Annotated in this window: 54 protein-coding genes, 1 tRNA gene and 1 pseudogene (1 of these 56 only partly in view); 26 read left to right on the forward strand and 30 right to left on the reverse strand. The window is 66.6% G+C overall.

Features of this window, described 5'->3' with window-relative positions:
• Positions 1 to 230 precede the first annotated feature (230 nt).
• A pseudogene (locus tag A5650_RS00525) lies at positions 231 to 1,750 on the forward strand (HNH endonuclease signature motif containing protein).
• A gap of 378 nt (positions 1,751 to 2,128) precedes the next feature.
• On the opposite strand, the gene A5650_RS00530 reads toward A5650_RS00525, so the two are convergent.
• On the reverse strand, positions 2,129 to 2,710 hold the full coding sequence (locus A5650_RS00530) for a TetR/AcrR family transcriptional regulator (RefSeq protein ID WP_067285231.1): 582 nt from the start codon (positions 2,708 to 2,710) through the stop codon (positions 2,129 to 2,131).
• A gap of 64 nt (positions 2,711 to 2,774) precedes the next feature.
• Between A5650_RS00530 and A5650_RS00535 the strand changes: the two genes are divergently transcribed.
• Complete coding sequence (locus A5650_RS00535; protein ID WP_067285233.1) at positions 2,775 to 3,968, forward strand: cytochrome P450; 1,194 nt, start codon at positions 2,775 to 2,777, stop codon at positions 3,966 to 3,968.
• A 1-nt stretch (position 3,969) separates the two neighbouring features.
• On the opposite strand, the gene A5650_RS00540 is transcribed toward A5650_RS00535, so the two are convergent.
• Positions 3,970 to 4,677, reverse strand: coding sequence for a TetR/AcrR family transcriptional regulator (locus A5650_RS00540; protein WP_067285235.1), 708 nt, complete (start codon positions 4,675 to 4,677; stop codon positions 3,970 to 3,972).
• A gap of 158 nt (positions 4,678 to 4,835) precedes the next feature.
• Between A5650_RS00540 and A5650_RS00545 the strand changes: the two genes are divergently transcribed.
• From A5650_RS00545 to A5650_RS00560, 4 genes are all read left to right on the forward strand, one after another.
• A complete protein-coding gene (locus A5650_RS00545) occupies positions 4,836 to 5,306 on the forward strand; it encodes a PaaI family thioesterase (protein WP_197501758.1) in 471 nt (156 codons plus the stop codon).
• Complete coding sequence (locus A5650_RS00550; protein ID WP_502687016.1) at positions 5,303 to 5,959, forward strand: TetR family transcriptional regulator; 657 nt, start codon at positions 5,303 to 5,305, stop codon at positions 5,957 to 5,959. Before A5650_RS00545 ends, A5650_RS00550 begins: the two co-directional genes overlap by 4 nt.
• 80 nt (positions 5,960 to 6,039) lie before the next feature.
• Positions 6,040 to 6,474 carry a DUF6188 family protein gene (locus A5650_RS00555; RefSeq protein ID WP_067285242.1) on the forward strand — a complete coding sequence of 145 codons (435 nt, stop codon included), beginning with the start codon at positions 6,040 to 6,042 and terminating at the stop codon, positions 6,472 to 6,474.
• Positions 6,471 to 9,536 (forward strand): MMPL/RND family transporter, encoded by a 3,066-nt coding sequence (locus tag A5650_RS00560; RefSeq protein ID WP_067285244.1) that lies wholly within the window; start codon positions 6,471 to 6,473, stop codon positions 9,534 to 9,536. The genes A5650_RS00555 and A5650_RS00560 overlap by 4 nt, the downstream gene beginning before the upstream one ends.
• A gap of 153 nt (positions 9,537 to 9,689) precedes the next feature.
• On the opposite strand, the gene A5650_RS00565 is transcribed toward A5650_RS00560, so the two are convergent.
• The 4 genes from A5650_RS00565 to A5650_RS27240 form a co-directional block, all read right to left on the reverse strand.
• Positions 9,690 to 10,193 (reverse strand): hypothetical protein, encoded by a 504-nt coding sequence (locus A5650_RS00565; protein ID WP_156743958.1) that lies wholly within the window; start codon positions 10,191 to 10,193, stop codon positions 9,690 to 9,692.
• Between the two features lie 67 nt (positions 10,194 to 10,260).
• The gene (locus tag A5650_RS00570) at positions 10,261 to 10,545 is read right to left on the reverse strand and encodes a hypothetical protein (RefSeq protein ID WP_067285248.1); all 285 of its coding nucleotides are present in this window, start codon (positions 10,543 to 10,545) and stop codon (positions 10,261 to 10,263) included.
• A 161-nt stretch (positions 10,546 to 10,706) separates the two neighbouring features.
• Positions 10,707 to 13,310: a DNA primase family protein gene (locus A5650_RS00575; RefSeq protein ID WP_067285250.1), complete on the reverse strand. Its 2,604-nt coding sequence runs from the start codon at positions 13,308 to 13,310 to the stop codon at positions 10,707 to 10,709.
• 139 nt (positions 13,311 to 13,449) lie between these two features.
• The gene (locus A5650_RS27240; protein ID WP_082950536.1) at positions 13,450 to 13,674 is read right to left on the reverse strand and encodes an excisionase family DNA-binding protein; all 225 of its coding nucleotides are present in this window, start codon (positions 13,672 to 13,674) and stop codon (positions 13,450 to 13,452) included.
• A 57-nt stretch (positions 13,675 to 13,731) separates the two neighbouring features.
• On the opposite strand from A5650_RS27240, the gene A5650_RS26650 reads away from it, so the two are divergent.
• Together A5650_RS26650 and A5650_RS00585 are read left to right on the forward strand one after the other, a co-directional pair.
• The gene (locus A5650_RS26650; RefSeq protein WP_156670799.1) at positions 13,732 to 14,349 is read left to right on the forward strand and encodes a hypothetical protein; all 618 of its coding nucleotides are present in this window, start codon (positions 13,732 to 13,734) and stop codon (positions 14,347 to 14,349) included.
• Positions 14,346 to 15,518 carry a tyrosine-type recombinase/integrase gene (locus tag A5650_RS00585; protein ID WP_067285253.1) on the forward strand — a complete coding sequence of 391 codons (1,173 nt, stop codon included), beginning with the start codon at positions 14,346 to 14,348 and terminating at the stop codon, positions 15,516 to 15,518. The genes A5650_RS26650 and A5650_RS00585 overlap by 4 nt, the downstream gene beginning before the upstream one ends.
• A gap of 79 nt (positions 15,519 to 15,597) precedes the next feature.
• On the opposite strand, the gene A5650_RS00590 is transcribed toward A5650_RS00585, so the two are convergent.
• The 3 genes from A5650_RS00590 to pgm form a co-directional block, all read right to left on the reverse strand.
• Positions 15,598 to 15,670: transfer RNA gene (locus tag A5650_RS00590), tRNA-Ala, on the reverse strand.
• Between the two features lie 55 nt (positions 15,671 to 15,725).
• Positions 15,726 to 17,003, reverse strand: a complete 1,278-nt coding sequence (locus A5650_RS00595) for an MFS transporter (protein ID WP_067285255.1) — start codon at positions 17,001 to 17,003, stop codon at positions 15,726 to 15,728.
• Complete coding sequence (gene pgm, locus A5650_RS00600; RefSeq protein WP_067285257.1) at positions 17,000 to 18,646, reverse strand: phosphoglucomutase (alpha-D-glucose-1,6-bisphosphate-dependent); 1,647 nt, start codon at positions 18,644 to 18,646, stop codon at positions 17,000 to 17,002. Before pgm ends, A5650_RS00595 begins: the two co-directional genes overlap by 4 nt.
• Before the next feature lie 59 nt (positions 18,647 to 18,705).
• Between pgm and crcB (A5650_RS00605) the strand changes: the two genes are divergently transcribed.
• Genes crcB (A5650_RS00605) through mbtN form a run of 6 tightly spaced genes read left to right on the forward strand, consistent with a single transcriptional unit; the run spans position 18,706 to position 23,598 of the window.
• Entirely contained in the window at positions 18,706 to 19,104 is a 399-nt protein-coding gene (gene crcB, locus A5650_RS00605; RefSeq protein ID WP_156743959.1) for a fluoride efflux transporter CrcB, read from the forward strand.
• Positions 19,101 to 19,466 (forward strand): fluoride efflux transporter CrcB, encoded by a 366-nt coding sequence (crcB, locus tag A5650_RS00610; protein WP_067285259.1) that lies wholly within the window; start codon positions 19,101 to 19,103, stop codon positions 19,464 to 19,466. The genes crcB (A5650_RS00605) and crcB (A5650_RS00610) overlap by 4 nt, the downstream gene beginning before the upstream one ends.
• A complete protein-coding gene (locus tag A5650_RS00615; RefSeq protein WP_067285261.1) occupies positions 19,463 to 20,524 on the forward strand; it encodes a DUF190 domain-containing protein in 1,062 nt (353 codons plus the stop codon). The genes crcB (A5650_RS00610) and A5650_RS00615 overlap by 4 nt, the downstream gene beginning before the upstream one ends.
• A 55-nt stretch (positions 20,525 to 20,579) precedes the next feature.
• Positions 20,580 to 20,849: a mycobactin biosynthesis acyl carrier protein MbtL gene (mbtL, locus tag A5650_RS00620; RefSeq protein WP_082950537.1), complete on the forward strand. Its 270-nt coding sequence runs from the start codon at positions 20,580 to 20,582 to the stop codon at positions 20,847 to 20,849.
• 5 nt (positions 20,850 to 20,854) lie between these two features.
• Entirely contained in the window at positions 20,855 to 22,426 is a 1,572-nt protein-coding gene (gene mbtM / locus A5650_RS00625; RefSeq protein WP_082950540.1) for a long-chain-fatty acid--ACP ligase MbtM, read from the forward strand.
• Positions 22,423 to 23,598: a mycobactin biosynthesis acyl-ACP dehydrogenase MbtN gene (mbtN, locus tag A5650_RS00630; RefSeq protein ID WP_067285263.1), complete on the forward strand. Its 1,176-nt coding sequence runs from the start codon at positions 22,423 to 22,425 to the stop codon at positions 23,596 to 23,598. The genes mbtM and mbtN overlap by 4 nt, the downstream gene beginning before the upstream one ends.
• 3 nt (positions 23,599 to 23,601) lie before the next feature.
• On the opposite strand, the gene A5650_RS00635 is transcribed toward mbtN, so the two are convergent.
• From A5650_RS00635 to A5650_RS00645, 3 genes are all read right to left on the reverse strand, one after another.
• Positions 23,602 to 24,228 carry a GNAT family N-acetyltransferase gene (locus A5650_RS00635; protein ID WP_067285265.1) on the reverse strand — a complete coding sequence of 209 codons (627 nt, stop codon included), beginning with the start codon at positions 24,226 to 24,228 and terminating at the stop codon, positions 23,602 to 23,604.
• Between the two features lie 65 nt (positions 24,229 to 24,293).
• The gene (locus A5650_RS00640; protein WP_067285266.1) at positions 24,294 to 24,989 is read right to left on the reverse strand and encodes a proteasome protein; all 696 of its coding nucleotides are present in this window, start codon (positions 24,987 to 24,989) and stop codon (positions 24,294 to 24,296) included.
• A 32-nt stretch (positions 24,990 to 25,021) separates the two neighbouring features.
• Positions 25,022 to 25,390 carry a DUF488 domain-containing protein gene (locus A5650_RS00645; RefSeq protein WP_067285267.1) on the reverse strand — a complete coding sequence of 123 codons (369 nt, stop codon included), beginning with the start codon at positions 25,388 to 25,390 and terminating at the stop codon, positions 25,022 to 25,024.
• Between the two features lie 19 nt (positions 25,391 to 25,409).
• On the opposite strand from A5650_RS00645, the gene A5650_RS00650 reads away from it, so the two are divergent.
• Positions 25,410 to 25,604 carry a hypothetical protein gene (locus A5650_RS00650; protein ID WP_067285269.1) on the forward strand — a complete coding sequence of 65 codons (195 nt, stop codon included), beginning with the start codon at positions 25,410 to 25,412 and terminating at the stop codon, positions 25,602 to 25,604.
• 3 nt (positions 25,605 to 25,607) lie between these two features.
• Here the strand turns inward: A5650_RS00650 and A5650_RS00655 are convergent, their stop codons facing one another.
• Both A5650_RS00655 and A5650_RS00660 read right to left on the reverse strand, forming a co-directional pair.
• Entirely contained in the window at positions 25,608 to 26,144 is a 537-nt protein-coding gene (locus A5650_RS00655) for a TetR/AcrR family transcriptional regulator (protein ID WP_067285271.1), read from the reverse strand.
• Complete coding sequence (locus tag A5650_RS00660) at positions 26,128 to 26,574, reverse strand: SRPBCC family protein (protein ID WP_067285273.1); 447 nt, start codon at positions 26,572 to 26,574, stop codon at positions 26,128 to 26,130. Before A5650_RS00660 ends, A5650_RS00655 begins: the two co-directional genes overlap by 17 nt.
• A 71-nt stretch (positions 26,575 to 26,645) precedes the next feature.
• On the opposite strand from A5650_RS00660, the gene A5650_RS00665 reads away from it, so the two are divergent.
• Positions 26,646 to 27,365 (forward strand): TVP38/TMEM64 family protein, encoded by a 720-nt coding sequence (locus tag A5650_RS00665; RefSeq protein ID WP_067285275.1) that lies wholly within the window; start codon positions 26,646 to 26,648, stop codon positions 27,363 to 27,365.
• On the opposite strand, the gene A5650_RS00670 is transcribed toward A5650_RS00665, so the two are convergent.
• From A5650_RS00670 to A5650_RS00690, 5 genes are read right to left on the reverse strand one after another with little or no spacing between them, the layout of a single operon-like run.
• On the reverse strand, positions 27,362 to 27,958 hold the full coding sequence (locus A5650_RS00670; RefSeq protein WP_067285277.1) for a carboxymuconolactone decarboxylase family protein: 597 nt from the start codon (positions 27,956 to 27,958) through the stop codon (positions 27,362 to 27,364). The two genes, A5650_RS00665 and A5650_RS00670, sit on opposite strands and share 4 nt — an antisense overlap.
• A 2-nt stretch (positions 27,959 to 27,960) precedes the next feature.
• A complete protein-coding gene (locus A5650_RS00675) occupies positions 27,961 to 28,740 on the reverse strand; it encodes an LLM class flavin-dependent oxidoreductase (RefSeq protein WP_067285279.1) in 780 nt (259 codons plus the stop codon).
• On the reverse strand, positions 28,737 to 29,567 hold the full coding sequence (locus A5650_RS00680) for a TauD/TfdA dioxygenase family protein (protein WP_067285281.1): 831 nt from the start codon (positions 29,565 to 29,567) through the stop codon (positions 28,737 to 28,739). The genes A5650_RS00675 and A5650_RS00680 overlap by 4 nt, the downstream gene beginning before the upstream one ends.
• Before the next feature lie 5 nt (positions 29,568 to 29,572).
• Positions 29,573 to 29,896 carry a hypothetical protein gene (locus A5650_RS00685; RefSeq protein WP_067285283.1) on the reverse strand — a complete coding sequence of 108 codons (324 nt, stop codon included), beginning with the start codon at positions 29,894 to 29,896 and terminating at the stop codon, positions 29,573 to 29,575.
• Positions 29,893 to 31,188, reverse strand: a complete 1,296-nt coding sequence (locus A5650_RS00690) for an aromatic ring-hydroxylating oxygenase subunit alpha (RefSeq protein WP_067285285.1) — start codon at positions 31,186 to 31,188, stop codon at positions 29,893 to 29,895. The genes A5650_RS00685 and A5650_RS00690 overlap by 4 nt, the downstream gene beginning before the upstream one ends.
• A gap of 195 nt (positions 31,189 to 31,383) precedes the next feature.
• Here A5650_RS00690 and A5650_RS00695 point away from each other — a divergent pair, with 195 nt between their 5' ends.
• From A5650_RS00695 to A5650_RS00710, 4 genes are all read left to right on the forward strand, one after another.
• Positions 31,384 to 32,301, forward strand: a complete 918-nt coding sequence (locus tag A5650_RS00695; protein WP_067285287.1) for a LysR family transcriptional regulator — start codon at positions 31,384 to 31,386, stop codon at positions 32,299 to 32,301.
• A gap of 374 nt (positions 32,302 to 32,675) precedes the next feature.
• Positions 32,676 to 33,392: a Crp/Fnr family transcriptional regulator gene (locus A5650_RS00700; RefSeq protein ID WP_067285349.1), complete on the forward strand. Its 717-nt coding sequence runs from the start codon at positions 32,676 to 32,678 to the stop codon at positions 33,390 to 33,392.
• A 64-nt stretch (positions 33,393 to 33,456) separates the two neighbouring features.
• On the forward strand, positions 33,457 to 33,639 hold the full coding sequence (locus A5650_RS00705) for a hypothetical protein (RefSeq protein WP_067285289.1): 183 nt from the start codon (positions 33,457 to 33,459) through the stop codon (positions 33,637 to 33,639).
• Between the two features lie 153 nt (positions 33,640 to 33,792).
• Complete coding sequence (locus A5650_RS00710; protein WP_082950541.1) at positions 33,793 to 34,656, forward strand: SigB/SigF/SigG family RNA polymerase sigma factor; 864 nt, start codon at positions 33,793 to 33,795, stop codon at positions 34,654 to 34,656.
• A 3-nt stretch (positions 34,657 to 34,659) separates the two neighbouring features.
• Here the strand turns inward: A5650_RS00710 and A5650_RS00715 are convergent, their stop codons facing one another.
• A complete protein-coding gene (locus A5650_RS00715) occupies positions 34,660 to 35,088 on the reverse strand; it encodes a Zn-ribbon domain-containing OB-fold protein (RefSeq protein ID WP_067285291.1) in 429 nt (142 codons plus the stop codon).
• A 92-nt stretch (positions 35,089 to 35,180) separates the two neighbouring features.
• Here A5650_RS00715 and A5650_RS00720 point away from each other — a divergent pair, with 92 nt between their 5' ends.
• Positions 35,181 to 36,374: a thiolase family protein gene (locus A5650_RS00720; RefSeq protein ID WP_156743961.1), complete on the forward strand. Its 1,194-nt coding sequence runs from the start codon at positions 35,181 to 35,183 to the stop codon at positions 36,372 to 36,374.
• 2 nt (positions 36,375 to 36,376) lie between these two features.
• Here the strand turns inward: A5650_RS00720 and A5650_RS00725 are convergent, their stop codons facing one another.
• Positions 36,377 to 36,760, reverse strand: a complete 384-nt coding sequence (locus A5650_RS00725; RefSeq protein ID WP_067285295.1) for a DUF4267 domain-containing protein — start codon at positions 36,758 to 36,760, stop codon at positions 36,377 to 36,379.
• A 48-nt stretch (positions 36,761 to 36,808) separates the two neighbouring features.
• Between A5650_RS00725 and A5650_RS00730 the strand changes: the two genes are divergently transcribed.
• Positions 36,809 to 37,009 carry a hypothetical protein gene (locus A5650_RS00730; protein ID WP_067285298.1) on the forward strand — a complete coding sequence of 67 codons (201 nt, stop codon included), beginning with the start codon at positions 36,809 to 36,811 and terminating at the stop codon, positions 37,007 to 37,009.
• 3 nt (positions 37,010 to 37,012) lie between these two features.
• Here A5650_RS00730 and A5650_RS00735 read toward each other — a convergent pair whose 3' ends face one another.
• From A5650_RS00735 to A5650_RS00745, 3 genes are all read right to left on the reverse strand, one after another.
• Complete coding sequence (locus tag A5650_RS00735; protein WP_067285300.1) at positions 37,013 to 37,441, reverse strand: VOC family protein; 429 nt, start codon at positions 37,439 to 37,441, stop codon at positions 37,013 to 37,015.
• A gap of 27 nt (positions 37,442 to 37,468) precedes the next feature.
• Positions 37,469 to 38,326: an extracellular catalytic domain type 1 short-chain-length polyhydroxyalkanoate depolymerase gene (locus A5650_RS00740; protein WP_082950542.1), complete on the reverse strand. Its 858-nt coding sequence runs from the start codon at positions 38,324 to 38,326 to the stop codon at positions 37,469 to 37,471.
• Between the two features lie 733 nt (positions 38,327 to 39,059).
• Entirely contained in the window at positions 39,060 to 40,400 is a 1,341-nt protein-coding gene (locus tag A5650_RS00745; protein ID WP_067285302.1) for an APC family permease, read from the reverse strand.
• Positions 40,401 to 40,627: 227 nt separating this feature from the next.
• Here A5650_RS00745 and A5650_RS00750 point away from each other — a divergent pair, with 227 nt between their 5' ends.
• Positions 40,628 to 42,064 carry a glycoside hydrolase family 183 protein gene (locus A5650_RS00750; RefSeq protein ID WP_067285305.1) on the forward strand — a complete coding sequence of 479 codons (1,437 nt, stop codon included), beginning with the start codon at positions 40,628 to 40,630 and terminating at the stop codon, positions 42,062 to 42,064.
• Positions 42,065 to 42,070: 6 nt separating this feature from the next.
• Here the strand turns inward: A5650_RS00750 and A5650_RS00755 are convergent, their stop codons facing one another.
• The 5 genes from A5650_RS00755 to A5650_RS00775 all read right to left on the reverse strand — a co-directional run bounded on the left by A5650_RS00755 (position 42,071) and on the right by A5650_RS00775 (position 50,653).
• A complete protein-coding gene (locus tag A5650_RS00755) occupies positions 42,071 to 42,391 on the reverse strand; it encodes an STAS domain-containing protein (protein WP_067285307.1) in 321 nt (106 codons plus the stop codon).
• Positions 42,391 to 46,554: a SpoIIE family protein phosphatase gene (locus A5650_RS00760; RefSeq protein WP_067285309.1), complete on the reverse strand. Its 4,164-nt coding sequence runs from the start codon at positions 46,552 to 46,554 to the stop codon at positions 42,391 to 42,393. The genes A5650_RS00755 and A5650_RS00760 overlap by 1 nt, the downstream gene beginning before the upstream one ends.
• Positions 46,551 to 46,901 (reverse strand): STAS domain-containing protein, encoded by a 351-nt coding sequence (locus A5650_RS00765; RefSeq protein WP_067285354.1) that lies wholly within the window; start codon positions 46,899 to 46,901, stop codon positions 46,551 to 46,553. The genes A5650_RS00760 and A5650_RS00765 overlap by 4 nt, the downstream gene beginning before the upstream one ends.
• A 103-nt stretch (positions 46,902 to 47,004) precedes the next feature.
• On the reverse strand, positions 47,005 to 47,688 hold the full coding sequence (locus A5650_RS00770; RefSeq protein WP_082950538.1) for a PAS and ANTAR domain-containing protein: 684 nt from the start codon (positions 47,686 to 47,688) through the stop codon (positions 47,005 to 47,007).
• Between the two features lie 70 nt (positions 47,689 to 47,758).
• A complete protein-coding gene (locus A5650_RS00775; RefSeq protein ID WP_067285311.1) occupies positions 47,759 to 50,653 on the reverse strand; it encodes an MMPL/RND family transporter in 2,895 nt (964 codons plus the stop codon).
• Between the two features lie 722 nt (positions 50,654 to 51,375).
• On the opposite strand from A5650_RS00775, the gene A5650_RS26225 reads away from it, so the two are divergent.
• Positions 51,376 to 53,019, forward strand: coding sequence for a hypothetical protein (locus A5650_RS26225; RefSeq protein WP_082950539.1), 1,644 nt, complete (start codon positions 51,376 to 51,378; stop codon positions 53,017 to 53,019).
• Positions 53,020 to 53,086: 67 nt separating this feature from the next.
• Here the strand turns inward: A5650_RS26225 and A5650_RS00785 are convergent, their stop codons facing one another.
• Positions 53,087 to 54,847 carry an N-acyl-D-amino-acid deacylase family protein gene (locus A5650_RS00785; RefSeq protein WP_067285313.1) on the reverse strand — a complete coding sequence of 587 codons (1,761 nt, stop codon included), beginning with the start codon at positions 54,845 to 54,847 and terminating at the stop codon, positions 53,087 to 53,089.
• A 94-nt stretch (positions 54,848 to 54,941) separates the two neighbouring features.
• Here A5650_RS00785 and A5650_RS00790 point away from each other — a divergent pair, with 94 nt between their 5' ends.
• Together A5650_RS00790 and A5650_RS00795 are read left to right on the forward strand one after the other, a co-directional pair.
• Positions 54,942 to 56,288, forward strand: coding sequence for an aromatic ring-hydroxylating oxygenase subunit alpha (locus A5650_RS00790; protein ID WP_067285315.1), 1,347 nt, complete (start codon positions 54,942 to 54,944; stop codon positions 56,286 to 56,288).
• Positions 56,260 to 56,397: the beginning of a TetR/AcrR family transcriptional regulator gene (locus tag A5650_RS00795; RefSeq protein WP_067285360.1), read on the forward strand. It continues 498 nt past the right edge of the window; 138 of the gene's 636 nt are visible here — the first part of the coding sequence; the start codon lies at positions 56,260 to 56,262; the stop codon falls past the right edge of the window. Before A5650_RS00790 ends, A5650_RS00795 begins: the two co-directional genes overlap by 29 nt.

Below are 56,397 nucleotides of genomic sequence, written 5' to 3' on the forward strand. Positions count from 1 at the left end.
CGAGGCTTCCATCATGGTGTCCAACAACCGCAACGCACGCTGCCGAAACTCCGGCGAATACTGACGGGGCATAGCTTTCCAATCCTCCTATGAAGATCGGAACAAAACCTGGGGTAGTTCACGTTCGTCGCGATCTAGCCATACCGCACTTAACCTCCTCAACGTCGACCGCGCTGTGGACAACGCGACCCTGTCAGAAAGTTTGAGTCAGTGGACTTGTCAGACCTCGAATGTATGTTCGATATATGTCGGGGAGCCGGTTGCAGGAGGCGCTAGCCGGACTGAGCGCCGCTTATGAGGAGGTCGCCGCCTGCGATGTGGACCTGTTGACCCGACACGAGTTGGTGGCTGCTCTTGATGAGTGGGAGACGTTGTCGTGTCAGCTCCCGACGATGAATCACCGCTTGCTGGCTCGTCTGCAATGTGAGACGACGCCCAATGAGATGGGTGCCCACACCTGGAAAGAAGTGCTGCGGGTGCGCTACCGGATTTCTCCGCGGAGGCGCATCGGCGGTTGGCCGAGGCTGAGTTGTTGGCCCCGCGTCAGGCGGTGACCGGGCCGTCGCTGCCGCCGGCCCTGCCCGCCACCGCAGCTGCGCAGTCTTCGGGGTTGATCAACGCCGAACATGTCGAGGTCATCCGCAAATCGATCACCAAACTGCCCAGCTGGGTGGATGCGCCCACCCGCGAGCAGTTCGAGATCGACCTGGTCCGCACCGCGGTCAAAGTCGGGCCCAAAGAACTCACCGATACCGCCGACCTCACACTGTTTCTGCTCGACCAAGACGGACCCGAGCCCACCGACATCGACCGCGCCCGCAAACGCGGCCTCAGGAAGTCCAAACAAGGCCCCGACGGGATGGTGCAACTGCGCGCCACGCTCACCCCCGAAGCGTGGGCGGTGTGGGAAGCGATCTTGGCCAAATACGCCGCGCCGGGCATGTGCAACCCCGACGACCCCGAACCGTGCACCTCGGGCACCCCGACCCAGGCCCAAATCGACAACGACCACCGCAGCCTGGCCCAGCGCCAACACGACGCGCTGCTCGCCGTCGGGCGCATCGCATTGATGAGCGGTCAACTCGGCCGGCTCAACGGGCTACCGGTATCGATCATCATCCGCACCACCCTGCAAGACCTGGAATCACGCGCCGGAGTCGGCACCACCGGCGGCGGCACCATCATGCCGATCACCGAGGTCATCCGGATGGCCGGACACGCCAACCACTACCTGGCCGTGTTCGACAAAGCCACCGGATCGGCCCTGGATCTGTTCCGCACCAAGCGCATCGCCTCTGCCGCCCAACGGATCATGCTCATCGCCCGCGACGGCGGCTGCACCAAACCCTGCTGCACAATCGGCGCCTACGGCTCCCAGGTACACCACGTAGTGGCCGACTGGACCGACGGCGGCAACACCAACACCGACGAACTCGGCCTGGCCTGCGGACCCCACAACCGCAGCGTCAACACCGACCGCGGCTGGACCACCCGCATGAACGCCCGCGGCGAAGTCGAATGGCTCCCACCACCCGACCTCGACACCGGCCAAGCCCGAATCAACTACCACCACCGCCCCGAACGCCTCCTCCACCCCGACAACGAAGCCTTGGTTGAGGACGCGTCGAAGGACGCCTCGGTGTCGGCCGACGAAAACCCGGTCGCCGAAGCCGAACCGGGCGAAGCGCCATCACCCGGCGGAACAGCTGAGCCCGGCGGGCCGTCACCTCCAGGAGACCAGGCCGCCTGACCGCGCGACGAGATCGCAACACGCACGCGGATAGTTCGACGGCACCGGTATCGGCCTGCCCAGGGACGGCAGCCAAGAAACCAGAAACCCACCCCGACCGATGGTCGAAGCGGGTGTCCGAGGAGTGGAGCTAAGGGGACTCGAACCCCTGACCCCCACACTGCCAGTGTGAAACAGGGTGTGCTGAACCATATTCCGGCGTCTAGTACGTGTCGAATCGTCCACGTCAGTGGCGAGTTTCCGTGTTCATCTGTCTACTGCGTGTTCGCCAGTCATCGAGAGTCTTAGGACACCGTTAGGACATGGCGAACAATTGTTCGGGAACCGAGGCCCTCACTGCTCACCGTCCGACGGTCGGCGGTGGCAATGCGGTCGTGATTACCGCGGGCGCAGTCCGCTGAACAACACTTCGTGGATCGTGCGAGCCAGGAGATCCTCATCGAGTGGTTCGTCAGTGACGAGGAAGGTCAGTGCTGTGACGGTGGCGGCCCCGAAAAGTGCTGTGGCTGCGGCTCTGGCATCGGTCACGGCGGCCAACGAGCCGTCGGCGGCGCCGGCGTGCAGCAGCACTTCCACGGGTTGCAGGTATGCGGTGCCGATTTTGTCGGCGATGACTGGCATCCGCGCTGCCCGGCCGAGTTCGCCGATTAACGCGCGGCAGGAAGCGGGTCGCTGAGCCATCACCCGTAGTTGGGCCGCGATGACACGGCGCAGTCGGTCGGCGCCGCTCCCGCCGCTGTCTAGGACGATGCTGACCTCGCGTGCGATCTCGTGGAGAACATCTTCGAGCAGGAACGCCAGGATGTCTTCCTTGCCGGCGAAGTAGTAGTAAAGGGTGGCTTTTGGGACACCAGTAGCCGCGGCGACGTCTTCGATTTTGGTGTCGTTAAGTCCGCGCTCGGCGAACAGCGCCGCAGCCGCCGGCAGGCGGTCGGCGATTTGTGCCGGAACCTGACGCATTAACACTCCTGTCAATTAGACTGGCAGTCTAAACCATCGGTTTACACGGCGAGGGGAGCAGCAAATGACGACAGCCCAGCTTCACTACGACCCGTTCGATACCGCCATCCAAGACGACCCGTACCCGGTCTATCGGCAGTTGCGCGATGAAGCACCCCTGTTCCGGGCCGAAGCTGCCAACACTTGGGTGCTCAGCCGCCACGAGGATGTGGTCGCTGCCCTGCTCGATCACCAGACGTACTCTTCGGTCAATGGTGTGTTTCCGACGCCGCCGGACGCGCCGTTCCTGGAATCGTTCCTGCCGATGATGATCATGATGGATCCACCGCGACACGATCAGTTACGCGGTTTGGTCAGCAAGGCGTTCACCCCTCGACGGATAGCGGCCCTGGAGACAGCCATCGATGAGCTGGCGATGTCGTTGATCGAAGGGCTTACCAGCAACCAGGGCCGTGCGGATTTCGTTGCCGACTTCGCGGGCGGCCTTCCGGCCATGGTGATTGCCGACCTGTTAGGTGTGCCGCGGGAGGATCGTCAGCAGTTTCGGCAGTGGTCGAGCACGTTGATCCAGTCCAACCCCGCGCACGGTGAGGTCGCCGAAGGCTTAGCGGCCGCGGCTGCGGTATATGGGTATTTCGCTGATTTCCTGGCCGATAGGCGCCAGGCACCGCGCGATGACCTGATGTCGGCGCTAGTGACGGCCGAGGTCAACGGCCAGCACCTCAGCGACGACGAACTGCTCGGGTTCTGCTTACTGCTGCTGATCGCCGGCCACGAGACCACCACCAACCTGCTGGGCAACGCCGCGGTGGTGCTGGCCGAGCATCCTCAGAGCCGTCATCGGCTGGCGGCCGACCCGACACTGATCGGGCAGGCGGTCGAGGAGCTGCTGCGTTATGACTCACCGGTACAGGGACTTTCGCGGGTGCTGACCACCGATGTGACAGTCCACGGGACCACGATGCCCAGCGGTGACTCGGTGCTGTTGCTTTTCGGGTCGGCCAATCGCGACGAGCGGGTGTTTGCGGGCCCGGAGGTCTTCGACATCGACCGCAGGCCCGAACACCAGGTAGCCTTCGGTAGGGGTATCCACTTCTGTCTGGGAGCTGCGCTCGCGCGCATGGAGGCCCGAATTGCGTTACGCGCGTTGTTGTCACGGTTGCCGGACTGGGCGGTAGATAGAGATTCTGCGCTGCGCCTTCGGTCTGGGCCTATTCGCGGCTATCTGTCGCTGCCCATCAGCTGGCCGGCTAAATGAACTAGCTACCCTGCGGTGCGAGCGTCATCGTTGCTCGCGTAGCAGGCTTGGACTCGGTATGAGTGTCGATATCCGGGCGCCGGTGTGCGGTGAGGAAATCATCGACAATCTTTACGCAGTCGTCATGAGTCATGATGCGAAACCCGGTGATTCGGGTGAAGGCGAACGGCCCGATCAGCTGACACAGCGCCAGTTCGACGTCGAAGTCGTCGAGTTCGGCTCGCGCCTGCGCGCTGCGCAGCAGCGCGTCGAAGGGTTGTCGGTACTGGTCGATGACCCGGGCCCGCAGCGCCCCGGATGCGTCCCCGTCATCGGTGTCGCCTTTGGCGCCGGTGGGTCCCAGCGCGAGCCACGCCAGCGTGGTGACGTGCAGGGGTGCGTCGTCAAACAGCGCGGCTTGGCGGCTGAGCAATTCGATCAGCTGCTCGCGCAGGGTGCCGCTGGTCAGGGCCGGCGCAGTCACCTGGGGCAACAGACGCTCGAACGTGGCGGCCAGCAGATGTGAGGAACTCTTGAAATGGCGGTAGAGGGTGGTGCGGGCGACCTTGGAGGCCTTGGTGACCGCCTCGATGGTGACCGCCTCGACGCCTCCCGTGCTCAACAGGGTCGCGGCAGCATCGAGCAGCCGATTACGTGACCGAACTCGGCGGGGGTCGATGTCATCGACATCCTCGTCTGGAATCAGCTCTGGCTGGTTACTCTCACTCAAATTAATCACCTCGACCCAGTCGAACCTAGGCTATGTCGTCCCGCACTCCAGCCGTTGTGGTACTAACGGTAGCGTAGCGAAACTGATCGTACTGGGAGTGCACATTGCCCGACAGCGCGTCACCGCCGCAGCGGCTGCCTTCTCACACGCCGACGTGCATGGGGTGCGGCCCGCAGAACCCATACGGCCTTCAGCTGATGGTGTACCGCGACGGCGACCTGGTGTATGGCGATGTCACCTTCGATGAACGCCATATCGGCGCGCCGGGTTTGGCCCATGGCGGGGCGGTGGCAGCCGCCTGCGACGACCTGCTGGGTTTCACGCTCTGGATCGCCGGCACGCCCGCGGTTACGCGCAGCCTGACCGTCGAGTATCTGCTGCCGGTGCCTCTGCATCAGCCCCACCGCGTCGCCGCACACATCGCCTCACGCGACGGTCGCGCCCTGCATGTCATGGGCACAGGCACAGGCAGCGATGGCGTCACCCGCTTCACCGCCAGCGCCGTGTTCATCACCGTGTCCGCTGATCATTTCGCCGCCCACGGTGACGTGTCGGGATTCGGTGAACTGCTGGCACGGTTCGCCGCCACCGCCCAACCATCTCCCGACTCGCTCGGCGGGGCGCCGTGATGTCCACTGCGACGGAGGCCTACGTCACTTCGGCGCTAGCCGAGACGAAGTCGATTCGACCAGGCCCGGTGTCGTCCAACCGTTCTCGCGCGTCGGCGCGTCGGCGCGAGGCGATCCTGGATGCGACGTTGACCGCGGCCGCCGCCGGCGGCTACGAGGCAGTGCAGATGCGGGCGGTGGCCGAACGGGTAGGCATCGCGGTGGGCACGCTGTACCGGTATTTCCCGTCCAAAACTCACCTGCTGGTTTCAGCGCTGACCCGTGAATTCGAACGCCTCGACATCTCCTGCGATTGGTCGGCCGTAGCGACCACACCCCAGGAGCGGCTGGGATTGCTCACTGCGCGGCTGCATGACGACTGGCAGCGCGACCCGCAGCTGACCGCGGCGATGACGCGGGCGTTCGTGATTGCCGACACCTCCGCCGCCGGCGCGGTCAACCAGGCCGCCGGCGTGATCGAAGGACTCCTGGCCACAACCCTCGCCGGCGGCGAACCCACCGACCACCACCGCCAGATCGCCGGCCTGATCGCCGATGTCTGGCTGGCCAACCTCACCGCGTTCATCAGCAACCGTGCAACGGCCGCCCACGCCCGCGACCACATCGACCGTGCCGTGGGACTTCTGCTTATCGGCGAGGCCGCCGCGAATTGACGCGAACGCTACTACTAGTAGCGTAGCGATACCTGTAGTACCGTTGGGGTGACCCGATGATGTGTCAAAAGGAGCTCCCCATGCTCAACCAATGGATCGAATGCTGCATGGTCCAGCGCGTATCGCTGCAGGACGGACTTGTGTTGAATCTCGATGACTACAACGAGCTGGTCATCTCTGGGCGGCTGCGACTGACCCTGCCGCCGGTGGGCACCTACCCGACCGAGGACGTGCTGATCGACCCCACCAACGTCGCCCAGCACGAACGCCCACTACTCAACCTGGCCGGTTCGGTCTGCACCGAAGCCTGGTGCGCCGACAACGGCACACTGCACCTTCGGTTCTCGTGCGGGCACCGCATCGAGGTCGACGCCGACCCGCACGCCCCCACCTGGGAGCTCTACGGCAAACGCCACGGCTACATGGCCTGCTTGCCGGGCGGTCGGGTACGAACGGTGCGCCACGACGTTCCCGACGACAGCGCGGCCACCGAGATTGGCTCTGCCGCACCATGACCGACACCGATGCGACCGTCGCGGACACGGCCGCTTCCGTACACCGCAGACGCGACGGCCCGGCGGCATCGAGTGAGTACAGCCCACAGCTAGCGGGGCTGGGCACGTTCGTCGTCCGACACAAAGCCCTGGTATTCGGTGTGTGGATCGGCGCTGCCGTGGTGCTGGCACTGCTGTTCCCGCAGCTGGAGACCGTGGTCCGCCAACAGTCGGTGGACCTGGTGCCCCGCGACGCCCCGTCGCTGCAAACCGTCGACCGGATGAGCGCGGCGTTCAGCGAGCAGGGCTCCAAGACAATGCTGTTCGTCGCGATGGAAGACCCCGCCGGTCTGACCCTCACCGCACGCCAGCACTACGCGAACCTGGTGTCGCGGCTGCGTGCCGACACCACACACGTCCTACTGGTCCAGGACCTGCTCGCCGACCCGGTCACCGCGGCCCAGGCCGTCAGCCAGGACGGCAAAGCCTGGTATCTACCCGTCGGGGTTGCCGGCACCCTGGGTGATCCGGCCGCCGCCGAATCCGTGCGCGCCGTGCGAGACATCACCGCCAAAGAATTCGCCGGCACCCCTATCACCGCGCATGTGACGGGCCCCCCGGCGACGTTCAGCGACATGATCGCCTCCGCCGAGCACGACCTGTTGTTCATCTCGATCGCCACCGCAGGCATGATCGCCCTGATCCTGCTGATCGTCTACCGGTCGGTGTTCACCGCACTGTTGCCGCTGCTCGTCATCGGACTAAGCCTGGCTGTCGGGCGCGGAGTGCTGTCCGCGCTCGGCGAAGCCGGCATGCCGGTGTCCCAGTTCACCGTCGCGTTCATGACCGCGATCCTGCTCGGCGCAGGCACCGACTACACGGTCTTTCTCATCAGCCGCTACCACGAACAGCGCCGCGCCGGCGCACCCGCCGATCAAGCAGCCATCTACGCCACCGCCAGCATCGGCCGCGTCATCCTCGCCTCAGCGGCCACCGTCGCCTTCGCCTTCCTGGCCATGGTGTTCGCACGACTCAGCGTCTTCGCCGCCCTCGGCCCAGCTTGTGCCATCGCGGTGCTCTTCGGGTTCCTGGCCACCGTCACGCTGTTGCCTCCGGTGCTGGCGCTGGCCGCCCGGCGCGGCATCGGCGACCCCAAACCCGACCGCACCCGGCGCTACTGGAACAGCGTCGCCGTCGCCGTCGTGCGCCACCCGACACCGCTTCTCTTGCTCAGCCTGACCATCCTCATCGCCCTATCGGCGGTGGCCGCCACGATCCAGATCAGCTACGACGACCGCAAGGGCCAACCGGCGACGACCGCGAGCAACCAGGGCTACCAACTGCTCGACCGCCATTTCCGCAAAGACATCGCCATCGGCGAGTTCCTGGTGGTGGAAAACCCCACCGACATGCGTACCGGCAAGGGACTGGCCGACCTCGACGAGATGGCCTCGCGCATCGCCCAAATCCCGGGCGTCACCAAGGTTTCCGGAGTCACCCGACCCGCCGGCGCCCGACTCGACCAAGCCCAACTATCCTGGCAGAACGGCCAGATCGGCAACAAGATGGCCAGCGCCGCCGCCGACGGCAACGCCAGGAAAGACGACCTGGCCAAGCTCACCAGCGGCGCCGACCAGCTCGCCGCCGGGCTAGCGAAACTGGACACCACCCTGCGCAGTGCCCTGACCCCGCTCACCGGAATCTTGAACCAAGCGCAGTCCGCCGGCGCACGTATCGACCAGTTACGGCCTCTGCTGCAACAACTTTCGGCCACCGCACCCAACATCGACCAGGCCATCCAATCCGGGCCAGGAATACGGCCGCTGGCTGAACAAGCCCAAAACGCCATCGCCACAGTCGACTCACTCGTCGGAGCGCTCAACACGTCCCCGTGGTGTACCACCACCCCACAATGCGCCCAGATCCGCGACCAGGTACAAATCCTGGTCACTCTGCGCAACAACGGCTTCTTCAACCAGGTCGCCGACCTCGGCGACCGCTACAACCCGGCGGCCAACGCCACCGTCACCGGCACCCTCACCAACGTGCAGACAGCCGTCAGCTCAATGAACAAGGCGTTCGGCGCGCTGGGCAACCCCGCCGACATGGCCGCCAACATCGGCCGCCTCCAAGACGGCATCAGCCAACTCGCCTCCGGCGCACAAGCACTGGCCACCGGCGTGCACACCCTGGCCGACAGCAACATCCAAATGCTCTCCGGGATGAGCCAAATCGCCACCCAGCTGCAGAACTCCGCACGCGCCACCGCCGGCTCCGACTCTGCCAGCGGCTTCTACCTGCCCGCCAACGCCTTTGACAACCGCCAGTTCGCCGACGTCGCCAAGCTCTTTCTCTCACCCGACGGCAAGACCGCACGCTTTGCCATCGAATCGAGCTACGACCCCTACAGCGGCGAGGCCACCCACCTGGCCCAGCAGATGGTCGAGGTCGCCAACGCCGCCCGACCCAACACGTCGCTGGCCAACGCCACCGTCTCCGTCGCGGGCTTCCCCGCCGTGAACGCCGACATCCAGCGGCTCCTGTGGTCGGACTTCACGCTGCTGGCCGTCGCCACCCTGCTCGTCGTCGGACTGATCCTTTTCCTGCTCCTGCGCGCCGTCCTGGCACCCCTGTACCTGCTGGGCACCGTCGTGCTCAACTACCTCGCCTCGATGGGCATCGGCGTCCTGGTGTTCCAATGGGGCCTCGGCCACCAAATCGCCTGGCCCGTACCGCTCATCGCCCTCATCATCCTGGTCGCCGTCGGCGCCGACTACAACATGCTGCTCGTCTCCAGGCTCCGCGAAGAATCCGGCCGCAACATCCGCGTCGGCGTCCTACGCACCGTCGCCAGTACCGGCTCAGTCATCACCTCGGCCGGTCTCATCTTTGCCGCCAGCATGTTCGGACTGATGGTCGGCTCCATTGCCATCATGATCCAAATCGGCCTCATCGTCGGCTGCGGACTGTTGCTCGACACCTTCCTCGTCCGCACTCTCACCGTCCCCGCCATCGCCACACTTCTCCGCGAAGCAAGCTGGTGGCCCAGCACACCGCACCCCACCGCGCTCCGGGGCCGCTAGCCACTGCCCGCCCATTGAACGACCCATTCAAAATCACACTCCGCAACAGGCTCGGTGCCCGATGCTCAACGCCGTCCCCGCAAACCCGAAGGCACAGGCCTACTGATAACTCCGTTCTCCACGACCAACCGACGCTCAATCCCATCGTGGGATTTAGATGTTGGACCACGGCTCGAATTCGTCGTCTACGTGGACTCCGGGGCTGGTCTGCCCGCTGCCGCCAGCATCACGCGGGAACGACCGCAACAGGTCCTCAGCACCGCCAAGCGACACGATTGACTCAATCAAGCGAGCGGCCTCATTGGCGAACTCAACGTCACTGATGGTCGGGCCGACCGCGAAACGGGTCGGCGCGTCGAGACCGTAGAGCTTGGCGAGGCTATCGAGGGTGCGCAGCACAATCCTGGCGGCGTGGGCGTCGCCGGTCGTCGTAGCGGGCCAGAACGCCAGCAAGATCGCCTCAAGGCGCGCTGAGTGCACAGCCCGCAGCTCGTCAATCGACTCGGCTTCGCGGCGAGCAAGCAACCGCGACACCGCATGTCGAGCGCCGCTTTCGTCGCTGTAGTTGAGCTCGGCGGCGATCCGGGCGTAGGTGTGGCCCTGGACCCTCAGTTCTACCGCGTGCAGCGCGCGCTGACGCTCGTCGGGCTGGCGCACGGCGTTATTGGTCATCGGTGTTCTCCCCCTGAGGTTCGGACGGCCATTGGTCGGACAGCAGGATGAGTCACAGCACTCGCGGCACTCGGGCACGTTTGGCCGCCGCCAGTCGCATGTCGTCGGCGTCACCGAGGCCGACGTAGTTCCGGCCTCTGACCTTGATGACGTAGACGCGGCCCTTGTCCCACAGAGCGATCAGCCGCTCGCCTTTGCGATCGTGCGAGCCGGGCAGTCGCCGCCTGATCACGGCCCACGGATGTAAACCCTCGCCACCCGCGTCGCTGAGCGCCTCCAACAACGCGGCGTCGATCTGGTCGTCGGTAGGTTGGGTGAGATTGCGCAGTTCGGTCATCTCCGATGGCTCCTCGGGTTAGCTGACGGCGAGCGATTCCCCACGTGTTCCAAGTGTTCCGACCCTCCGGGAGCTTTCCTACGCGATAGGGCTACATGCGAAGGTTCCCGGGAGGTCGGAACAGTTGGAACACTTTGGGCGTGTGCATAGGTCATCGCCTTTCACGCTCCTTGAACCGAGTGGCCGAAGAGGTCTCGTCCGCGCCGAACCTCGTCCTCGAGAGTGCTAAAGCGGACACCGGACCACACCCATTGCGGTGCCTTGGACGACCGTGCCGGGGGCACGAGTGTGCCGAAGGCGTCGTTTGCCAGCCGCGCGGGACGTGCCAGGCCGTCGAGCTTGCGAGTCTTGACCTTCTCGACCATGTGCCGCCTGGTCTCCTGATGGTCGGCGAAACGCGCCGTGAACGTTTCCCGCGTCCAATCCTTGTGCCCATTTTCGTTCAGCCAGGCGTTGAAGTCGTCGCACAACTCGCTCGACAGGATCTTGCCGGCTGCGTCAGCGGTCAGCCGCTCGGTCCAATAACCCAGCACACGGTCCGTCTCGGCCCGCCACGCCCGCGTGTCCTCCTCGACCCGTTCGGTCGGCCGCAGCGCCGCAGCGGGGTTGGCGTACCAGGCCACTGCACCCTCGACCGCCCACGTCACCAGGGCATCGTGCTGGCCGTCAGCGCCCTCGCTGACCCGGTGCTTGAGCGTGGGGTCGCCGAGCCGGTCGGTGTCGCGCACCATCTCCTCGGGGCGCTGGACGTAGGCGTACGGGAACGCCAGCAGGGCCAGCCGCCGCCAGGTTCCGTGATCTGTCTGGTCGATGATCGGCCGGTGGTTGGTGTTGACGATCAGGGTGTGGCTGGACCGAAACGTCATGTTGTCCTGGTACAGGCGGCGGGCGGTGATGTAATCCACGTCGGTCATGCGCTTGATCGCGGTCACGTCCAGCGAGCGGCCCTCGGTCAGTTCCTCACCGATGACCAGCCGCCGCCCCCGCAGGTCGGCCCGCTCGGTGCTGTGGTCGTTACCCTTCTCAGCTGAAAACAGCCGCGATGACGCGGTGTGTGCGTAGCTGCCCAACGCGGGGAACAGCCCACCGGTCGTCAGTGCGCTCTTGCCGTTCTCGCCGCCGCCCTGCAACAAAACGATGCCGGCAGACATATGGCCCGTGATGCCCTGCCCAATCCGGCGCTGAAACCACGCACGCTCGGCCTCGGGCAGCGCCGAGAGCACTTTGTCCACATCGGGGTGGGTGTAGCCGGGCCGGTAGCGCCCCCGTGTGGTCCTGGTCATCAATAGCTCGGGATCGTGCGGAAGCAACTCGCCCGTTCGCAGGTCCACGACGCCGCCGGGAGTGTTCAGTAAGTCGGGGTCGGCGTCGAGCGCGTCGGCGTCGATTTCGACGATGTTTCCGGCGAGCTTGAGGATGGCGCTGATGCGTGAGGCGGACCCGACTTTCTTCCACGCTTCGATGGACTCGGACAGGTCGCTGTTGAAGGGGTCGGCTTCCAGCTTGCACACCAGGAACTTGATCCGTTTGATGATGAACTTCCGCAGGGCCTCGGTCGGTGGCCCGTCGCCGCACTCGCGCCAGTGGGTACCGGTCCATTGCAGCCAGCCGATTCCCCGCACCCGCAGAAACCTGCCGCTCAGTACCTTGACGGCGACGTCCTCGGCTAGCCCGGCATCGGTGAACCGTGCCTGACCCGGCATCTTGCCGTCGTCGCCGTCGGCGTCAGTGTCGGCGTCGTCCTGGGTGTCCTCAGAGGCGAGCCGGGTCGCGTCGCGGTCGTCGGTGATCTTGCGCCAGCACGCCGCCACGTCATCGTCGCGGCGTTCTTCCAGGCGCTCGGCGAGGTCGTCGCGTTGCTCGCCCGCCCATCGGGCATGCGGCAAGCTAAGACCGGCATCGTAGACGGCCGCGACGACGCGCATAGTGTCGGCCGAACGGTCTGGCGGACTGGTCACGTAGTCCAGCGCCGCACGGACGTCGGGATACGCGTTGAGGTCGAACGGCACCGGTTCGGCGTCAGTGTCGGCATCGGGCGTCGATGCCGTGGTCTTGGTCGTCCTGGCCTTGGTCGTCCTGGCCTTGGTGCCGCCGGGCGGCGACGCATCTGGCAAGGTGACGCCGAGCCGATCGGCCAGCGCGGCGGCGTCCCAGCGCACACCAGCGGGCCGGATTAGCCACTCGACCGGCGCGGACTGACCACCTCGGGCTTGACCTTTGTGGTTCAGTGTGCCGGGCGGGCGCAACATGTCGTTTGGCTTGATCTTGGCGTCGGCGTCGCCGAGGTGGGCACCGAGCGCCCGGCACAGAGCCGTGTGCTGGTATAGCGGCACCGGACCGGCCAGGTCCACGTAGACGTGGGCGTGGCCCGGCGAGCCGGTCGAGACCGCCCATCCACCGAGGTCGGCCACCTTATCCAGCGGACAATCGCCATCGATGTCGGTGTGAACCTTGGTGAGCGAAACGGCGCCACCGGGTGTGCGTTTGGTGCCCGTCATCACGTATGGACATACATATACGTCGTGGGTCTCCCCCATGCGGTCCAGTACGTCAGCGAGCTGATCGGCATCGACGGGCCAGACGTAGTGCCGCTGGCTCCATCGGGCGTTGGGATTTGAGTCGGTGCGCTTGAACGAGTACGTGCCCGAACCGGCGATATAACCTGCCCTCCCGACGGCGATGTGGGCATAGCCCTCGGTGTCGCCGAACACGGCACGCAGGTAGTCACTTGTGGCGTCGGCGGCGACATTCTGATTGCTAGGCACTGCCAATTGCCTTTCGTTCTGCGGCGACCGCCCGGCTAAGGCCAACCGCCCTGCGGTGCATGGATTCTGAGGCTTTCCGTCGGACGAAGCCAGGGATCGGGGCCAGAAGCCAATCCGAATCCAACGCCCGAGCCGACGGTCAGTCGTTAGGCGTCCCGCTATCGGCGTCGAGCATTCGAAGAACCGCCGCCGAGGGAACTCGCAGTCGGCGCCCCAGGCGGATTACTGGGATTGAGCCTTCCCGAGCTAGGTCGTAGGCGAGGCTTCTACCGATTCCCATTACTTGGGCGCACGCCTCCACCGAGATCGTCGGACTGCTGCGCAACTCGTCCATCACATCCAGCACCGCTGCGTTGTTTTTCATACCGCTAGTGTGTGCAGGTGTTGACCCGTACTTCAAGTTACGACTACGGTACAAATTATGGCAAGGAACCGGCTCGATTTCGTCCGTCCCGGGACTGTCTCTGGGCAAATCGCAGAAGTCAGCGCCCTGATAGGCAACGAACACGTGCACTACCGTGACGGCCCTGACGGCAAGCCCATCGCCTACTCCGCTCCGGGTATTGACACCAAAATCACGCTCTCGGGGCACCCATTCGTGTATGGGGTCCGGGCCAGAGAGGCCTCCGAAGGCCCGGAAGTCATGGAGCTGCACATCGACTCGCCCGAGCACGACGTACCGATAACACCCGCGGATCTACGCAAGCTTGCGCGGTATCTCGACCGCCTCGCGCACGCCGCCACCGTGGGCCTTGACCCGACCACACAAGCGTTTCTCAATCCAGAGAAGCCACCACCCAAACGACCTGGACCACATGGGCATTCGGATACTCATTACGCTTCGATAGCCGAGTTCGCGAAACAGGCTCATCGCGATCGCCAAAAGAACGGCCTGAGCGTCCGCCGTGCAATCGCCGAGCACTATCAGGTCTCAGTTGACACTGCAAACAAGTGGCTCGCCCGCGCACGCAAGGCTGGCCACCTCCAGGCCGGAGACCTTGGCGGCAAACCTAAACCACGGAAGGGCTCAAGCAAATGACCGGCGAATCTCGACACCGCGGCGAACGCACCGACAGCTCGGTCAGGAAGCTTCCCTCCGGAAAGGGCTGGCGCGCACGACCCAGCCTTGGGACCGATCCAGTTAGCGGCAAGCAGATTCGGCCGACCAAGATCTTCGCCACCAAAAAAGAGGCGCAGGACTGGGTGAGCGAACAGCGTCAACAGTGGAGAGAACACACCTGGACGCCAAAATCTACGCAGACGTTCGATGATGTCGCCAACCACTGGCTCAAGCTGCGCCACGCCGACCCATCCATCGGGCCGAATACCGTTCGCGCCGACCGTGAGTCGCTCGCCTACGCCCGCCGGGCGTTTGGCGCGGTGCCGGTCCAGAAGCTCACCCCGTCGGCGCTTGCCGACTGGTCAGCGACGCTGACCGGCAAGGGCGGCAAGGCGCTGGCACCCGCCACCAAGCGCCGCGCAATCGTCCGACTCAAGTCGGTAATGGCGCACGCCCGCAAAATGCGCTGGCTCACCTATGACCCCTCGGCTGACCTAACCTCACCCGAGCAAAAGGTCGTCATCGCGACTGCCGCCGAGGACATCTGGACGCCCGACCAGATGGGCAAGTTTCTCGATCACGTCGCCGCCCACCGCCTCGGCGGGTGCTTCGCGCTTACGCTCCTCGGGCTTCGCCGTGAGGAAGTCGGCGGGCTGCGGTGGTCGGACCTCGACCTGGAAACCGGCGCGCTAAAAATCCGACAGGCCCGCGTGGACATCAACGGGCGCGACATGATTGTGCCCACCAAGACAGACCGTAGCGCCCGCGATCTGCCGGTGCCGCCGCGCGAGCTAACAATGATCAAGGCCATGCGATCGGTGCACCTGCGCGAGCGCCTGGCTCTGGGCCGACCGCTGGCCGACGCCGACCTGTTGCTCTCAAGGGCCGACGGCACGTCGCTGCCGGTGCGCGACTACAGCCGTGAGTTCACCGCCCAGCGCAACGCTGCGGGCCTCAAGGCGATCACGCTCGGGAAGCTGCGGCACTCCAACATCTCTCGGATGCGCGCGGCGGGCGTCGCCGCCGACGTCGTGGCCGCGTGGCACGGCCACACCGAGCGGATGACTCAGGCGGTCTACGGGCGCGTGACCGACGACCGGCTGACCGCTGCGTCGGCGGCGTTCTCGGCAACCGTAGGACAGAGTTAGGACACTCGGGCGGGATAGGACACCGGCCCGCAAACAAGAAACCCGCCCCGGTCAATGGTCGGAGCGGGTTTTTTAGAAGTGGAGCTAAGGGGATTCGAACCCCTGACCCCCACACTGCCAGTGTGGTGCGCTACCAGCTGCGCCATAGCCCCTGAAGTCGTGCCCATCGAAGTTACACCACCTGCGGGAAGCGCTCAAAATCGCTGGTTACGGCAACTCTCCACCGGCCTCGGGCCCGATTGCGCGCGCCGGCGTGTGCTCGGCGGGCCGGCCCCGGGTCTCGGGCGCGAAGACCCAAATGAGCGCCGCGACCGCCAGGATCACCCCGCTGACCAGGAACGCCCATTCGAACGACGCACGCTCGGCGATCTGCCCCACCACCAGCGATCCGATGATCGAACCCAGGTCCGCCATCATCTGAAAGGTCGCGACGGCGGTCCCACCGCGCGCCTTATTCCCGACGATGTCGGCCACCGCCGCCTGCTGCGGTGAGACGAAGACACCGGTCGCCGCACCGGTCACATACGCCGCGACGAGAAAGATCGGCAACGACGTCGTGTAGCCGACCAGGATCGTCGACGCCGCCGACACGGTGAGCCCGACGATCAGCAACTTGCGGCGGCCGATCCGGTCGGACAGATAACCGCTCGGAATGACCACGGACACGTTGCCGATCGCGAACGTCGCCAGCGCCAGCCCGGCCGCTCCCGCGCTGTAGCCGAGCCCCTCCACCACGAAGAGCGGCACCAGCGCGATCCTCAGCCCAAACGCCGCCCACCCCGTGCTGAAGTTCGAGAACAACGCCGCGCGATACGCCCGGTGGCGCAGCACCTGCTTCACCGACACCGCCGCGTCCACCGTCTCCGAAGGCGCCGCGAGGGTGCTCCCCCGCAGGCTGACGGAAACGACACCCGCAGCAACCATCAGCGCCGCCCCATAGATCACGAACGGCGCCGCCAGGCCGAGACCAGCCGTGAGGCTGCCCAGCACCGGGCCCCCGACCGAACCGACCAGGAACCCGGTCGAGAACATGCCCGCCACCCTGCCGCGCGCGTTCTCCGGCGAGATCCGGATCATCAATCCCAGCGACGACACCGTGAACATCGCCGACCCCAGCCCGCCCAGCGAGCGAAACACCAGCAGCTGCCAGTACGTCTGCGCGAACGCGCACGCACCGGTCGACAATGCCACGATGATCAACCCGCTGATGTACACCCGGCGCTCCCCCAGCCGCTGCACCAGCAGCCCGGCCGGCGGCGCGGCGATCAGGCGCATCAACGCGAACGCCGTGATGACAAACGTCGCCGCGCTGATGCTCACCCCGAAGTGACGCGCGTACTGGGGCAGCACGGGTGCCACCACGCCATAACCCAGCGCCACCACGACATTCGCGCCGACCAGCAGCCAGACCTCGCGCGGCAGCTTCGGCTGGGTCACCGCCCGATCGGTCCCCCTCGGACAGTCGCCCTCCGGTTCAGAGCTCACCCGATGACCTTATTGACCACCTCACGCGCCGCTTCTTGCACCTCCGCCAGGTGCTCGGGACCCTTGAACGACTCGGCGTAGATCTTGTAGACGTCCTCGGTGCCCGACGGCCGCGCCGCGAACCAGGCGTTCTCCGTCGTCACCTTCAACCCACCCAGCGGCGCGCCGTTGCCCGGCGCCGTCGTCAGCTTCGCCGTGATCGGCTCACCCGCCAGCTCGGTCGCCGAGACCTCCTCGGCCGACAGCTTGCCCAGCCGCGCCTTCTGCTCACGGTCAGCGGGCGCGTCGACGCGGGCATACGTTGGTGCGCCGTACTTTTCGGCCAGCTTCGCGTAGCGCTGTGACGGCGTCTCACCCGTCACCGCCAAGATCTCCGACGCCAACAGCGCCAGGATGATGCCGTCCTTGTCCGTCGTCCACACCGACCCGTCCAGTCGCAAGAACGACGCTCCGGCACTTTCCTCACCACCGAAACCAATTGTCCCACTGAGCAATCCGTCGACAAACCACTTGAACCCGACCGGCACCTCGACCAGCTTGCGTTCGAGGCCGGCGACCACGCGGTCGATGATCGACGAACTGACCGCCGTCTTCCCGACCGCCGTCGACGCCGGCCACGACGGCCGGTTCGAGTAGAGGTAGTCGATCGCGACGGCCAGGTAGTGGTTGGGATTGAGCAAGCCCGCGTCCGGGGTGACGATCCCGTGCCGGTCGGAATCCGCGTCGTTTCCGGTGGCGATTTGGTAGGCGTCGGGATCGTCGCTCATCGCCCGGAGCAAGCCGGCCATCGCATTCGGCGAGCTGCAGTCCATTCGGATTTTGCCGTCGGTGTCCAGCGTCATGAACCGCCACGTCGCGTCGACGAGTGGGTTGACCACCGTGAGATCGAGGTTGTGGCGTTCGGCGATGGCGCCCCAGTAATCGACGCTCGCACCGCCGAGTGGATCGGCCCCGATGCGGATCTTCTCGGCGCTGATCGCATGCAGGTCCACCACGTTGGGCAGATCGGCGACATAGGCGTCGAGGTAGTCGTGGCGCTGCGCGGACTGCAGCGCCCGCGCCAGCGGCACCCGCTTGACGCCCTTGAGCCCGTCGCGCAGCAGCTCGTTGGCCCGCTGGGCGATAGCACCCGTGGCGTCGGTATCGGCGGGCCCGCCGTTGGGCGGGTTGTACTTGAACCCGCCGTCGCGCGGCGGATTGTGCGACGGCGTGACGACGATCCCGTCGGCCAGATCGCCCTCGCGGCCACGGTTGAACGTCAGGATCGCGTGGCTGACCGCCGGAGTCGGCGTATAGCGGTCCGCCGAATCGATCATCGCGACAACATCATTGGCGGCCAGCACCTCCAACGCGGACGCCCACGCCGGCTCGGACAGCGCGTGCGTGTCACGACCGATGAACAGCGGCCCGGTCGTGCCCTGCGCTGCGCGGTACTCGACGATGGCCTGCGTGGTGGCAACGATGTGCGCCTCGTTGAACGCCGCGTCCAGGCTGGAACCGCGATGGCCCGATGTGCCGAACACCACCTGCTGGTCGATGTTGTCGGGGTCGGGCTCTCGGGTGTAGTACGCCGTCACCACGGAAGCGATGTCGATGAGATCCTCGGGCTGCGCCGGCTGACCGGCTCGGGGGTTGGGCGCCATGCACCCGATTCTGCTCCTTGCGGTCATGCGACGCGTGTCGGTACCGCCATACTTTGGCTGTGCTTGGATACGACGGCCGCGAAATGCTCGCCGTCTTCGTGGGCGGTGCGCTGGGAACCCTCGCCCGCGCGGCGGTCGAGACACTGTTGGCTCCCGAACCCGGGCAGTGGCCGTGGCCGACGTTCGGCGTGAACATCGTCGGCGCATTCCTGCTCGGCTACTTCACCACTCGACTGCTCGAGCGGCTTCCACTGTCGAGCTACCGTCGGCCGATGCTCGGCACCGGGCTGTGCGGCGGATTGACCACGTTCTCCACCATGCAGGTCGAGATCGTCAGGATGCTCGAGCACCGCAACTACGGCCTGGCGGCCGGATACTTGACCGCCAGCGTCATCGCGGGCCTGATCGCCGTGTACACCGCGACGGCGTTGGTGCGACGGGTTCGGGTGCGCGGATGACCATCGCGGTGTGGGCGGGCGTCGTCGTGCTGGGCGGTGTGGGCGCCGTGTTGCGGTTCATCGTCGACCGCACCGTGTCGGCACGGGTGGGCGGCGTGTTCCCGTACGGCACGCTGGTGGTCAACGTGAGCGGTGCGGTGATCCTGGGCCTGCTGTCCGGCCTCGCCCTCAGCCCTCATCTCGCGCTGCTGTTCGGCACGGCACTGATCGGCTCGTATACGACGTTCTCCACCTGGATGCTGGAGACCCAGCGCATTGGCGAAGAGCGCCAGGGCCTGCCCGCGGCGGCCAACATCGTCGTCAGCGTGGCGCTCGGCGTCGCGGCGGCGGCCTTCGGCATCTGGTGCGGGGGGAACCTGTGAGCGTCGACTACCTCAAGCTGACCACCTATTTCGGCGAGCGGCAACGCGTCGAGGAATGCTTCCTCGCCGACGCGCTGCTGGACCTCTACACCGATGCCGGCCTGGCGACCAGCGCCGTGCTGCGCGGCATCGCCGGGTTCGGACCGCGTCACCAGGTGCGCACCGACCGGACGCTGAGCATGTCCGAGGACCCGCCCATCGCGGTCGCGGCCGTGGACGTCACCGACAAAGTCGCCCCGCTCGCCGACCGGGTGGCGGCGATGATGCATCGCGGCCTCATCACCCTGGAACGGGCTGGGCTCACCGGTGGCGCCGACGCCGCGGCGCTACCGGAGACCACGAAGCTGACCGTCTACGTCGGCCGCCAAAACCGCATCGGCGGCCGACCCGCGCACCAAGCGATCTGCGACACCCTGCACGAGCTCGGATTCTTCGGAGCCGTGGTCTTTCTCGGCGTGGACGGCACCTGCCACGGCGTGCGTAAGCGGGCCCGGTTCTTCAGCAGGAACGTCGACGTGCCCGAGATGATCATCGCCACGGGCGAGGCGGCGCAGGCGCAACAAGCGATCGAATACCTCGAACGTGAGTTGCCCGCTCCCCTCTACACGGTCGAGCGCGTCCAGGTGTGCAAGCGCGGCGGCCGGCTGCTCGGCCGCCCACCCGCGCTACCGCAGACCGACACAGCCGGGTGTCCGCTGTGGCAGAAGCTGATGACCTACACATCGGAGGCGACCCTGCACGATCGCGTGCCCATCCACCGCGCCCTCGTGCGCCGGCTCCACGAGGTGGAGGCGAGCAGCGGAGCGACGGTGCTCCGCGGCATCTGGGGATTCCGCGGCCGGCAGAAGCCGCACGGCGACCGGCTGATCCAGGCCGCCCGGCAGGTGCCGGTCACAACCATCGTCGTCGACAGCCCCGCCAGAATCGCGGCCGCTTTCGACATCGTCGACGAGCTGACCACCGAAGACGGGTTGGTCACCAGTGAATTGGTGCCGGCGCTGGTGGCAATCGACGGCGGCGAGCGGCGCGGGCGCCTACAACTGGCCCGCTACCCCTGATCCACGCTGGGGTAAGCCTAGCCTTACCTGATTCGACGTAGTACCGTCGCTCGCCGTGAATCCGTCTACTCCAGAAGCCGTGAGCGTCGCCCTCGCCGAGATCCTGCGCGACGATATGAACGTCGACGTCCGACGAGTCACCCGCGATTCCCGCTTGATCGACGACGTGGGTCTCGACTCGGTCGCCTTCGCCGTGGGGATGGTCGCGATCGAGGATCGGCTGGGCGTTGCGCTGAGCGAAGAGGACCTCCTGAGCTGCGACACCGTCGGCGATCTGGAAGCTGCCATTCTGGCCAAAACGGCTGCGACACCCACGAACTCGTGACCGAGCTGGCCGCAGCCCTGTCGTCGGCGATGTCGGAGACCTCGACCAGTCTGCACGTCCTCGACGCCGAATCCGGCCAGTGGACGCAACATCCGTGGTCCGAGGTCCACGCGCGGGCCGAGAACATGGCCGAGCGAATCACCGACGATCAGGCCACCGGCGTCGGCCTCATCGGCGATCCCACGGTCGAGTTCATCGCTGCAATCCCCGGAGCGTTCTTCGCCGGCGCCGGCCTGTCGATCCTGCCCGGGCCTATCCGGCGCGCAGACCCCGAACAGTGGGCGCAGACCACGCTGGACCGGTTCCGCTCGATCGGAGTCACGACCGTGTTCAGCCACGGCACCGAACTGGCGCTGCTGCGCAAGCATTCCGACACGATCGCCGTTCACGACCTTTCCGAGGTCGCGCACCCACGCCGCTCCACGACGTTCCGCGGCCCGGCCACCGCCGACGTCGCAATCCTGCAGGGCACCGCGGGGTCGACGGGAACGCCTCGCACCGCGCAGATTTCACCGGCGGCCTCGCTGGCCAACCTGCGCGGATTGATCGAGCGGGTCAACGTCAACGAGAAGTCCCGGCTGCACAGCTGGCTGCCGATCTACCATGACATGGGTCTGGCCTTCCTTCTGACGGCCACGCTCGGGGGCGCGGATCTGTGGCAGGCCCCCACGTCGGCGTTCGCCGCGTCCCCGTTCAACTGGCTCAAGTGGCTCATAGAGAGCAAGGCCACGATGACCGCGGCGCCGAACATGGCGTTCAACCTGATCGGCAAGTACGCGAGCAACCTGAAGGGCTTGGATCTCAGCCACCTCGGTTTCACCCTCAACGGTGGAGAGCCGGTCGACTGCGCAGGCTACCAACGCTTCTCCGAAGGAATGGCCCGGTTCGGGTTCAACCCCAATTCCCTGGCCCCATCCTATGGGCTGGCCGAATCCACCTGTGCGGTCAGTGTTCCCGTGCCGTTCACAGGGCTGCGCGTCGATGATGTGCAGGTGATCACCGAGGGCAGCGAGACCAACCGCCGCTTCGCCGTCCTCGGCCACGCGATCCCGGGTATGGAGATCCGGATCAACGCCGAGGCGGAACACACCACCGAGGTGACCGGTCGCGAGGTCGGTGAGGTCGAGGTCCGCGGCACCTCGCTGATGAACGGGTACGTCGGCGAGGCCCCGATCGACCGCAACGCGCGGCTGCCCACCGGTGATCTCGGCTATCTCACCGACGACGGTCTTGTGGTCTGCGGCCGCGCGAAGGAACTCATCACCGTCGCGGGCCGCAACGTCTTCCCCAACGAGATCGAGCGCGTCGCAGGCGAAATCGACGGAGTCCGCGACGGCTGCGTCGTCGCCGTCGGAACGGGAGAGACATCGGCACGCCCCGGCCTCGTGATCGCCGCGGAGTTCAAAGGCCACGACGAGCCCGCTGCCCGCAGCGAGATTGTGTCGCGTGTGGCGTCGCACTGCGGCGTGGTGCCCGCCGACGTGGTGTTCCTCAAACCCGGTGCGCTGCCCCGCACTTCGTCGGGCAAGCTGCGCCGCCTCGAAGTCAAGCGCACCCTGGAGGGAGCCAGCCGATGACGGCCACCGCCGAAGCGCCCGACGCACCGCCGCTCGAGGACTATCGCGACCTGCTCGAGAGGGTGTTCGACGACCGGATCACCGCGTGGACCGCGGAAGCCGAGGAGACAGAGCGGTTCCCGCGCAAAATCATCGAGTATCTCGGTGAGTCCGGTGTCTTCGCCGCCAAGTGGCCGCCCGGACAACAGCACCCCGACGTCGCCAAGGTGATCGAGCTGGCCCGCAAGCTCGGCCGGCTGGGCTCGGCAGGCATCGGGGTCGGGGTGGGTCTGCACGACTCGGCGATCGCGATCCTGCGCCGGTTCGGCAAGTCGGAATACCTAGAGGAGATCGCAGAGCACGCGATCCGGGGCGAGGCCGTGCTCTGCATCGGCGCATCCGAGCAGTCCGGCGGATCCGACCTGCAGATCGTCGGTACCGAAGTCCGTTCTGCGCGCGATGGTTTCGAGGTCGCGGGCGTCAAGAAGTTCGTCTCGCTGTCCCCCATCGCCGACCACATCATGTGCGTGGCCCGCAGCGTCGACCACGATCCGAACAGCAAGCACGGCAGCGTCGTCGTCATCGCGGTTCCGCTTGCGCAGTGTGAGATCCAGGCGCCCTATCGCAAGGTCGGCGCCGGCCCTCTCGACACCGCCGCCGTGCACATCGACACGTGGGTGCCCGCCGACGCACTGGTGGCGCGCGCGGGCATCGGCCTGGCCGCCATCTCCTGGGGGTTGGCGCAGGAACGCATGTCGGTGGCGGGCCTGGTGTCCACCTCGGCGCAGCGCGTGCTTGGAATCACCCAGGCGCGCATGATGGTTCGCCGCCAGTTCGGCAGCACGCTGTGGGAACATCAGGCGCTGCGGCTGCGGATGGCCAACCTGCAGGCACGCGTCGACATGCTCCGGTATGCGCTGGACGGCATCGCCGCGACCGGCAAGCTCGACCTGCGCACCGCCGCCGCGATGAAGGCCAACGCCGCCCGACTCGGCGAAGAGGTGATGAACGAATGCATGCACCTCTTCGGCGGCTCCGGTTATCTCGTCGACGAGACTCCGCTCGGAAGATGGTGGCGTGACATGAAACTGGCCCGCGTTGGTGGAGGCACCGACGAGGTGCTGTGGGAACTGGTGGCTGCCGGCATGAAGCCCGACCACGACGGTTACGCGGAGTTCAACCAGCTGCCCTGAGCGCTACGGGGCGTCGAGGGCGGGTGTGCGCGGCAGCGCGTACAACGCCATGCGCCGGTTCGACATGTCGTGCTCGCCGAGGAAGACACAACCGGCGTGTTCGCAGACATCGCGCGCGCCCTTGTTCCGGTGGTCCGGGTCGAACATGATCCGACGGCACTGCGGATCGAGATCGAAAATATTGGCGGTCAAGCGCGGCAACAGTATTGGCGCGATGCCGCGGTTGACGAATCGCAGCTCGGCGATCGCCGCGTGCATTCCGATGTCGTGAGGGTCCGCGTCGTACCGCGGCGCGATCGAATCCTTGGCGGCCCGGTACAGCTCGATGTAGACGAACGGCTGGCCCCGGAAGAAACCGACGAACGGCCGGGAGTATTCACCCGCCAGCTGGGCGCTCAGATATCGGTGCCACCGTTGCGGTGGCCAGTCGTACTCCCACGCCTGGACCAGGTGAGGGCGGCTCATCCATTCCGACACCATCTCCGCGTCCGTGTCGGGGTCGGCCAGCCGGATGAGATACGGCTCGGCGAGGACCGGCGTGGGCGGTGCCGCGACCTCACGCACCGCATCGGTAATGTCCGTCAGCTCCCGCGGAAGTACAGGCGAGGGTGCATCGTCGATCTCGGTCATCGCCCGCCGAGCCTACCGGACCGACGAAGGCAAGACTTACCTTCCTCCCCCGCCGCTGGTGCCCGTCATGCGAACAGGTCGTCGAGCGCCTTGTGTTCGAGGTCGGCCCACCGCTGCACCTTGCGTCGGACCTCGGCGACCGCCTCCTCGTCGAGATGCCGGGCTCCGTCAGGTGTGATCCGGCAGATGTCCATCGGTGCACCGACGCTGGGCGAGGACGCGTCCAGCGCGTCGAGCACCCGCAGCGCGGCCACCACGCCGTAGTCGACGCTGCGTTCGGTCATCCCGAAGTGCGCGAGCAGCGCGTGGGCCTGCTGGGCCATCGGCGATCCGCTGCCCACAGCGTGGAAGCCGATCTCCTCGTAGTGGCCGATGAGGCCATGCGGATCGATGTCGACGATGAACGGCTTCTCGTTCGCATAGCCGGCCGCCAGTACGTAGGTCGCCGGTGTGGCGCCCGGCTTGCCTGCGGGCACATCCTCGATGAAGTTCTCGTAGTGACGCTTGAGCACCGGCAGGACGCGGCCCTGCAGCGCGTGGCCGATGTCGGGAGCCTCCACGATCGCGTCCGGTTCGTTGTCGAAGATCTGCTCGAGGTCGTAGAGCACCGCACGCGAACCGCTGCCGCCCCATGCGGCGTGGTCGCCGAGGGGGTGCAGCTTCTGGGCCGGATAGCTCAGGCCCCGCTCGGGATCGGTGATCTGCGAGTCGGAGGCCACCACGACCCCGTCGGCGCAACGAATGGCGAGAACGACGGTCATCGCATGAGTTTCGGCAGCATGGGGCGATCGTCTCACGCCGGCCGCATCAGGAGGTCCCGAAGGACCTCGGCATTGCTCAGCTCGACGTCGCGGGTCGCGGTCACCAGCGTCACAGGCCCTTGCGCCAGCAGGGCACGCAATTCGCCCAGCGCCTGCGCACCGGCTTCGGTCTCCAGTTCGGCGGTGTAGCGGGCGACGAACTCCTCGAACCGTTCGGGCTGGTGCGAATACCAGCGCCGCAGCTCGGTCGACGGCGCGACCGACGGCAGCCACCGGCCGATCCGCGGATCGTTCTTGCGGAAACCCCTCGGCCACAACCGGTCCACCAGAACCCGGACGCCGTCCCGGTCACCCGGCGGGTCGTAGACCCGCGCGACGTCAACACTTGGGCGGCCACCCATGCGGTGAGATGGTAGGGGAATGCCGGTGGACCGAGTGGCAGATCTGCAGCGTTGGCAGGACTCGGGCGCTATTTGGGAGGTGCGGGCGCGACGGGAAGGCAGCGTGACCGTCGCGCTGCTGCGCTGCGACGGCGGCGAGGAAGTCGACGTCTTCACCTCCGAGGACCCCCGGCTGCTGGCGTTCATCGGCGAACGCCGCAGCAGCGAGGACTGAGCCTCAACGCCGGCACGCACGGATGAGGTCGGCGAACGCGGCGGCCGCGGCGTCGACGCCGTCGAGGTCCTCCGTGGCGACGAGGTCCAGCAGCAGGCCGCGGGTCACGGCCAGGCCGAGCCGCATCATCGCGGGATCGTCCGCACCGGTCAGGTGGGCGAGCCAGTCCACGACCGCGCCGGGCAGCATCTGCGCGAACGGTTGCTCGCCCTGCGCGCCCCGCGCGTAGCACTCGAAGAACAGCCGCTCGAACGGGCGTAGGTCAGGTCGTCGCAGGTTCGCCCACATCGCCGTCACGGCCTCGGCGGGATCCTCGGGGAGCTGCCGGGTGGTCGCCATCTGGCGTCGCTCCACCTCACCGACGATCGCCAGCAACAGTCCGTCGCGTGACCCGAAGTGATGCACCAACATGCGGTGGCTGGTGCCGACCGCGGCTGCCAGGCCACGGAGCGGGCGGTCGCCGATGCCGTTGCGTGAGACCTCCGCAACGAGGTCGTCCAGCAGTTCTTTGCGACGCTCGAGATCAGGTGGCCGGGCCATCGAGCCGGTGTAGATGCTCGCAGCGCGCCTTCAACCCCTCGGCCTCGAGGTCGAGGTAGCGCCTGGTCATCGACCGCATCAGCAGGCCGACGAGGGCTCCGACGGGCCCGCGTTGTTCGAGTGTCTGGTGGATGCGGGTCCGATGGTCTTCGACGGGCGTCACGTCGTGGCGAGCCACCGTGAGCCCGCCGGGCGAACGCTGCACCCAGGTCCACGACGCTCCCGGGGTCACCTCGGTAACCTCCCAGACCAGCTTCGGCATGCGCGGTTGCTTGATCTCGAATCGATTGCCCACCAACACTTCCCGGGCGTCGAGCGCCGTGATGCGAGTCACCGAGGCCGTCCACTCCGGCCAGCGCTCGACGTCACTGAACACGTCCCATACGGCAGCAGCCGGTGCGTCGATCTCGGCAGCACACTCGGTAATCATGTACCAAATGGTACATCCATGCCGTCGCCGAGAGAAGGGCTAAACCGCGTGTGCGGCAAGATTGCCTGGACATGACGCCCAGCGACCGCCCCACCACCCGTCGGCGACACATTCTCCGGCTGGTGTTGTTCGCCGCATTCCTGCTCGGGATGTTCTATCTGGTCGTCGTGACCGGGGTGATCGACGTCGAGCACGTCCGTCGCACCGTGGCTTCCACCGGCCCCATCGCGCCGCTGGTCTACGTCGTGGTCTCGGGCCTGCTCGGCGCGGTGTTCGTCCCCGGTCCGATCCTCGCGGCCGCAAGCGGCGTGCTGTTCGGTCCGCTGGTCGGCACGTTCGCCACCCTTGGCGCGACGGTCACCACAGCCTGCGTCACCAGCCTGGTCGGCAGGCGCGCCGGACGCGACAGTGCACGAGCGCTGCTCGGCGAGGACCGGGCGGCCCGACTCGACGGCCTCATCGCGCGCGGCGGGCTGTGGGCCGTCGTCGGGCAGCGCTTCGTCCCGGGTATCTCCGACGCGCTCGCCTCCTATGCCTTCGGTGCGTTCGGAGTTCCGTTGTGGCAGATGGCGGTCGGCGCGTTCATCGGGTCGGTCCCACGAGCCTTCGTGTACACCGCATTGGGAGCGTCGATTTCAGACCTGTCCTCACCGCTGACATACGCGGCGATCGCGGTGTGGTGCATCACCGCGGTCGCCGGCGCATTCGCCGCGCACCGGGGCGTCCGCAGTTGGCGCGGACGGGCACGCACCGACGACCACGGGCCCGCGCCCGGTCCCGACGACTGCTAGCCCGGAAGCGAGGCGCTGCCCGGCGGCGGGGTGAGCTGCCATGTGCCACAGGCCATCGCGAGCATGGCGTAGGTGCCGACCACGAAGATCAGCTCCATCGCCTGGTGGGTGCCGAGTTCGTCGACGAGACGACGCCATGTGGTCGGCGTCGCGCGGCCGTCGGCGAGCAACTCGTCGGTGGCCTCGAGAACCAGCCGGTCCGCCCCGTCGAATTCGGTGTTACCGCGGGTGATCCGGGCGATGTCGTCGTCGGACAGGCCGCCGGCCGTGGCGACCTTGACGTGCTCACCCCAGAAGAACGACGAGCGCCGCACATGCGCCAGCCGCAGCACCGCCAACTCGCGCAGGCGCAGAGACAGCTCACCGCGCTGCAGCAGAAACGCGTTGTAGGCGAGGAACTTCCGTGCCATCTTCGGGTGCCGGGCCAGCACCCCGATGATGTCGAAATTGAGCGGGTCACGGGGCTCTCCAGAACCTGCACGCGGAACCTCGCCGCCCGGTATGCCCATCAGCGCGCCGACGGCAGCGTACTCGTCGTCGCCCCACTCATCGGCGGTCAGCGGCGTCAGGAGCGGTGTGGCGTCGTCGGCCATGGTCACCTTTCTTCGTGGTGCAGTTCCGCGAGGGCGTGGATCTGCTCGAGGTAGTGCTCGAGCGAACGGTGTACGAATCGCGCGGATACGATCGTGGTGCCCGCTTCCGCCATGGCGCGCAACGTTTCCCGCGTGGCATCGGGGTTCTCGATCGGGTCGAGAGGACGGTCGGCGGCCAGCACGACATCGAAGCCGGGCGGGACGTCGCGTGCGCGGAGCCATTCCGCGGCGGTCTCGAGTGAGATGCCGAACGGTGCCCAACCCTCGGCGAGGGTGAGCGCCCGCCGCAGCGAACGCCGGGTCCGGCCGCCGACCCAGATCGGCATGTGAGCCTGCAGTGCACACGGGTCGACGATCAGGCCGCCGAATGAGTAGTACTCGCCGTCGTAGGAGGGCTCATTGCTCGACAGGGCTGCACGCAGGGCCCGCAGCGCGTCGTCGGCGCGCGGGCCGCGGCTGACGTGATCCAGTGTGCCGTACCGCTTCACGATGGCCAGGGGGTGGTGATATCCCAGCACCAGCGTCATGGTGACGAGCCGGATCCGCTCGGTGCGGGCCGCGACGTAACCCAACGTGGCCAGCGGGTCCCAGTACCTGGCACCGCGCCGCCCTGCCTCGGACGCCGGGATGCCGATGTGCTCACTGCAGGTCAGGTGGTGGTAGCCGAGCCGATCGGCCGCCTCGGCGACGCGGCCGATGTCCTTGACGCCTGCGTCGCGTTCCCACGTGAGTGCCGCTCCGGCGACGTTGGTGACGACCGGTGTCGCGATGCCCAGTTTCAAGTCAGTGGCTCTTCGCCCGCCAGGATGGTTCGGTGCATGAGGCGACCGCTGTCGACCGCATAAGGCAGCGCGCGGTGCATGGTGCCCGTGTTGTCCCAGATCAGCAGATCGCCGACCTCCCACTCGTGCCGATAGACGTACTGTGGCTGCGTCGCCCAATCCCGAAGCCGGGCAAGCAGGGCGCGGCTCTCCTCAACGGGCATGCCGACGACGTAATCGGCTGTCGCGCCGAGTAACAGGGATTTGCGGCCGGACTGATGCGTCCACACGATGGGACACGTCTTCGTCGGCGACTTCTGCCAGAACGCGATCTCGTCGTAACTCATCTCCGGCGTCACATAGTACTGAGACCGTTCGGCGCTGTGCACGACGCGGAGGTCGGCGATGAGGTCCTTGTCCGACTGCGGCAGATCGTCGTAAGCGGCGTAGGTGTTGCAGAACTCCGTATCGCCGCCGCTATCGGCGAGTTTCACCGCGCGCAGCAGCGTGGCCAGGTTCGGATAGGGCTGCAAGGACCCGTCGAAGTGCCAGAACAGCGAACCCTTCAGGTACTTCGCTCGCTGGTTGACGCTTTCGTCGAGCGAGATCTTGTAGATCCCGTCCTCACCCTCGTTGGCCACGACGGTACCCAGCGACCTGGCGATCACGACCTGTTGCTCGTCGCTGATCTGCAATCCGCGGAAGAACACGACGCCGCGTTGTTCCAGTGTGGCGCGGATCTTCTCGGCGGCGCGGCCGCTCAACAGCGTGTCCAGGTCGGTGCGGATCTCGCTGCCGATCCTGGGCGTCAGGTCGACGACGTCCAGTTGTGCGGAGGTCAGGCTCACGGCGCTCAACTCACCCTCGTCAGTATCGTGCTGGCCGAATGTTTGACTCGCGGCTGGTGCCACAGCTCGACCGCGAGCGAAACGGTGATCAGAGAGTAGAGAAGGTTGCGCAGGTTTGCGACGTCCTCGGGCAGCGGCTCGGAGTAGTCGAACTTGTCGATGTAGGCCACCGCTTCCTCGGCATACGGGAAGATCTCGTCATAGAACGCCCGGATCTGCTCCATCGAACTGCTGACCCGCTTCACATAACGCGCGTGGCCGTCCTCGATGGCCCATTCGGGCACGAGATGTTCGAGGTGCGAAAACTCCGGCGGCAGAGCTGGATTCATCGCATCGCCCTCTGTTCTTCTGCGGCCTTTACTCCGTTCTCGACGTAGTCACCGACCACCTTGTGGAAGTGGCGCAGCAGGATCTCCTCGTCGTTCATCGTGAAATGGGTGAGCGCGCCGCTGTTCAGCATCGCTTGCAGGCCCTCCGAGGGACTGGCGTCCTCGAGGATGATGTCGTTGAGATACGTGATCGTCAGCTCCTGACCCAGCCGCTCCTTGTGCGTCGTCGGGGGCTGGTAGTACGCCTCGGTCTCGAAGATGTGCGAATGCGGCCCGGTGGGCCAGTGCGTGTGGACGGTGAAACCGGACGCACCGAAGATCAGCACGAAGTTCGGAAAGAACTGAAACGAGTCGAAGCCGTACTTCTCCGATCGCGTCGGGTTGATGCCCGGAGGCATCGGCCCGCGGTCGCTCTTCTTGTTCCACGGCCCTGCCGCGCTCGCCTCGAACACGCACTCGATCGGTTTGGAGTACGGCGTCTTTCGCGACGGTTCGCCGGAGAACGAGAACATCCGGTGCGGACCCTTGAGCCGATAGGCCAGCGCGTCGGTGAACGGATTCGGTTGGTCGAACGCGTCCCTGGCCTCGGCGGTGACCGCGCCGAACGACGATGCATGAAGGTAGGGCCCGTGATAACTCTCGGCGAACCCGTCCAGAAAGATCTTCCAGTTGCACTGCAGTTCGGCCTTGAACTTGTAGACCTGATGCGGGCCGGCGAACGGGTACCCCTCGATCTCGTGCGCCAGCTCGCCCAGGTAATCACGCAGCGGTTCGCTGTTGTGCGGGTTGAGGTTGATGAAGATGAAGCCCTCCCACACCTCGCACTGAATGGCGGGCACCCGGCAGCTGTCGGCGTCGAAGTCGAGCAGCAGATCCTTGCGGGTGGCCGAGTGCAGTGAGCCGTCGAGTTTGTAGCGCCAGCCGTGGAAGCGGCAGTACAACAGTGGCGCGCGTCCCTCGACCTCGGCGAAGGGGTCATCCTCCCACAGCATCTTGTTGCCCCGGTGCGGGCAGATGTTGTGGAATGCGCGGACGACGTCATCCTTTCCTCGCACGATGATCACCGAGGTATTGAGGAACTTCAGCTCGCGGGTGAAGTAGCTGCCGGATTTCGGCACCCGCTCGACGCGCCCCATGTACAGCCACGTCTTCTTGAAGACGTGTTCGCGTTCCTTCTCGTAGAACTCCTCGGAGACGCAGTCCTCCAGGGACACCGGCCCGCGACCGAGTTCGGGGTGGGCGTCGGTCCAGTGTCCGCTCGCGGGCTTGGTCACCAGGCTGTCGTGACTCAACGGTCCTCCTCGTCGGGCGCAAGACGGTACGCCGAAGGTACCGCCGGCCAAATGGCCGAAACAGACCCATTAGCGCAACACCCTGTTGCATATTTGGAACGCTGTGGAGGCCAGGACGCCGCCGAGTGCACGGTTCTTCGCGCCGCTACTCGCGAAACGCGGACGCAAGCGTGCGCTCGACACCAAAGGAGGGCGATGGAACAGAACCTGCCCTTCGACGTCGATGCCCTGCTGATCTTCGGCAAGGTCGTGGAGAATCGCAGCCTGTCCAAGGCGGCGGCGCTGCTCGGCATGCCCAAGTCGACGGTCAGCCGCAAGCTGACCAAGCTGGAGTCCGACCTCGGCATCAAGCTCCTGCGCAAGAACACCCATCAGCTCACCGTCACCGACCTGGGCGAGCAGGTGTACGCGCACGCGGTCAACATCCTGGCCGAGGCCAATGGTGTCCGCGCGCTCGTCGAGGGCAGCAGGCAGGAGCCTCAGGGTGAGCTGCGGGTGGCGATCCCGGTGTTCGTCGGCATCGACTACGCCTCGCGGGTCGGCGCGGCGTTCCTGCGGCACTACCCGCACTCCCGGCTGGACATTCGGCTGGTCGACAGCATGGTCGATCCGATCCGGGACGGTTTCGACGTGGTGTTCAGCACCGGCCCGCTACAGGACTCCACGCTGATCGCGCGCAAGGTGTTCAGTCTCGAGCTGTTCCTGTGCGCCTCACCGGAATTCCTCGCCGGGTTGCCGGAGCCGATCTGCGACCCCGCGCAGCTCGACTCAATTCCGTTCATCGACTTCGGCTTCGGCGGGCCCCGCAGGCTCATGGTCACCGCGAAGGGTCGCCGCCGCGAGTTGACGCCACCAGTGCGCGCGCGTGCGAACAACTTTCAGGTCTGCAAGCAATACATCATGCAGGGACTCGGCTTCGGCGCCATGCCCACCCAGATCATCTGCACCGCCGAGTTACGCGAGGGCACGCTCGTTCCCTTGCTGCCGGAATGGAACCTCGAATCGCTGGACGTGCACATGGTTTATCCGTTCGAGCTGTCCTTCTCCACGCTGATCAGCGCCTTTTACGAGACCGCTTGCGAAATCATCATCGAGAACATCGCCCGCGCCTGACGCCGCGTGGCGGCCCGCGCTGCCGCGAGGAAGGTGTCGGGATGGCGGCGCCTGGCGTCAATCGGAACGGCACCGCGATCATTCAGGTCATCCCGCCACCGGACTCAACGACACCGCGATCGCCGATCTGGTCAAGCGCATCCGGGCCGATCGGGCCGCTATCGAAGGTGACACCGGCGCAACGATTCTCGTGGGCGGGAGCACGGCATCCAGCATCGACACCTCGAACAACCTGGCTGCGGCGTGCGCAACGGGGTCGGCCTCTCCGCCCGGGTGGTCACCTCCGCCGAGCGCCACGACATCGCGCGGTTGACGTTTACCACCTCTGCGGCGGGGTAGCCCCGCACGCAACAGGGTTGGGAGTGGGCATGCTGATGGCCGCCGGTGCCACGGCCGAGAAAGCCGTGGAGCGAGATAGCGAAGCCGTACTGGCGTGCTCGGCGATCATCCGGGGACTGGAACCCGCCGACAGGGCGTCGCTGATCCGCCGCTTCTCCTACGACCGTTACGCCTCGGGCCAATGCATCTACCACGAAGGCCAACGCGATCGTCTCCTCTACGTCGTCATCGACGGAAAGGTCAAGATCGGGTGGCGATGCGCGGACTTTCCCGAGAAATTGCTCGGCGTCCTCGGCCCTTCGGAGATCTTCGGCGCCGAGTCGGTCTTCGACTCCGGGCCGCGCACCGGTTCGGCCACGGCCCTGACCCCCGTGCTCGTCGCCGTCATCGACCGTGACGCGTTGCACGCCTGCATCGACGACAGCCCGCACATCACCGAGCAGCTGATGCGCCTTCTGGCGCGAAATCTGCGGCGTGCCGAAGACCTCATCACCGACCTGAATTTCACCGACGTTCCCGGCCGGATTGCCAAACAACTCCTTCACCTCGCCCAGCGTTTCGGTACCCGCCATGATCGGCAGTTGCGTGTCGACCACGGCTTGACCCAGGCCGAGATCGCCCAACTAGTCGGCGCCTCAAGGGAATCGGTCAACAAGGCGCTATCCGAGTTCGTCAACCGCGGCTGGATCACCGTGTACGGCAAGAGCTTGGTGATCCATCAGGCCGAACTGCTCGCTCACCGCGCTCGCTGACGCTGAGCAAACTTTTTGTCCGCGGCGGGAGTTGTATCCGCCGCCTGTGGGTAATCCGAGAGGCATGGACCCCGACACGTTGGTCGCGATGGCAGGATTAACGGCGCTGGGCGCCGCGGTTTTCACGGGTGCGATCTGGGACAGCCCGCTGGTCACCGCACCGACCCGGCTCACGAAGCAGCGGCCCTACGGCAAGCACGCGATGCCCGTCAACCCGCCGAGCAAGGCACGCGAATTCGCCGGTTGACCACGCACGCGCCCGTCGACCGCTACGCTGGGTCGAGGACCCCGGCGGGCAACGTTTCGACACGCCACTCGAAGGGGTAGACCGCAACAACCACAGGTTCAGATCCGAGCCGTGCGATCCATACGGCAGGGTCGGAAGTTAGGAGCCTGTGTGGTGTCCGAAGCGATTTCTGAATACGCAGACGTGGCGGACATGTTCCGCCGCCTGAAAACGCTTGATCGGGGGTCGATCCCCCATCAGCGCCAGCGCGAGGCGATCGTCGCCCGGACGCTGCCGCTCGCCGACCACGTAGCGCGTCGCTACCGCAATCGCGGTGAGCCGATCGACGACCTGGTGCAGGCCGCTCGTGTCGGATTGGTGAACGCCGTGAACCGCTTCGATCCCGACAACGGCGCCGATTTCTTGTCGTTTGCGATCCCGACCATCATGGGAGAGGTACGCCGGCACTTCCGGGACTACGGCTGGGCGGTGAAGGTTCCGCGCCGGCTCAAGGATCTGCAGGGGCAATTGGTCAAGGCCCGCGCGGAGTTGTCCCAGCAGATCGGTCGGGCGCCGACTCCGTCCGAGGTCGCCAAGCACCTGGGCATCGAACGCGATGCGGTGATGGAGGCGGCCATCGCCAGCAGCAACTACTCCACGCTGTCGACCGACGTCCAGGCCTCCGCCGACGACGAGTTCCGCTCGGTGGGTGACACGCTCGGCGACGTCGATCCGAACATCGACAAGGTGGTCGACCTCGAAACCGTGCGCCCGCTCATTGCGGCGCTGCCCGAGCGCGAGAAGACCGTGCTGATGCTGCGTTTCTTCGAGAGCATGACGCAGACCCAGATCGCCGAGCGCATGGGCTATTCGCAGATGCACGTGTCGCGGCTGCTCGCACAGGCACTCCGCCGGCTCCGTGAGCAGGTGCGCGAACCGGGTTCCGGCGGTGTGGAGGTCGAGGCGGCCACTCGGCGCCGGCGCCGCCCGTCCGCCGTCACGCCCACGACGACGCCCCACCTCAAACGTGGCGCCTGAGTCTCACCGCGGCACGAAGACCGGTGCGTAGACCGTCTCGCCGTCGCGGTCCTGGATTTCAAAGCGCACCTCGACTGGAAGGCCGACGCGCACCGAATCAAGTTGACAGTCAACGATGTTGGCGACGATCCGCAGACCGGGTTGTTCGTCGAGCTCGACGATCGCGATGACGTACGGCAGCGGAACCGCCGGATTGAACGGTTGGTGGTTGACGGTGTAGGTGAACACGGTGCCGCGCCCCGACACCGGTTGCGCAGCGAGCTCTCCTCCACAGTCGGGGCAGTCGGCGGCCGGCGGCGACACCCACCGTCGGCAACGCTCACAGCGCGCGATCAGCAGCTGGTTGTCCCGTCCGCCGGTCCAGAACGCCCTGTTGTGCTCGTCGAGGCCGGGCAGCATCCTGGGCGCGGCGGGTGGCACGTCGTCGGACACGACTTCAGAACGTACAGTCTCGAGCGGGAGCATCACAGGAAACCCGCCGCGCGATGGGCATTCGGGCGGCGACGAGGCGAGGCGGTGGCCGATTGACCACGTTCGAGAAGGACGCGATCGTCAGCGGCCTCGGCATTTCCCGCATCGGCCGGCGCACGGGGATCCCCGGAATCGAACTGACGATGGAGGCAACGCGGGCCGCCGTCGACGATGCCGGCCTCACCCCCGACGACATCGACGGCATCGTCTCCTTCGGAGACACGCCGCTGGCCGAAGTCGTTGCGGCACTGGGCGCCCCGGCGGCCGACCAGGGTTACGGTTTCCCCACCGGGGGTGTGCTCACCCCCGTGATGTCGGCGATGGTGGCGGTGTCCGAGCGACGGGCACGCCATGTGCTGGTGTATCGGACGGTGCAGATGCTCGGCGGGACGATGACGCAGGCACCGCCCACCGCCGGGCCGAACCCGTTGGCGAATCCCCCGATCGAACCCCGCGTACCCGGTGCCCGGCGCAGGCTCGGACCGTTCGGCGACATCGACGAACTGCTGGCAGCACATGCGTACTCGGCGGCGAACTGGCTGGCCATGCATTGCCGCCGGCACATGGAGCTGTACGGGACGACGAAGGAACAGCTCGGCTGGCTCGCAATCAGCAGCAGAGCCAACGCCGCGCTCAATCCGCTTGCCGCCTACCACGATCCGATGACCATGGCGGACTATCTGGCGGCGCGGCCGGTGTCCACACCGTTCGGGCTGTTCGACTGCGACGTGCCGATCGACGGTTCGATCGCATTCGTGATTTCGCACGCCGACTACGCGGCGGACTGCCCCCAGCCTCCCGTGGCGGTGGAAGCCGTTGGCGGAGCTTATGGCTCGGGCGGGTGGTTCCACCGCGACGACTTCCCGAAAATGGCGTCCACCGATGCGGCGGCTCAGATGTGGTCGCGCACCGACTTGACGTCGTCGGACGTCGACATCGCCGAACTCTACGACGGTTTCACCTTTCTGACATTCGCGTGGCTCGAGGCGCTGGGGTTCTGCGCGGACGGCGAGGCGGGGCCGTTCGTCGAAGGCGCGAGGCGGATCGCGCTCGACGGAGAGTTGCCGCTCAACACCTACGGAGGCCAGCTGTCGGCAGGCCGGATGCACGGCTACTGGCTGTTGCACGAGGCGTGTCTGCAGCTGCGGGGACAGGCCGGTGACCGGCAGGTGTCGCGTCGGCCCGAGGTGGCGGTCGCCGCGGCCGGCGGCGGGCCGATCGCCGGCTGTCTGCTGTTGACGTGCTGAGCTCACTCCTCGGTGCGCTGGGGTCGTCGCAGCGCACCCCAGAGCCCGACGCCGATACCGACGACCGCACCCCCGAGTCCGATGACCCGCTGCGAGCGCTTCATCTCGTGGTGCACACCCATGCCGCCCAGCAGATCGGCCGCGTCGGCGCCGCCCGAGGCCAGGAACCACCCCCGGGTGTCGCGGCCGCGCACGGCGGAGGCCAGCAGCAGCCCGCCGATGAGCGCGTCACGGTAGCCCATCGAGCGCAGCAGCAGCTGCGTCGTCGGCGCCGGCTCCTCCGGGTCACCCCACAGCCGGTTGGCACGAAGCGGATCGACCAGAAACGACACCCCGGAGGCGAAGCGGATACTGCCTGCGAGGAGCGCGGCGCGGTCGGGTGACATGGCCCGCAGCCTAGGCCGCGACGGTGCACGACGAGCTAGTTTTCCGGCATGACCGATAACCCTCTGTACGAGGCGGGTTCCGCCGCGATGATCCTGTCGATGGCGGCGCTGCGCATGGTCGACGGCACGCCGGCCGCCCAGGCCCTCGACACCGCCCACCACGCGTGGCGAGAGCACGTGCGGACACGAGGCAACACCTCGTTGGAGTTCAGCGATCTGCGCTCGCTCGTGGAGCGGTTGACCTCCTGACGGTCAGCCCGTGGTGAACAGCTCGAGCTGGATGTTGTCGGGGTCGCGGAACACCACCGTCGCGAACGGAAAGGGCTCGTCGGCCGCGCGCACACCGGAATGCTCGATGCCGAGTTCGTCGAGCCGTCGCGTCCATGCGTCCAGCTCGGCGCGCGACGCCACGTTCAAGGCCACGTGATCCAATCCCGTTCGGGCCTCGTCGAATCGGTTGCCGTCGTTGCCGGTGTTGGTGTGCAGGCCGATGACGACGCCGGAGCGCGGCTCGATCAGCAGTTCGCCGTATCCGGTGTCCTCGCGTTCGTAGTGCGGGAACTTCATCGGCACCCGGTCGGCCGCGAGCAGCCGTTGATACCACGCCAGGCTGGCCTCGAGATCGGTCACGGTGATGGAGATGTGGTGGATGCCGGTGATACCGGGGGCGTCGTCGCTCATTTCCCTACCGTAGAACCGACCCGCGGGTCATCTACCGTGGGTGGCGAAGAACTGACCGGTCGCCTGGGAGGCGTCGAACGGCGCGAAGAGACCGCCCGGCCACACGTGGCCGCCGCCGTCGATCTGGACGAACTCCACCTCGGTGCCGGCCGCACAACCGGTGGCCACGACCCGATGGACGTTGCCCTGCACCTGCTCGACCGGCGCCGGGCACCCGTCGATGTCGCGCCAGCGTTGCGCCATCGCCGCGGCCGAGACGATGTCGCTCGCTCCTCCGCGCCCCAACATCGGGCCACCGCCGAACGGCACCACGGGATCGGACGTGCCGTGCACCGTGAGCACCGACACCGGCTGCGAGGGCGCGCAGGGAAATCCCGAGGCCAGCGTGGCCGCGACGGGCGCCGCGGCGGCGAAGACGTCGGCGCGTTGACATGCCAGCCGCGACGCCATGAAGCCACCCGCCGACGTTCCGGTTACGAACACGCGACCGGGGTCCACGCCGTACTCCTGGCGAAGGCGGTCGGTGAGCGCGACCAGGAAACCGACGTCGTCGACGCCCTGGCGGTCGGGCAGCGAGGCGCCCCGCCCATCGGCCCAACTCATGTCGATGCCGTCGGGATAGGCGACAACGAAGCCGTACTGATCGGCGATCGCGTTGTAGTTGGTCGCTCCGGCCTGCGCCTGACCGGTCATCCCGGCGCCGTGCAGGTTCAGCACGAGCCCGGCGGGGTTGTTCAGGCCCGGCGGTGCGTGCACTTGATAAGTGCGGTTCAACCCGCCGACCGTCAAGGCGCCCGCGGCGTCCCCGCCGGGAAACGCTGCGGCCCGTCCCCCGCCGAAGCCGACCAGCACGCACAGCACCGCCACTACGAGCGCCGACCGCATGAGCGCGGTCCTCACGTGTGCCGGGCGTGCGCCTTGCGAACATGCCGACAGTTCCGCCATGTTCGTCCCCCCTTTCGAACTTCGAGTCACCGGCGCGAAGGTAGACCACGGTCGTGCGCCGTGTAGGCCTTTTATCCCGCGCCGGCGGTTTTCATGCGGTTGGCTGTAACGGCCCCGGGTATGTCGTGTCGAACTTTCTGCGATATCTATCGACGATTGGACAGACTTGTTACCTCACAGCTCACCTCGAACCCCTCGGTCGCTCGCCTTCACCGGTGGCCCGCGATGGTCGCGAGGACGCTCACCGGAACATTGCTGTTCTTCGCGGATCGCCCGCCGCCGAGGAAGTCGGTGTCTACGAATCACCTCGGTCGCCACCGACCCACTCACCGTCCAACTCAACGCCCTGTTCGGCCATCATCACGAAAATCCGTCAGCGACAGCGCAGTTCGGATGCACTATGGTGGGAGCCATCGGCTCGCCGGAGGCGCGGCAATGGCCGGCGTGGGTCGGGTAGGCGGCCGAGATCGACGCCCGCAGCGCGATGTTCGCACCGCTGCGGACGTCGCAGCGTCTGCTGGGCAGGCTCATGGTGTAGCCGCAGGGAGCCGATGCGTACCGCCGCTCAGATGCGGACATGCTCGATCGCTACGCGGTCGACGCCGCGATCCTCGTCGACGAAACACAAAGCGCGCAAACACGGTTCCTGTGCGGAACAGTGGCAAAGCGCTGATCACGCGTCGACCTTACGAGTGGCCGCGCGGGCGACCAGATACAGGACGGCGCCCGCCACCACGAGTATTGCGGCGAACAGCCAGACCTTCGCGGTCTGCTGGGTCAGCAGCAGCACACACGACGCCACGCCGAGCACCGGCACCGCCGTCCACACCCGGAAATGCGGGTGGTCGACGCTGTCGCGCCGGAGCACCAGCACCGCGATGTTGGTGGAGATGAACACGATCAACAACAGCAGGACCACGGTCTCAGCGAGCGTCGACAGATCACCGAGCATGCTGAGCACCATTGCCACCGCGGTTGTCGCGACAATGGCGGTCCACGGTGTGCGCCGCTTCGGCAAAACGCGACCGAGCACGCTCGGCAACAGGCCGTGCTCGGCCATACCGTAGGTGAGCCGGCTGGCCATGATCATCGTCAGCAGCGCGCCATTGGCCACGGCGACGAGCGCGATCGCGCTGAACACCCAGTCGGGCACTCCGACGTCGGACGCGCCGACCACGTCGAGCAACGGTCCCGAGGACTTCGCCAGTTCGTCGGCGGGCAGTGCTATCGCACTCGCGACTCCGACCAGGGCGTAGAGCACGCCCGCGGTGACGAGGGCACCGAACAGCGCCGTCGGGTACACCTTGCTCGGATTGCGGATCTCCTCGGCGACGTTCGCGGAGGTCTCGAAGCCGACAAACGAGTAGTACGCAACGATCGCTCCGCTGAAGATCGCCAGCGCGGGCGCAGCACCGTCGGGGAACTCGGTGACGCGGCCGAGGTCGCCGCGGCCGCCGCCCACCATCACCGACACCGCGATGACGACGATCAGCAGGCCGGTCAGCTCAATCACGGTCATCGCGACGTTGCTCTTCACCGACTCGCTGATCCCGCGCGCGTTCAGGCACCCGATCAGCGCCAGGAACACGATGGCCGCCGGTACGGCCGGTACATCGATGAAGGTTGCGAGGTAGTCGCCGGCGAAGGCGAGGGCGAGACCCGCCGCGCTGGTCACGCCGGCGGCGAGCATGCAGAAACCCACAAGGAACGACACCAGTGGGCGGCGAAACGCACGCTCGGCGAACACCGCCGCGCCGCCCGCCTTCGGGTACTTGGTGACCAGTTCGGCGTAGGAACCGGCGGTGAGCAGCGCGAGCAGCAGCGCCAGCAGAAGCGGCGCCCACAACGCACCGCCGACGTCGCCCGCCAGCACCCCCATCAGCGCGTAGATCCCGGCACCGAGCACGTCGCCGAGGATGAACAGGTAGAGCAGCGGCCCGGTGATCCCTCGTTTGAGCTTGCCGCCCTCCGCTTCGTCGGAATGGTCGGACTGCGCCTTGGCCGGGGAGGTCATGCCGATCTCTCTACCCCGCCCGACCGGTAAACATTCCGCTTCCAAACGCGACTTGTGTGTGAAAGCGCTCGGTCAGCGAACGAAATCACGCACAAATCGTGGGTTGCGACACGGTCACGGATTGATACCTATCCGCGCACCAAGATCACAAGCGTCACTTTCGCCACTAGCGTCACATCCGCCCATCGCTGACGTCGCTCCGGCGTCCGCCTCCGGAAAGGTGTGACATGTCGCCGCGTCCGCGCATCGCCTCGCTATTGGTGGCGTCCGCAACCGTGATCGGCCTGAGCGCCGTCCTCGGCGTCGCCCCCTCGGCGACCGCGGAACCCTGCACCGGCGCGGCCGCGGCCGCGCAACCGCCCGCGGCGCCGAACACCGATGCGACGCCCGCATTGCCGGGCGGGCCGCCGGTCGGTCACCGGCCCCGCAACACCGACGACGAGGCGCCATCGCCGCAACTCGGTCGGCTGCCCGCCGAGATCCTCGAATCGCTCACACCGCGTTCGGCGACCGTCGAGCAACAGGCCGACGTCCGCCCGACGCCACCTCAGCCACCCACGGATCAGCCTGAAGCGCAACAACTTCCCGCCGCTGCGGCCCCCGAACCGCCTCCCCCGCCCGCACCGCCTGGAACAACGCTCGTCGGTTGGGTGACCGGACCCGAGAGCCCAAACAACACCATCGGGCGGTTCGCCATCACCGGCACCGACCTCGGAATCATGTGGGACAACGGCGATCCCGGCAATCACCAGGTGCTGATGGCATTCGGCGACACCTACGGCTACTGCAGCGTGCGCGGTAAGCAGTGGCGGTACAACACGCTGCTGCGCACCCAGGACGGTGCGCTGTCGAAGACGGTCGCGGTGCCCGACGGCATCCTCGCCAATCGCTACTCCGGTTCCCCGCTGTGGGCACCGGGGCTGTCCAAGCAGATCATCAACAGCACCAAGTGGGCACCGAACGAGACCGGCATCATTCCGACGGCGGGGATCTCCGCGGGCGGCAACCAGTTCGTGAACTTCATGTCGATCAAGAGCTGGGACGCCGACGGCCGGTGGACCACGAACTTCTCGGCGATCGCGGTCTCCCCCGACAACGGCGAGCGCTGGGGTGTCTACCCCGGCTCCGTGCGTGCCGCCCGTGAAGGTGACGTCCCCAGCGCCCGCTACGTGCGCGGCAACGAGAACTTTCAGCAGGCCGCGTTTCTCAAGTCGGGGCCTGGTGACCCCTATCTGTACATGTTCGGGACGCCGGCGGGTCGAGGCGGTGCGGCGTACATCGCACGCATCCCGCAGGGCGCGGTGCCGGACCTCAATCGCTACGAGTACTGGAATGTCGACCAGAACGCTTGGGTGCCAAGAGATCCGGGCGCGGCCACGGTGGTGATACCCGGCCCCGTGGGCGAGATGTCGGCCCAGTACAACACCTACCTCAAGCAGTACTTGGTGCTCTACGGCAACGGCGCCAACGATGTGGTGGCCCGGACGGCGCCCGCACCCCAGGGGCCGTGGGGCCCCGAACAGGTGCTGGTGCGGTCGTGGGACATTCCCGGCGGCATCTACGCGCCGTTCCTGCACCCGTGGTCGACGGGCAAGGAGCTGTACTTCAACCTGTCGCTGTGGTCGGCATACAACGTCATGCTGATGCGCACCGTGCTTCCGTGACGGGGTTCAGCCCGCTTCTGCTGCAGTAACTTCCACGACCGACGTCAACCCACTGATCGTCAGCACCGACATCAGGATCGGATTGGCGACGATCCGGCGGATCTGTGCGGCGTGATCGAACAGCGCATGGATTGCCGCGCTGTCGAGATACTCGACGGCGGCCAGGTCAACCGTCAACCGCCCCGCCTCTTGACCGTGTCTGCTCAGCGCGGCGGCGATGGCGTCGGTCAACGCCTCGACGTTGCTCAGGTCGAGTTCGCCGCTGACGTTCAGCACCACCGTGCCGTCGCCCCGCCGATCGGTGCTCACTCCGAAAGGTGTGGGCATCAGGCGATCCTCGCGTGCATGCCGATCGTCGTACCCGCATCGCCCGTCTCGATCGAGACGTCGTGCATCAGCGCCCTCATCAACGCGATCCCCCGGCCGCGGTGCGAGGCCGGATCGGCCTGCGGAATCTTCCACACCCCGGTGTCGGCGATGGTCAGGTGGAGCCGGTCGGCCAGCACGGTCGCGCACAACCGAACGGTGCCGCCAGGATGGTCACGGTGGCCGTGTTCGATGGCGTTGGCGAGCGCCTCTCCCGCTGCGATCAGCACGTCGAGCGTTTGATGCGGGTCCACCCCCGCACGGACCAGCCAACTGCGCAGCGCGTTGCGCGTGCCGGCCAGTTCGCCAGGGTCGGCGCTGAACTCGATCTCCAGCGGCGCCGGTTGGCGGTACAGCATGAGCGCGACGTCGTCTTGATATCCGTAGTTGGGTGCCAACCGGGACATGATCTCGTCGGCCAGGTCGTCGAGCGGTGTGGCGGAATGGCTTTCGAGCACATCGGCGGCCCGGCGGATGCCCTTGTCCAGGGATTCGCGCCGACGCTCGACCAGGCCGTCGGTGTAGAGCAACAACGTCGCACGGGGCGGCATCACCTGACGGCCCTCCGGACGGATGTGGTCGAACGACAATCCCAGCGGGGTGACCGACGCATCGTCGAGCAGTCGCGTCGAGCCATCGGGCAGCACCATTACTGGCGGCGGGTGACCGGCGCTGGAGTACAACAGCTCACCGGTGTCGGAGTTGAGGACCGCACAGAAGGCCGTCGTGCACCGCGCGCCGGGCAGCCGGGCGGCGAACCGGTCGAGCGCGGTCAGCGCCGCCGCCGGACCCGGATGTTCGAGTAGCAGCGCACGACAGGCGCTTCGCAGCTGACCCATGACCGTCGCGGCGGTCAAGCCGTGGCCCACGCAATCGCCGACGACCAGCGCGATGCGGCCGTCGTCCAGGTCGACGACGTCGTACCAGTCACCGCCGACCTGCAGCGGTCGTGTGGCCGGCTGGTAGCGCACGGCGAACCCGCTCGACACGGTCGGGCCGAGGATCGCGTGCTGAAGCGCCAGTGCGGTTTCGCGCTGCTGGTCGAGTTGGTGGACGCGCTGCAGGCCCTGGCCGAGCCGACCGGCCAACACCGCCAGCAGCGTCTGGTCCTCGGGCGTGAACGGGCGACGCTCCGGCAGCTCGAGGTAGACGACGAGCACCCCGCGCGGATGCTGGAGGACGATGCGTGCCGACCCCGTTTCGGGCGAATCGGCAACGAGTGAATCGGCGAAGCGCAGAGAGGTGACGGCAAGCTTCGTGGCCGCGGGCAGGTCGCGCCAGTGCGTAGGCTTGCCGGAACAGACCAGGGCCGTCGGTTCGAGCGCCGTCTCCGCATCGTCGACCGGGAAGGTGACGGCCAGGACACGGTGCGCCCGCCACACGTCGCGCAGGACGTCGGCGGCCGCGCGCACCGCGTCGTCGAGCGTATCCGCCTGCACGAGTTGCTGATTGAGTGCGGCCAGGGCGGCCTCCCGCTGCACGGTGTAGTGCTCGGCGGTGACGTCGCGGAAGGTGCCGACCATCACAGGCCTGCCGGTGTCGATCTCCTCGATCTGGTTGTAGGTGAGCGTCACCCAGAGCCGGTGCCCATCGCGGTGTGTGACCGGAATTGTATGCCTGCCATGAGGTTCGCTCAGGATCCGCGCCAACAGCTGGTCGGCCTGGCGATACGCTTCTGGATCCGACTCCGATGTCGGCCACCACGGCTGCACCGGCTCGTAGGGCAGCCCGTCGACGCCGAACCCCAGTATGTCGGTGAACGCGGCGTTGATCTCGATCACCGCGCCGCGGTCGTCGGCGACGAAGAACGCTTCCTGCAGAGAGTCGATCAACGCGGTGCGCCATCGTGCGTGGTGATTGCGCAGGCGCGCGAGTTTGACGTTCGCGCGGACGCGGGCCAGCAGTTCCGCCGCGGCGAACGGCTTGACGAGATAGTCGTCGGCGCCGGCCTGTAGGCCCTCGATGGCGGCTTCCTGCCCGGCGCGCGCCGACAGCAGCAGCACCGGTATCGCCGCGGTGCGGGGGTCCGACCGCAGTGCGGCGACAAGTGCCAACCCGTCGAGTTGCGGCATCATGACGTCGCTGATCACCAAGTCCGGCACGTCCGTGCGTGCCGCATCCAACGCCAGTTGTCCATCGGTGACCGCGTCGACGAGATAGCCGTCGTTGCGCAGCATGCGGGCGACGTAGTCGCGCATGTCGGCGTTGTCGTCGGCGATCAGAACGCGCGGTGTCGTGCCCGAAAATGACGAGGTCGCCGCGCTCGGCGCCGCCGACGCTGCGTCACCCGCCTGCACGTCGCCATCACCGGGGAGCCATCGCAGCGCCTCCTCGAGGTACGGCTCGGCACCGCCAGTCGCCGCCCGCTCGTCGGGCGCCGGGGCGATGGCGTCGGCAGGCAGGTGCGCGGCGCCGAACGGCAGGCGGATCGCGAAGGTGGTGCCGGCTCCCTCGGTGCTCGCAGCGGTGATGTGCCCGCCGTGGAGTTCGATCAACTCCTTGACCAGTGCCAGCCCGATGCCGCTGCCTTCGTTGGACCGCGCCCGGACGGTCTCGATGCGGTGGAACCTCTCGAACAACCGCGGCGTCTCCTCGGCCGGTACCCCGACGCCGGTGTCGGAGACCGTCACCACGGCTTCGGCGCCGTCGCGGGCGACCCCGACCGAAATACCCCCGGTGAACGTGAATTTCAGCGCGTTCGACAGCAGGTTGAAGATGACCTTCTCCCACATGTCGCGGTCGAGGTAGACGCTGTCGTCGAGGGAGGCACAGTCGACGGTGAACGTGAGGCCGGCGCGCTCGATGGCAGACCGGAAGACGCTGGCGAGTTCTGCGGTCACCGCGCCGAGGTCGACGGGGGTGAAGTTGGCCTGCATGCGGCCCGCCTCGATGCGTGAGAAGTCGAGCAGCGTGTTGACCAATTTCGCCAGGCGTAATCCGTTGCGCCACACGATGTCCAGTTCCTCGCGGGCCCGGATGTCGAGGTTCTTGCTGCGGGTACGCAGTTCGGCGACCGGATCGAGGATCAACGTCAACGGAGTACGGAACTCGTGGCTGATGTTGGAGAAGAACGTCGTCTTGGCGCGGTCCAGCTCGGCGAGCTCCTCCGCGCGCTGCTGCTGGGCCTGATAGTTGCGCGCGCTGCCGATGCCCGCGGCGATGTGCCCGGCCACCAGCGTCACGAAGCCGCGATAGGTGTCGTCCAAGGGCCGATACCGATTGAGCGCGGCGACCAGGAATCCGATCGGAGAACCGCCCTGCTGCTGCAGCGGAACGACGAGGGCACGGGTGGGGGGAGCACTCCACTGCCCGGTCGGCAGGTCCGCATGCCGGTCGCCGTGGAGCGCGACAACCGTCGTCTCACCGCGCGCGGGTCGTTCCAGCGGCCAGCCGCCGTCGTCGCCGGCGCCCACGCTTGCCGGGGCGATCGGGTGCCCGGCCGCGATTCCCGTCGCCCCGGCCAGGCGCGCGCCGCCGTCGCCGTCGAACAGATAGGTGAGAGTGAACGGGAGGTCACGCAGGTTGTGGCCGAGTTGGCGTTCGGCGAACGCCATGATCTCTTCCTCGGTGCGCACCACGCTGGGGTCCGACCCGAGGTCGCGCAGCGTCGCCATCTGACGCTCGCTGATCACCTGCTGGGTGTCCTCGCTGACCACGCAGAGCATGCCGACGACCTCTCCGTCGTCGTCGCGAAGAGGACTGTAGGAAAAGGTGTGATACGTCTCCTCCTGATATCCAGAGCGTTCGAGGAACAGCAACAGCGCCGAATCCCATGTGGCCTGTCCGGTGGAGAGGACGCGATCGATGCGCGGCCCGATGTCGGGCCAGATTTCGGCCCACACCTCGCGAGCCGGGCGACCCAGCGCCCAGGGATACTTGCGACCCAACGTGTCCCGCCGGTAGGCGGCGTTGCAGAAAAACGTCAGATCGTGTCCCCACGCCATCCACATCGGGAAGCGCGACGACAGCAGGATGCTCACCGCGGTGCGCAGGCTCTGCGGCCAGCCCTCTGGTGGTCCCAGCGGCGTGTCGGCCCACCGGACGCCCGCGAGGTCGGGCCCGACTTCGGCGTCCGCGTCGAACACCGTGGTCAGCCGATCCGCCGACCCGTCCGGGCCATTCATCCGCCGACCGCGTCGGCCACGGTCCCGTAAGGCCGCAGGACCTTGTCGAGCTTGGTGATCTCGATGGGCCTCACCACCTCTGGGTTGGCGGCCACCACCCGCACCGAAACCCCTGCGGCCGACCCTTTCTCGTAGCACTCGAGCAGAGCGTTCAACCCCGCGCTGCCGAAGTAGGTGACCCGGGACAGTTCGACGATCAGCACCTTCGCGGATTGTTCACCGGCGGCCTCGACAGCGCGGTCGAGGCGCGGTTGCAGCGACCCGACCGTGTTCGAGTCGATCTCGCCCAGCACCGACACCACCACCGCACCGGCGCGCACGTCCTGGGTCACCTCCAGCAGCGCCACGTCATGCACCTGTCAGGAGCCTGCACATCTGAGTTGCCATGGGGTGGGGATACCCCGGCTGGGTCGACTTCAGTTGCGACTCGCATGCACGGCCCTCGTTCACCTACTCGTCGCGGTCGGCGCCGACGCGGGTGTGTGCGGTGAGCAACAGATGATCGAACTGCCTCCGCAGATCGTCGCGCTGCGGATCGATCGAGTTCAACTCGGCGACAATCTGGGAGGCGAGGGCGCGCAGTTTGGTGTTGGTGTGCTGGGAGCGCCACATCAGCAACTCGAACGCCGCGTCGGCGTCGATCCGGTAGACGAGCATCAGCGCGCCCTTGGCCTGCTCGATCGCTGCACGGGCCTCGAACAACTCGGGCAGCGAGTCACTCAACGCCTGCCGGCGGGTCTGGGCGAACGTGTCGGTCAGGTCGATGTAGTAGCCCTCGGTACCGACGACGGCACCGGTGTCGTCGAGCATCCGGTCGCCGATCACGATGACGGTGTGCACCTTGCCCGCCGTGTCGATGAACCGGTGCCGGCTGGAGAACGAGCCTCCTAGGTGCAGGGCGTGGTCCAGTAGGTCCTGCACGTGCTGACGGTCATCGGGATGCTTGTGCGACAGCAGCAACTCGGTCGTCGGGACTACGGTGCCGGGTTCGTACCCGTGCATCCGGGCCACCTCGTCGGACCATTCCCAGCGTTGTCCCACGAACCAGAACCGGAAGGTTCCGACGTTGCGGTCCGCGATCGCCCAGGCCGAAGCCGACGGCAGCGGGCTGTCCGCCAGGTCCGGGTTCCCCATCTGCCCATCATCGCACCGCAGACGCCAGAAGGAGTCCGTTCTAGAAGCTGGGAACCCTGCCGGTTGCGCCTCAGTCGGCGGGGTCGGTCGAGGCGGCCGCCCGTTCGGGGAACACCGCGGCCATCCTGCGCCTCGACGCGGGCGTGCGCACCCGCTGCGGCCACCAGAACCACCGGCCGAGCAGCGCCGCGATGGACGGTGTCATGAAGGCCCGCACGACGAGGGTGTCGAACAACAGGCCCAGCGCGATCGTGCTGCCGACTTGGGCGATGCTGCGCAGATCGCCCACCACGAACGAGGCCATCGTCGCGGCGAACACCAGCCCCGCCGACGTGACCACCTTGCCCGAACCGGCCATCGCCCGGATGATGGCGACCTTGAAACCGTGGTGCAATTCCTCTTTGAACCGGGACACCAGTAGCAGGTTGTAGTCCGAGCCGACGGCCAACAGCAGGATCACCGACATCACCAGCACGATCCAGTGCAGGCGGATGCCCAGCAGGTGCTGCCAGACCAGCACGGACAGGCCGAACGACGTGCCCAGCGACAACAGCACCGTTCCGACGATCACCGCCGCCGCCACCACGGCCCGGGTGATGATCAGCATGATGATGAAAATCAAAGCCGCAGCGGACATTCCGGCGATCAGCAGATCGTAGTTGGATCCGTCGCGCATGTCTTTGTAGGTCGCCGCGGTCCCGCCGAGGTAGATTGTGGAGCCCTCCAGCGGAGTACCCTTGATCGCTTCCTTGGCCGCGAGTTTGATCGCGTCGATGTGTTCGATGCCCTCCGGGGTGGCCGGGTCGCCCTCGTGTTCGATGATGAAGCGCACCGACTTGCCGTCGGGTGAGATGAAGTTGTCCATGCCGCGCTGAAAGTCTTTGTTGTCGAACGCCTCTGGCGGCAGGTAGAACGAGTCGTCGTTCATCGACTCGTCGAACGCGTCCCCCATCGCGTGCGAATTCTCCTGCATCGCGGCCATCTGATCCTGAAGCCCCTTTTGCGAGGAGTGCATGGTCAGCATCATGGCCTTCATCGTCTTCATGGTCTCGATCTGCTGAGGCAGCAGCAGGATCAACTGCGGCATCAGGCTGTCGAGGTGTTCGAGGTCCGGTACCAGGTGCTGGATGTCATCGGTCAGCGTGTCAATCCCGTCGAGGGTGTCGAAGATCGAGCGCAGCGACCAGCAGACCGGGATGTTGAAGCAGTGCGGTTCCCAGTAGAAGTAATTGCGCACCGGCCGGAAGAAGTCGTCGAAATCGGAGATGTGGTCGCGGATTTCGGCGATATCGACCGTCATGTTCTTGGTCTTCTGGACCATGCTGTGGGTGGTGTCGGCCATCTGCTGCATCAGGTCGGCCATTTTTTCCATCTGGTCGATGGTCGTCTGCATCTCGTCGGCCTGGACCAGCATGTCGGCCATCCGGTCCTGCTGATACTTCTGGTTGAGCTGGTTCGTGGTGCCCTGCATGCTGAGTAGGAACGGAATCGTCGTGTGCTCGATCGGCTTACCCTGCGGCCGGGTGATCGTCTGCACCCGTGCGATGCCTGGTACATGAAAGATTCCCTTGGCGATCTTGTCGATCACCAGGAAGTCGGCCGAGTTGCGCAGATCGTGGTCGCTCTCGACCATCAGCAGTTCGGGGTTCATTCGGGCGGCGTCGAAATGCCGGTCGGCGACGTCGTATCCGATGTTCGCCGGGGTGTCGGCCGGTAAGAAGTGCCGACCGTCGTAGTCGACCTTGTACCCGTTGAGCGCCAGCAGGCCCACCAGTGACAGCGCGCACGTGGCGACGAGAACCGGTCCGGGCCACCGCACCACCACGACGCCCACCCGCCGCCAACCGCGGGAGTTGATGGGGCGCTTCGGCTCGAACAATCCGAAGCGGCTGCCGACGACAGTGACCGCCGGCCCCAGCGTCAGGGCGGCGATCACGGCGACGAGAACACCCACCGCGCAGGGCACCGCCATGGTCTGGAACCAGGGCAACCGGGTGAACTTCAAGCACAGCAGGGCACCGGCGATGGTGAGCCCCGACCCCAGCACCACGTGGGCGGTGCCGTGGAACATCGTGTAGTACGCGGTTTCTTTGTCCTCGCCGAGTTGCCGCGCCTCTTGGTACCGGCCGATGAGGAAGATCGCGTAGTCGGTGCCCGCCGCGATCGCGATCAGGGTGAGCAGACTGGTGGCGAACGTCGAGAGCCCAATGAGCCCGGTGTTGCCGAGGAACGCGACGATGCCGCGGGAGGCGCCGAGCTCGACGAACACCATCAACAGGATCAGCACCATCGTGGCGATCGAGCGGTAGACGAACAGCAGCATCACCGCGATGACGATCAGCGTGGCGATGGTCGCCTTGGCGGCCCCCTTGTCACCGGCGACGCGCTGGTCGGCGTTCAGCGCCGCCCCGCCGGTCACATAAGCCTTGATACCCTGCGGGGCGGGAGTTTCCGCGATGATGTCGCGCACCGCTTGGATCGACTCGTTGGCGATCGTCTCGCCGATGTTGCCGCGCAGGTAGATCTGGACGTATGCGGACTTGCCGTCGGCGCTCTGCGCCCCGGCCGCGGTCAGCGGGTCGCTCCAGAAATCGGCGACATGCTCGATGTGGTCGGGGTCGGCCCGAAATCGCTTGATCAGTTCGTCGTAGTAGTGGTGCGCGTCGGCGCCGAGCGGCTTGTCGCCCTCCAGGATCACCATGGCGTTGCTGTCGGAGTCGAACTCCTTGAAGTTCGCGCCGACGCGCTGCATCGCGATGAAGGCCGGAGCGTCATGGGCGTTCATCGAGACGGTGTTCGCCTCGCCGACCTTCTCCAGCGACGGGACGAACACGTTCGTCACCGCGGTCAACACGATCCAACCGATGATGATCGGCACCGACAGCACCCGGATCGCGTGTGCCATGCGCGACCGCCCGGCGACCGGCGCATCGGGCGCGGTGCGTCCTGGTTGGATGCTGGTCATGCCATGACCCCTCGGTGGCGTGGATCGCCGGCCGACCGGGCCAGACGACCCCGTTACCGTGCGTGTCGTATATCTAGCCGGTCGAACTATCGGCTGTCAATCGTTGACCGGCCCCGCGGTCGGGCGGCGGGGCGATGCGACGTTCACCTGGCACCAGGTGGCGGACCTCGTAAACGCAATATGCGCGACGGCTCCAGAGCCGGCCCCGGCACCCGTCTGTTTGCCCGACGCCGGTAAGCGCGTGGGCAAGTCCGGTCTCGGCTAAATCGGTGTCTTGGCTGCTGGGCGGTAACCGCAAGCGACTGGCTTCGTCTCAGCAACGTCTTCACGCACACCTCTCCAGAGGCACCGAGGCGACGTGGCGAAGGTCACTTTCGCGACAGAGGACGTAGCCCCCGATGATCGGTGACTGTCGGGTAAATTTCGGCCGGTTCGCAACTTGATCTTGCAAGCACGGCGCCCCAACTGCGATATGCGAACTTATGTCGCGGATCGGCGGCCTAACGGCCACGCCTCCGTAATCGGCCCTAGGCGGATCAGGAGAACGCTTGCCTGTAAGGGTAGGCTCAGCTAATCTCCGAGAGCCATTTGGCAAATTCACAGGCACAACAGGAGAAAACGTGCAACTAGCAGCTCAGGCTGATCCTCCGGTTTACGGTCTCTCGCCCAGTTACTCACCATCGACGCGCCGCAACTCCAAGCTGTTGATTGCTGGCGTCGCGATGGCAAGTGCCGGCGTGCTCGCGGTCAGCCCGGTGACCCCACCGATGCCGAACATCCAGGACGTTCAGGAGCGTGCGGCGCAGGCCGCGGTCCAGCTCACGGCGGCCACCAATCCGCTCCTCGTGTGGGGCCAGACCATCGCCGACACATTCGGCAGCCTGGACCAGCTGACCCGGAACTCCACGACAGCGACGTTGAATCTCGCGGACGCGCTGGGCACCGGTTACATCTTCCAGGAGGCCGTGAGCGCCCTGGTTCAGAACATCCTCAACCCGGGTCCCCTGCTCAACGAGTTCATGAACTTCAGTTCGAAGTACGGCCCCACGATCACCACCGCGATCTCGGGCACCTTCGAGAGGCTGCAGTTGGCGGTGGAGCAGTTCCCGACCGCGGTCATCGAGTCGCTGACCTACCTGTCGCAGGGGCAGTTCGTCGAGGCGTTCTCCAAGATCAACGGCTGGTTCGTGCTCCGGGTGCTCGGCGGAGTTCAGCCGCTGATTCCGATCCTGTCCATCCCGGCTCAGTTCGTCGACGCCCTCCCGGGCACATACGCCCTGCCGAAACTGCTCGACGTGGTGTCCGAGTTCGCAGTCACCAAGGCCATTTTCGAGCCGTTCCTCGGCGGGGTTCTCCAGTCCATGGAGGTTCTCGACGCAGCCCGTCAAGCGCTGGTCGACGGGAACATCGGCGATGCAATCGTCCACCTGGTGAACCTGCCGGCGAAGGCGTTGAACGCTCTGCTCAACGGAATGACGCCTGCCGGCACCACTTCGGAGTGGCAGGGCTTGCTCGACCGTGGTCTAGTCACCTACCTCACGGTCACGCTGCCCAACCAGATCGCCAACGCGATCAAGCCACCCGCCCCCGCTGACTCCACGCTGGCGAGCTTCGGCGCGACGGGCCCGTCCGAATTCAGGTTCGGCGGTGACATCGTCCCGATCAGCCTTGGCGACAAGGCTGACGATGAGGGCCTCGGCGCCGGAGAAGGCGCGGGCGAGGGAACAGGTGAAGGCACCGGCGAAGGCGTCGGTGAAGGCGCAGGCGAGGGCGCGGGCGAGGGCACGGGCGAGGGCGAAGGCACCGGCGCGGGCGAAGGCACGGGCGAGGGCGAAGGCACCGACACCGGGACGGGTGACGGCGCGGGCGCGGGCGAAGGCACGGGCACGGGCGAAGGCGCGGGCACGGGCGACGGCACGGGCACGGGCGAGGGCACGGGCGCGGGCGAGGGCTCGGGCGAAGCTGCCGGCAACTCCAACACCGGCACCACCGGCTCCGGCTCCGGCACCACCACCGGCTCGAATACCGGTACGGGGCGCAACACCTCCGGTATCAGCACCAGCAGGGGCGCAGGCTCGGGTAACACCACCGGCTCCAGCACGGGCGGTACGACCGGCGGCTCCACCACGACGGGCAGCGGCTCGGGCAGCACATCCGGGACCACGTCGGGCGGCGCGACCGGCAGCGCGTCGGGCAGCACGACCGGCACCGCGTCGGGCGGCGCGACCGGCAGCGCGTCGGGCAACACGTCTGGCACCGCGTCGGGCGGCACCACCGGCAGCACGTCGGGCACCGGTAGCACGGGCTCCGGCTCGGGTTCGAGCACCGGCTCGGGTTCGGGCTCCGGCTCGAGCAGCAACAAGTAACCAGGTACGACGCTGACGGCCCCCTCGGCAACGAGGGGGCCGTCTCGCGTAGTCGCGACGCGCGGTATCAGCGGGCGCCGCGCACCAGCCGTCCCGGCCGGGCTCCGGTGTCGACCCCGTCGCGGCGCGTCACCACGCCGCTGACAATCGTCGCGGTGTACCCGGAGGCGCCCTGCACCAGCCGCTGGCCTCCAGCCGGGAGGTCATAGGCCATCCGCGCGGGATGCAATGTCAGCGCGTCCATGTCGATGACGTTGACGTCCGCCTTCTTCCCCACCTCGATCACGCCGCGGTCGGACAGCCCGAACAGCCGCGCGGTGTCGTGGGACTGCTTGCGGACGACGTACTCCAGGGGCAGCTTCTCGCCGCGGTGACGGTCGCGCGCCCAATGCGTGAGCAGGAACGTGGGATACGAAGCGTCACAGATCATTCCGCAGTGCGCGCCGCCGTCGGACAGACCGACGACACCCGCCGGGTGCAGAAGCATCTCTCGGATCGCATCGTGATTGCCGTAGAAGTAGTTGTAGAACGGCAGCATCAGCATCGCGGTCGCATTGTCCTCGAGCATCAGGTCGTACAGCGTGGCGAGCGGATCCTCGCCGCGGTCGCTGGCGATCTTTTCGACGGTGCGCTCCACGGTCGGTTCGTAGTCCGGCGGATCGCCCAGCGCATAGACGCGTCCGAGCGAATGCTGTACGAGCGCGAACATGCCGTCGAACAACACGTTTGGATCGGCAGGCAGATCCTCGTCGGCCAGGATCGCAGACTTGACCGCCGGGTCGGCAAGGCGCGACGCCAACTCCTCACGGCCGCATTCGGCCTTCAGCGTGCGGAAGGTCGGGCGGTGGGTAAACGCGTGGTGGCCGGGGAAGCCGAACAGCATGCCGAACGGACGCGCCGCGATCTGCGGATAGAGCTCGCTGCCCGCTGCATGCGCTTCCGCCGAGATGTCGAGTTGTTCGCGCCAGAGATCGGGCGCCGCATCGACCTGGATCATCCCGAACGAGATCGGACGGTCGATCTCGCGGGCCAGGCGCTTCATCCACTCCAGTTCTTTCTTCGGCGCGATGATGTCCTCGCCGGCGACGCCTTGGGGCGCCAACTCGAACACGGCCCGTCCGCCCGCGGCCATGGCACGGCCGAGGCCGAACAGTTCGTCTTCGGCGGCGAAGGTGCCGGGAACAGGTTCGCCGTCGATGGCGCGATGGCCCAGCGTGCGTGACGTCGAAAAGCCCAGTGCGCCCGCCTCGATGCCCTCCTGCACCAGGCGCGCCATCGCCGCGATGTCCTCCGGCGTGGCGGGCTCGTTGCGGGCGCCGCGCTCCCCCATCGCATACGCGCGAACCGCGCCGTGGGCGATCTGACTGCCGACGTCGACGGCGAACTCCTTCTTCTCCACGGCATCGAGATATTCGGGATAGCTCTCCCACCCCCACGTGATGCCTTCGGTGAGCGCCGTGCCGGGAATGTCCTCGACGCCCTCCATCAGACCGATCAGCCAGTCCTCCCGACCCGGTCGCACCGGCGCGAATCCCACCCCGCAGTTGCCGGTCACCACGGTCGTCACACCGTGACCGCTGGACGGCTCGAGCTTGCTGTCCCAGCTGACCTGCCCGTCGTAGTGGGTGTGGATGTCGACGAAACCGGGCGCGACGACTTTCCCCGTCGCGTCGATCGCCTCGGCGGCCTCACCCTCCAGCGCGGTGCCGCCCGGGCCGCGGCGACGAACCTCGACGATCCTGCCGTCCTTGATCCCGATGTCTGCCGTGAACCGGTCCGCCCCTGTGCCGTCGACGACGGTTCCGCCAGTGATCTTCAGGTCGAACACGATTAGCCCTCCGCATCCAGGTATCAACCGCTAGTGTCGGGCACTGTAACACCGTTACAGAGGGCTTGGCGGCGACTTCGAAAGGACACCGTTCGTGACGCACACTGCGCAAGAAGTCCGGCGCGAAGACGCGATCGGCGTCCCGCCCGCACGACCGACCCTGGTGCCCGCCGAGCGGTATTACTCTCCCTCGTTCGCGCAACTGGAGATCGAACGCATGTGGCCGAAGGTGTGGCAACTGGCGTGCACGGTCGACCACGTCGCGGAGCCCGGCGACTACTTCGAGTACCGCTGCGGGCCGTATTCGGTGCTGATCGTGCGCGGGGACGACGGTGTCCTGCGCGCGTTCCAGAATGTGTGCAGGCACCGCGGCAACTCGCTGTGCTCCGGCTCTGGCGCGGGCCTGCGTGAACTGCGGTGCGGCTACCACGGGTGGACCTGGGACCTCGGTGGAGCGCTGCGGCGAGTGCCGAACCGCAAGGGATTCGGCGCACTGCAAATGTCCGAGCTGCCCCTCGTTCCGGTGGCCGTCGACGCTTGGGAGCGGCTGGTCTTCGTCAACCTGGACGTCGACGCGATGCCACTGCTCGACTACCTGGAGGAGATGCCCGCCGACGTGAAGTGGTGCGGGCTCGGCGACTTCCGCTGCTACGCCACTATGACGATCGAGGTGGACGCGAATTGGAAGACGATCGCCGACGGGTATAGCGAGACGTACCACATTCAGACCCTGCACCCCGAGCTGCACCGATGCATGGACGATGTCTATGCGCCGCAGACGATCTGGGGTCACACCGGAAAATCCGAACAGGTCTACGGAGTTCCGAGCCCGCATCTCAAACAGTCCCTGCGCGACGACGAAGTGTGGGACGCGTACGTGTGCACACAGGGCGCACTCATGGGCGTCGAAGAGGGCACACCACTACCCGAGGATCGTGAACCCGGCGCATCGGTGGCCGATGTGATCGCTGCCCGCACCCGCGCGTTCGCCGCCTCCAGGGGCGTCGACCTCGGCTGGGCGAACACCGACGAGGTCATGCGTCTGCACCAGTACAACGTGTTCCCGAACATGACACTGCTGATGAACGCCGACCACCTCACGGTGATGACATCACACCCGGGGACCGACCCGGACCACGGCGAGTTGGTGATGCTGCTGTGGTCCCGGATGGCGCCCGGCGCACCCCGCACCAAGCCCGTAGACGTGCGGATGAGCGCCGACGAAGCACACCCCGGACTTGTGCTCACACAAGATATTTCGGTGTTGTCAGGATTGCAGCGTGGTCTACATCAGCCGGGCTTCACGCATCTGACCCTGTCCAACGAGGAGCGTCGCGTGATCAACATGCACCGCAACCTCGAACGTTATCTCGACCTGCCCGAGTCTGACCGCATGACCGGGGGTGACCACGGTGCCGTCACAGCGCAGAACGACCGCTAGAGGCCAGGAGGCGGTCAGCGCCGACGTCATCCTCGACACCGCCGCCACGATGATCGAACTCCACGGCGTCGACAAATTCACCATGCGCGGGCTGGCCGAGCAGCTCGGC

It is taken from the genome of Mycobacterium sp. 1164985.4, from assembly GCF_001668575.1.
In the GTDB taxonomy this organism is placed as follows: Bacteria; Actinomycetota; Actinomycetes; order Mycobacteriales; family Mycobacteriaceae; genus Mycobacterium.

Coding starts and splice junctions, on each gene's coding strand:
- A5650_RS00530 (WP_067285231.1), bottom strand. CDS start 2,710: ATGCGTCAGGTTCCGGCACAAATCGCCGACCGCCTGCCGGCGGCTGCG.
- A5650_RS00535 (WP_067285233.1), top strand. CDS start 2,775: ATGACGACAGCCCAGCTTCACTACGACCCGTTCGATACCGCCATCCAA.
- A5650_RS00545 (WP_197501758.1), top strand. CDS start 4,836: ATGGGGTGCGGCCCGCAGAACCCATACGGCCTTCAGCTGATGGTGTAC.
- A5650_RS00555 (WP_067285242.1), top strand. CDS start 6,040: ATGCTCAACCAATGGATCGAATGCTGCATGGTCCAGCGCGTATCGCTG.
- A5650_RS00560 (WP_067285244.1), top strand. CDS start 6,471: ATGACCGACACCGATGCGACCGTCGCGGACACGGCCGCTTCCGTACAC.
- A5650_RS00570 (WP_067285248.1), bottom strand. CDS start 10,545: ATGACCGAACTGCGCAATCTCACCCAACCTACCGACGACCAGATCGAC.
- A5650_RS27240 (WP_082950536.1), bottom strand. CDS start 13,674: ATGAAAAACAACGCAGCGGTGCTGGATGTGATGGACGAGTTGCGCAGC.
- A5650_RS26650 (WP_156670799.1), top strand. CDS start 13,732: ATGGCAAGGAACCGGCTCGATTTCGTCCGTCCCGGGACTGTCTCTGGG.
- A5650_RS00585 (WP_067285253.1), top strand. CDS start 14,346: ATGACCGGCGAATCTCGACACCGCGGCGAACGCACCGACAGCTCGGTC.
- pgm (WP_067285257.1), bottom strand. CDS start 18,646: ATGGCGCCCAACCCCCGAGCCGGTCAGCCGGCGCAGCCCGAGGATCTC.
- crcB (WP_067285259.1), top strand. CDS start 19,101: ATGACCATCGCGGTGTGGGCGGGCGTCGTCGTGCTGGGCGGTGTGGGC.
- mbtN (WP_067285263.1), top strand. CDS start 22,423: ATGACGGCCACCGCCGAAGCGCCCGACGCACCGCCGCTCGAGGACTAT.
- A5650_RS00635 (WP_067285265.1), bottom strand. CDS start 24,228: ATGACCGAGATCGACGATGCACCCTCGCCTGTACTTCCGCGGGAGCTG.
- A5650_RS00640 (WP_067285266.1), bottom strand. CDS start 24,989: ATGACCGTCGTTCTCGCCATTCGTTGCGCCGACGGGGTCGTGGTGGCC.
- A5650_RS00645 (WP_067285267.1), bottom strand. CDS start 25,390: ATGGGTGGCCGCCCAAGTGTTGACGTCGCGCGGGTCTACGACCCGCCG.
- A5650_RS00650 (WP_067285269.1), top strand. CDS start 25,410: ATGCCGGTGGACCGAGTGGCAGATCTGCAGCGTTGGCAGGACTCGGGC.
- A5650_RS00655 (WP_067285271.1), bottom strand. CDS start 26,144: ATGGCCCGGCCACCTGATCTCGAGCGTCGCAAAGAACTGCTGGACGAC.
- A5650_RS00660 (WP_067285273.1), bottom strand. CDS start 26,574: ATGATTACCGAGTGTGCTGCCGAGATCGACGCACCGGCTGCTGCCGTA.
- A5650_RS00665 (WP_067285275.1), top strand. CDS start 26,646: ATGACGCCCAGCGACCGCCCCACCACCCGTCGGCGACACATTCTCCGG.
- A5650_RS00670 (WP_067285277.1), bottom strand. CDS start 27,958: ATGGCCGACGACGCCACACCGCTCCTGACGCCGCTGACCGCCGATGAG.
- A5650_RS00685 (WP_067285283.1), bottom strand. CDS start 29,896: ATGAATCCAGCTCTGCCGCCGGAGTTTTCGCACCTCGAACATCTCGTG.
- A5650_RS00695 (WP_067285287.1), top strand. CDS start 31,384: ATGGAACAGAACCTGCCCTTCGACGTCGATGCCCTGCTGATCTTCGGC.
- A5650_RS00700 (WP_067285349.1), top strand. CDS start 32,676: ATGGCCGCCGGTGCCACGGCCGAGAAAGCCGTGGAGCGAGATAGCGAA.
- A5650_RS00705 (WP_067285289.1), top strand. CDS start 33,457: ATGGACCCCGACACGTTGGTCGCGATGGCAGGATTAACGGCGCTGGGC.
- A5650_RS00725 (WP_067285295.1), bottom strand. CDS start 36,760: ATGTCACCCGACCGCGCCGCGCTCCTCGCAGGCAGTATCCGCTTCGCC.
- A5650_RS00730 (WP_067285298.1), top strand. CDS start 36,809: ATGACCGATAACCCTCTGTACGAGGCGGGTTCCGCCGCGATGATCCTG.
- A5650_RS00735 (WP_067285300.1), bottom strand. CDS start 37,441: ATGAGCGACGACGCCCCCGGTATCACCGGCATCCACCACATCTCCATC.
- A5650_RS00740 (WP_082950542.1), bottom strand. CDS start 38,326: ATGCGGTCGGCGCTCGTAGTGGCGGTGCTGTGCGTGCTGGTCGGCTTC.
- A5650_RS00745 (WP_067285302.1), bottom strand. CDS start 40,400: ATGACCTCCCCGGCCAAGGCGCAGTCCGACCATTCCGACGAAGCGGAG.
- A5650_RS00750 (WP_067285305.1), top strand. CDS start 40,628: ATGTCGCCGCGTCCGCGCATCGCCTCGCTATTGGTGGCGTCCGCAACC.
- A5650_RS00755 (WP_067285307.1), bottom strand. CDS start 42,391: ATGCCCACACCTTTCGGAGTGAGCACCGATCGGCGGGGCGACGGCACG.
- A5650_RS00760 (WP_067285309.1), bottom strand. CDS start 46,554: ATGAATGGCCCGGACGGGTCGGCGGATCGGCTGACCACGGTGTTCGAC.
- A5650_RS00770 (WP_082950538.1), bottom strand. CDS start 47,688: ATGGGGAACCCGGACCTGGCGGACAGCCCGCTGCCGTCGGCTTCGGCC.
- A5650_RS00775 (WP_067285311.1), bottom strand. CDS start 50,653: ATGACCAGCATCCAACCAGGACGCACCGCGCCCGATGCGCCGGTCGCC.
- A5650_RS26225 (WP_082950539.1), top strand. CDS start 51,376: ATGGCAAGTGCCGGCGTGCTCGCGGTCAGCCCGGTGACCCCACCGATG.